A 56,671-nucleotide genomic window follows, 5' to 3' on the forward strand; every position below is an offset into this window, starting at 1 on the left:
AATTAGGGATGGAAGCTATTCAAGACACTGGGGAATGTCTTACAAATTAGGGAGGAATAGCTTCGATACATATACTATAAAAGGTGGATGTGACTCTCGTGTGAACATAGAGTGAAAGATATGGGGATTTGAAAAAGGATACATATAAAATTACTGTTGCAAGGGTTGTAGAGTGAGAAGAATTATAATAGAAAGTTTCCTGTCATAAAATGAAATGAAGTCCGAATATAAATAAAAGTTGAAATCTATGAAAAAAAGGATTATGCTCAACTATATTATGAGAATATAAGGTTTATCCCACAATTTGAGGGCTCTTGAAAGCCTTTATGTATAAGGGGAAAGGTTCACTATATTAAGGGAGTTAGTGATATGGAAGTAACAAAAAAACAAAGGCTGTATAATCGTTTTATACGATTAAGCCCACCGCAAATATTAGCATTAGGTTTTTTCTGCTTAATTGTCATTGGTGGTTTGCTATTAAAGTTACCATTCGCAACGAAAGTACATATTAGTTGGGTAGATGCTTTCTTTACGGCAACGTCAGCAGCAACTGTAACGGGTTTAGGAGTAGTAGATACTGCAAGTACGTTTACGATGTTTGGCGAAATTGTTATTCTGTTTTTAATTCAAACAGGTGGCCTAGGTCTTATGACGATTGCCATTTTAGTTGTTTGGGTATTAGGTAAAAAAATTGGCTTGCGTCACCGATTATTAATTGGAGAAGCATTTAATCAAACGAATATAGGTGGTCTTGTAAAGTTAGTAAAGCGTGTCTTTATATTTTCGATTTGTATTGAGCTTATTGGAGTCATCTTTTTATCGTTCCGCTTTATTCCAGAGTTCGGTTTTGGAAAAGGTTTATACTATAGTGTTTTCCATGTAATTGCATCCTATAATAATGCGGGATTTGCATTATGGCCAGATAATTTAACAAGGTATGTAGGAGATCCTATTATTAATATTGGAATTTGTTCCTTAATTGTAATAGGAGGCCTCGGATTTACGGTATTAATTGATATATGGTATAGTCGTAGTTTTCGAAAACTATCGCTTCACTCCAAAATTATGATTATTGGAACAGTAGCACTAAATGTTATAGCAATGATTGTGATTTTTGTATTGGAATATAATAATGTGAAAACGTTAGGGGATCTATCTTTAAGTGAAAAATTATGGGCTTCTTTCTTCCAAGGCATTACACCTCGGACAGCTGGATTTAATACAGTTGACTATGGAGGTATGGAAGAATCAACTATATTATTTACGATGGTTTTAATGTTTATTGGTGCAGGAAGTGTATCAACAGGTGGAGGGATTAAATTAACAACGTTTGTTATTTTAATTACATCTGTCCTTTCTTTCTTTAGAAAGAAGGAGGAAATCGTTTTATTTCAGCGTACAATTAAAATGGCGACAGTAACGAGAGCGTTAGCAATTGTCGTTGCCAGTCAAATACTCATTTTTACAGCGGTATTTGTATTAATGCTTACAGAAGACTTCAGTTTTATTCAGTTATTATTTGAGACAATTTCAGCTTTTGGTACAGTGGGATTAACAATGGGGATTACTGCGAAGTTATCGGCGTTTGGAAAATGTATTATTATGTTTGTTATGTTTTGCGGATTAATTGGACCATTAACACTTGTTTTTTCTTTAGCGCGACCAGCAAAACAAAAAATTAAATATCCATCGGAAGATGTATTTACAGGATAAGGTATCCCGCAAAAAGCGAGATACCTTTTTCTTTTTAAAAAAGGGAGAACAATAAACCGATAAGCGCTACGCGGAATAAAATCGCGATAAGTGCAGCAATACCACCGACAATCGCAGCAATACTACCAGTTACAGTAGCTCCGCGATTATAAGCGTAAATTCCTAGTAACACAGAAACAAGGCCAAATAGTGTTGGGAATGTGAAGAGTGATAATATAGATAAGGCAAGAGCGATAAAGCCAGCAGTTGATCCAGCAGCTGATGACCTTACATCGTCTTTATGATCTTTGTCATCGTAATCAATACGCTGTGGTGCAACCTCAGCAGCATATTCTTCACTATAGTCACTATAGTCACTATCTATTCTATCTCTTCTTTTATAATCATCAAATTTCTCAGTCAAAGTCATGACTCCTTTCGTAACAAGGTTCAATAGTAGTATGTGTTTATTTTTTATTTTTATCCCGTTATTTGCGGGCAGTAAGACTCCGACCTCATAATTCGATTTGGGAGAAAAAGTTAGGCAGGAGTCCGGCTGCCTGTAAACGCCCGATTGGTGAGGGTTAATAATCAGTGGGTGATGAACAAAGCCAAACATCCCCACTGATTAAAGTTTCACTTTATCCGAGCATGTACAGGGAGTAATGTTCATTTAGAAGATGGAATTTGTTTTTTTGAAATAGGAAAAGTTAGTATGACTTCCTCTATTTTGGAAAGTATAAAAAAGAATAATGAGGAAAGGGTGCAGTACATAATGGAACATCCAATTGAAAATTTAATGAAAACAGCAATGACAAATTTAAAAGAGATGGTAGATGTAAATACGATTGTTGGAAGTCCGGTTTCAACAGCTGACGGAAATGTAGTATTAACAGTATCTCAAGTTGCTTTTGGTTTTGGTGCTGGTGGAAGTGACTTTAAAGGGGATTTTACTTTCGAAAAACATAATAGTGGACAAGGTCAACATAAAGAGAACAAGCAAGGGCATCCATTTGGAGGCGGGAGTGGGGCTGGGGTTTCTATTAGCCCAGTTGCTTTTTTAGTGGTTGGTTCTAACGGTGTACAAGTATTGCATCTCAATAGTAGTACACATTTAATTGAAAAAGCTTTAAATACTGTACCGAGCACTGTGGATAAATTTGTAAATGGTCGCTAAAAGTGAACTTGCATTTTTTAGGAATTATGATATATTAGAAAAAGTGCGCTTTAAGATGATCGGAATAATTGACATGTAAATATATATGATGTGTGAAATAAGGGAGAGGAATTTATGATTAATATCAAAAACTTAGTAGTTGGCTTATTTATGTTAGTAAGCGGCTTTGTTGTATATGTAATAAAAGAAAAAGCTCCGTTCTAAAACAGACAAACCGTTACTGTCTGTTTTTAATTTGCAAAAAAAATATTGACGTGTTTCGGTATTGGTGTTATAATATTAATTCGTGTCTCGGTTACAGCTAGTGTAAAGTGAATATCTCTTATGAATACAATACGAAAAGTTTGCGAAAGATCGGGTAATTTTATCAACAACTTTTGTGAACAAACCCTATAAATTGTATTTGTAAGCTTTATATGTATACTAGTGAATCAAGGAGCGGTCAGTGGAGCCGTAATGATGAGAGAGAGGTAGGGCTTTCATCCAGTATATGTTACTTTCCCGTTAGGTGAATATAAAAAAGAGGACTCCTTTTTAAAAGGAGTCCTCTTTCATTTTTTAAGTGCGGTTGTCAACTTGTTGACAAATTTCATCAGTTGTTAAACCATGGGCTGTAATTACTGATCCTTTTATTGATGCATCTGCAATACCCATCATATTAGAATCTTGCCCAGTTACAACACAACAATCGCACCCTTGTGCATCATGTTCTGAGTTAAGTGTAACGACTTCATGTCCCTGTTGCTGAAGAGCTTGTTGAACATCTGTTAATGAGTTTTCAACGCCAATTCTAGCCATAATTCTCACCTCCTACCATCTAGTTGCTAGTATGCGCAAGTCCATCGCATATATTTATGGAAAGATGGTAGGAAGTATATGTTTATTTAATCGTTATACACGCCAGTAAGCATTTGACTAACGAATTGATCGTTTAATGTATCTTGGGCAGAAGGAGTATTTGAATGAATGTCGATTGAAGCAATGAAGTTATTTTGTTCTTTCGTATTTGGTTCTACCTCTACATAATTATTGAATTTACAAAAACCTTTCGTATCCATTAGATCGAATAGTTGTAGCATTTCTACTACCTCTTGTCTTGTTCCTTTAATTTGTACACACGCCATATTTATTTCCTCCTTCATTTTGACAAATTGTTTTTTAAAAATAGGATTATGATTCCGGAATGAAAAATATGAATGTTATTTTTAAACAGTGTTCCTTTTTTTATTTTCCCCCTTTTTCAGCAAAATTCGTTATATATTCCCGAATTTGTAAAATCGGATGTCCGTTTATTGAATACAATAGATTCGTATTAATTGACGAAATTCCTTCTTTTACACAAATATTTTTTTTAGTGAAAATTGGCGAAAAAATTTTTTTGACTTTTTGTAACCGTTAACAATGTTGTTAAATCAATATAATCAAAGATGTACGTACGAATAAAAATTATAAATTTTCTAAAAATTCACTTGATTTATTTGGAAAGGAGAGTAAACTAGGAAACAATAAAAAATTCATAGAACATAGGGGGCGCTTTCCAGTGAACGAGCAATGGATTTTCTTAAATGGAGAATTTGTTCCAAAAGACGAAGCAAAAGTTTCAGTATATGATCATGGTTATTTATATGGCGATGGAGTGTTCGAAGGAATTAGGGTATATAGCGGTAATGTTTTCCGTTTGAGAGAACATCTTGTCCGGTTATATGAATCAGCGAAATCCATCATGTTAGAAATCCCATATACGTTAGAAGAAGCAACGAAAATCGTTGTTGAAACGATTCGACAAAACAAACTATCTAATGGATATATCCGCCTCGTTGTATCAAGAGGATCTGGGAATCTTGGATTAGATCCTGATTCTTGTAAGAAACCAAATGTAGTTGTAATCGCAGAACAATTATCTTTATTTCCACAAGAATATTACGAAAAAGGGATTCCGGTCGTAACAGTTGCAACGCGCCGAAATCGTCCAGATGTTTTATCACCTCAAGTAAAATCTTTAAATTACTTAAATAATATTTTAGTTCGCATCGAAGCGAAATTAGCTGGCGTGCAAGAAGCACTTATGTTAAATGATCAAGGGTACGTAGCTGAAGGATCAGGAGATAACGTATTTATTGTAAAAGGAAATAAATTAATTACACCACCAAGTTCTGCTGGAGCGTTAGAAGGTATTACTCGAAATGCGATTTTAGAAATCGGTGAAAAACTTGGATATGACGTTAGAGAAGAGTTATTTACAAGACATGATGTATATGTAGCTGATGAAGTCTTTTTAACAGGAACGGCTGCTGAAGTAATTGCTGTTACGACAGTAGATGGTAGAACGATTGGTTTAGGGCAAACGGGTCCACATACGAATCGCCTATTAGAAGAATTCCGAAAGTTAGTTGTAGCAGATGGAGAGAAAATTTACGAAGAAAATAAAGTTGGATAATAACTCTTTATAACATAAGAAAGCGTTGATAGGGAGGAGTAGTTGATTGTGAAGCCTCACAGAGAGTCGGTGGTTGCTGAAAACCGATGGTTCACGTCGACGAACATCGCCCTTGAGTGCTAAGCTGAAGCGTTTGTCTAGGCTTAGACGGTAGCTCCGTTATTAGCTAGACTCATCCCGAGTCACTGAGGCAAGAGTATTCTTGCAAAGAAGGGTGGTACCGCGAAATCTTTCGTCCCTTCAGCACATAGCTGGAGTGTGGACGTAGGATTTTTTTATTGTATAAAAGTGTGAAAAAGGGGGCTTATAAGAAAAATGTCTTCAAAAACGGAAGAGAAACTAGCAACTGGTGCACAGCTATTGTTAGAAGCGCTTGAAAAGGAAGGAGTAGAAGTGATTTTCGGTTATCCAGGAGGTGCGGTTTTACCTTTATATGATGCAATTTATGACTGTGAAATTCCGCATATTTTAACGAGGCATGAGCAAGGTGCGATTCATGCTGCTGAAGGATATGCCAGAATTACTGGAAATCCAGGAGTTGTCATTGCAACGAGCGGGCCTGGTGCTACAAATGTTATTACCGGTTTAGCTGACGCAATGATCGATTCCTTGCCACTTGTAGTATTTACAGGGCAAGTAGCAACAACGTTAATTGGAAGTGATGCTTTCCAAGAAGCAGATATTATGGGGCTTACGATGCCGGTGACAAAACATAATTACCAAGTACGAAAAGCATCCGACTTACCTCGAATTATTAAAGAAGCATTTCATATTGCTAGAACAGGACGACCAGGCCCAGTCGTTATTGACCTTCCGAAAGATATGGTAGTAGAGCAAGGGGAACGATGTAATGACGTACAAATGGATTTGCCAGGTTACAATCCTAATTATGAACCGAACTTACTTCAAGTAAACAAATTATTACAAGCAATTAAGGTTGCAAAAAAGCCGTTAATTTTAGCTGGAGCAGGTGTATTGCATGCGAAATCCTCAAAAGAATTAACAAGTTTTGCTCGGAAATATGAAATTCCTGTTGTGCATACATTACTTGGTCTTGGTGGTTTTCCACCAGATGATGAACTATTTTTAGGAATGGGAGGAATGCATGGTTCTTACACAGCGAATATGGCGTTATATGAATGTGACTTATTGATTAATATAGGTGCAAGATTTGATGATCGTCTTACTGGAAATTTAGCTTATTTTGCTAAAGAGGCGACTGTCGCACATATCGATATTGATCCAGCAGAAATAGGGAAAAATGTGCCGACTGAAATTCCTATTGTTGCAAGTGCTAAGCGGGCGCTGGAAGTATTACTTCAGTCAGAAAGAGAAAAAGAAAATCATCATGAATGGCTTTCTTTATTAAAGAGTAGAAAAGAAGAATATCCATTATCTTACAAGCGGAATTCTGAAAGTATTAAACCTCAATATGCGATTGATATGTTATATGAAATTACGAAAGGAGAAGCGATTGTAACAACAGACGTTGGGCAACATCAAATGTGGGCAGCGCAATATTATCTGTTGAAAGATCCAGATAAATGGGTAACTTCTGGAGGATTAGGAACGATGGGGTTTGGATTTCCAGCAGCAATTGGTGCACAAATTGCAAAGCCTGATGAACTAGTTATTGCAATTGTCGGTGATGCTGGATTTCAAATGACATTGCAAGAATTAAGTGTATTAAAAGAACATTCTTTGCCGGTTAAAGTGTTTATTTTAAATAATGAAGCTTTAGGAATGGTAAGGCAGTGGCAAGATGAGTTTTATAATCAAAGGTATTCACATTCTTTATTGCCATGTCAACCAGATTTCGTCGCTCTTGCGAATGCGTATGGTATAAAAGGGGTTCGTATTGATGATCCACTTCTTGCAAAGAAGCAATTGAAACATGCGATTGCATTACAAGAACCAGTCGTAATTGATTGCCGTGTACTTCAATCTGAGAAGGTTATGCCAATGGTTGCACCAGGGAAAGGTGTTCACCAAATGGAGGGAGTGGAAAAAAGGTGAAGAGAATTGTTACAGCGACAGTCCGAAATCAAAGTGGTGTGTTAAACCGAATTACAGGTGTTATGACAAGAAGGCATTTTAATATTGAAAGTATTTCAGTAGGGCATACGGAATCGTCGGACATTTCGCGGATGACAATTGTTGTACATGTTGAAAGTGAACAGCAAGTTGAGCAGTTAATTAAACAACTGCATAAGCAAATCGATGTTCTGAAAGTATCAGATATTACAGAAGAAGCGATGATTGCTAGAGAGCTTGCTCTTATTAAAGTAGCAACTTCTGTAGCAAGGGCGGAATTATATAGCTTAATTGAACCATTTCGAGCCACTGTAATAGATGTTGGGAAGGATTCCATAGTTGTGCAAGTAACAGGTACACAGGATAAAGTAGAAGCTTTAATTGAATTACTTCGACCATACGGTTTGAAAGAAATTGCTAGAACAGGTGTAACAGCCTTTACACGTAGTATGAAAAAACAAGATAAGCAAGTTATGTTAATTCAATAATCATTTAAATATAGGGGGAAAAGAAAATGGCAAAAGTTTATTATGAAAAAGACGTAACGGTAAATGTATTAAAGGAAAAGAAAGTAGCAATTATCGGATATGGTTCACAAGGTCATGCGCATGCGCAAAACTTACGTGATAACGGATTTGATGTAGTAGTAGGTTTAAGAAAAGGGAAGTCTTGGGATAAAGCAAAAGAAGATGGGTTTTCTGTATATACAGTAGCAGAAGCGGCGGAAAAAGCTGATGTAGTAATGATCTTACTACCAGATGAACTGCAGCCGGAAGTATATGAAGCGGAAATTGCACCAAATTTACAGGCAGGAAATTCCCTCGTTTTCGCACACGGATTTAATGTTCACTTTGATCAAGTAAAGCCACCAGCGAATGTAGATGTATTTCTAGTGGCGCCGAAAGGTCCAGGACATTTAGTGCGCCGTACGTTTGTTGAGGGCGGAGCTGTTCCAGCACTATTTGCAGTATATCAAGATGCAACAGGAGTTGCGACTGAAAAGGCACTTTCTTATGCTGATGGAATTGGAGCGACGAGAGCTGGTGTATTAGAAACGACGTTTAAAGAAGAAACAGAAACAGACTTATTTGGAGAGCAAGCTGTACTTTGCGGTGGGGTAACTGCACTTGTAAAAGCAGGATTTGAAACGTTAGTCGATGCAGGATATCAGCCTGAACTGGCATATTTTGAATGTTTACATGAGCTGAAACTCATTGTTGACCTTATGTATGAAGGTGGGCTTGAAAATATGAGATATTCAGTTTCAGATACAGCGCAGTGGGGAGACTTCGTATCAGGACCACGTGTTGTGACTGAAGATACGAAGAAAGCGATGGGTGAGGTACTAGCAGAAATTCAAGATGGTACATTTGCAAAAGGCTGGATTGCAGAGCATAAAGCAGGAAGACCAAATTTCCAGGCGACAAATGAGAAAGAAAATGAACATGAAATCGAAGTAGTTGGACGTAAATTACGTGAAATGATGCCTTTCGTACAACCGCGAGTAAAGGTAGGGATTAAATAATATGAAGCAGATTTTGTTCATGGATACGACGCTTCGTGATGGCGAACAATCACCAGGAGTTAATTTAAATGAACAAGAGAAATTACAGATTGCAAGGCAACTAGAGAGACTTGGTATTAATGTAATGGAGGCCGGATTCGCAGCAGCTTCTGAAGGAGATTTTCAGTCAGTAAAACGAATTGCGAATACTATTCAAAATGCTACAGTTATGAGTTTAGCTAGAGCGAAAGAAAGTGATATTCGAAGAGCATATGAAGCTGTGAAAGGTGCTGTATCTCCTCGTCTACACGTATTTTTAGCTACGAGTGATATTCATATGAAGTATAAACTTTGTATGTCGAAAGAAGATGTGTTAGATACCATTTATCGCTCGGTTACGCTTGGGAAATCATTATTTCCAACTGTACAATTTTCAGCAGAAGATGCGACAAGAACTTCAAGAGCATTTTTAGCTGAAGCAGTAGAAGTTGCAATTGGAGCAGGAGCGAATGTAATCAATATTCCAGATACAGTGGGATATACGAATCCAGAAGAATACTATTCTCTATTTAAATATTTACAAGAATCTGTTCCGTCCTATGAAAAAGCAATTTTCTCTTGTCATTGTCATGATGATCTTGGAATGGCGGTAGCAAATTCGTTAGCTGCGGTTGAAGGTGGAGCATTGCAAGTAGAAGGAACAATTAACGGAATTGGAGAAAGAGCAGGGAATGCGGCGCTAGAAGAGGTCGCAGTTGCTCTTCATATTAGAAAAGATTTCTATAAAGCGGAGTCTTCTATGACACTAAAAGAAATTAAATCGACGAGTACGTTAGTAAGTCGTTTAACAGGTATGGTTGTACCGAAAAATAAAGCAATCGTTGGAGCGAACGCATTTGCTCACGAATCAGGTATTCATCAAGATGGTGTTTTAAAGGAAGTAACGACATATGAAATTATTGAGCCGTCACTTATAGGAGAATCTCAAAACTTATTTGTACTTGGTAAACATTCTGGGCGTCATGCGTTTACGGAAAAAATGAAAGAACTTGGTTATGAGTTTACAAATGAAGAGCGCGATACGGTATTTGAAGCATTTAAAACATTAGCAGATCGCAAAAAGGAAATTACGGAAGAAGATTTACGTGCACTTATGCTTGGTGAAGCAGCATTTGCGGCGCAGCAATATAACATTAAACAATTGCAAGTACATTTCGTCTCAAATAGTACACAATGCGCGACAGTCGTACTAAAAGATGAGGAAGGAAATGTATACGAAGATGCAGCTACTGGTTCTGGTAGTATTGAGGCAATTTATAATGCAATCCAAAGAATTTTAGGGTTAGAATGTGAATTGGCGGATTATCGCATACAATCTATTACACAAGGTCAAGACGCACTGGCTCATGTTCATGTTGAATTAAAAGAAGGAACTCATCAAGTATCAGGTTTTGGAGTTGCACAAGACGTATTGGAAGCGTCGGCGAGAGCTTATGTCCATGCAGCAGGGAAATTAAAATCTTATATATCACTTGTAAAGTAAGTGTTTGATAGGTGAGGGGAACTTTCCTCATCTATCAAATTAAAGTTCTGAAAATTCAGTTAAAAGGAGTGTTTACATTGAAAAAACGTATTGTTTGTTTAGCTGGTGATGGTGTTGGTCCGGAAATTATGGAAAGTGCGAAGGCAGTATTGCATATGGTAGAAAGGCTATATGGACATCAATTTCATTTGCAAGAGGAGTACTTTGGCGGTGCTGCTATCGATTTGACCGGTCAGCCACTACCACAGCGGACGCTTGCCGCCTGTTTAGCGAGTGATGCGGTTTTACTTGGAGCAGTTGGTGGACCTCGTTGGGATAGTGCGAAAGAAAGGCCGGAGAAAGGATTATTAGCTTTAAGAAAAGGACTTGGTGTATTTGCGAATGTTCGACCTGTAACGGTAGAAAGCGCAACTGCACATTTATCGCCATTAAAAAATGCTGACGAAATTGATTTCGTTGTCGTTCGTGAATTAACAGGTGGTATTTATTTTTCTTATCCGAAAGAACGAACGGACGAAGTAGCAACAGATACACTTACGTATCATCGCCATGAAATTGAACGTATCGTTTCTTATGCTTTTCAATTAGCGAGTAAGAGAGAGAAAAAAGTAACGTCTATTGATAAGGCGAATGTTTTAGAATCTAGTAAATTATGGAGAACTGTTACGGAAGAAGTAGCTCTTCGTTATCCTCATGTTGAATTAGAGCATATTTTAGTAGATGCAGCTGCTATGGAGTTAATTCGTAATCCTGGACGTTTTGATGTAATTGTAACCGAAAATTTATTTGGTGATATTTTAAGTGATGAAGCTTCTGTATTAGCTGGATCACTAGGGATGTTACCATCAGCAAGTCATGCTGAAAATGGCCCTTCATTATACGAGCCTATTCACGGATCAGCACCGGATATTGCTGGGAAAAATAAAGCAAATCCAATTGCGATGATGCGTTCTGTTGCAATGATGCTTGGGCAATCATTTGGATTAACGCGAGAAGGGTATGCGATTGAGGAGGCAATTTCTGCAGTTCTTAAATCAGGAAAATGTACAGCAGATATCGGGGGAGATGAGACGACAACTTCATTTACGAAGGCGGTTATGCAAGAAATGGAAGAGCAAGCACTAGTAGGGAGAGGACGATAATGGGGAAAAGGTTACTAGATAAGCTTTGGGAAAGACACGTAGTTGCGACAAACGAAAATGGATTGGATTTATTATATATAGATCTTCATCTCGTTCATGAAGTAACGTCACCGCAGGCCTTTGAAGGCCTGCGGCTTGCAAATAGAGCTGTTCGGAGACCGGAATTAACGTTTGCAACGATGGATCATAATATTCCAACGAAAGATGTTTGGAATATTACAGATCATATTGCGAAGCAGCAATTAGATACACTCCGTGAAAACTGTAAACAATTTCAGGTGCCATTAGCGGATATTGGTGATGAAGAACAGGGGATTGTTCATGTTATTGGGCCGGAACTTGGACTTACACAACCTGGGAAAACGATTGTTTGTGGCGATAGTCATACAGCAACGCATGGTGCTTTCGGCGCGCTAGCATTTGGTATTGGTACGAGTGAAGTGGAACATGTATTAGCAACGCAAACGCTGTGGCAACGAAAGCCGAAAGCAATGGGCATTGAGTTAAAAGGAAAGTTACCGCAAGGTGTTTATGCTAAAGATATTATTTTGCACCTCCTTTCAAAGCACGGTGTAGCAGTTGGAACAGGTTACGTAATGGAATTTTACGGAGAGACCATTCATGCTATGGATATGGAAGAAAGGATGACACTTTGCAATATGGCAATTGAAGGGGGCGCAAAGGCTGGTATTATTGCCCCAGATGAAAAAACATTTTCTTACGTAAAAGGACGTAAATATGCGCCGAAAAACTATGAATCTATTAAGAAAAAATGGTCGGAACTTTATACAGATTCAGATGCGACTTATGATTTACATATTTTGATAGACGTGACGGATTTAGCGCCATACGTTACGTGGGGAACAAATCCGAGTATGGGTGTTCGTATTGATGAAAAATTGCCAGAAAAACATGATGCAAATGATGAAAGAGCATTTTCTTATATGGGATTAAGTCCGGGACAAAGTACGTATGACATTCCAGTTCAGCATGTTTTCATTGGATCTTGTACAAATTCCAGGCTTTCTGATTTAGAAATTGCCGCATCTGTCGTGAAAGGTAAAAAGGTAAAAGAAGGTGTGCGGGCACTCGTTGTACCTGGATCTCAAAGGGTAAGAGAAGCGGCGATGCATAAAGGATTACATCGCATATTTGAAGAGGCGGGATTTGAATGGAGAGAGCCAGGATGTTCAATGTGTCTAGGAATGAATCCAGATCAAGTACCTGAAGGAGAACATTGTGCATCTACTTCAAATCGTAATTTTGAAGGAAGACAAGGAAAAGGAGCGCGAACGCATTTAGTTAGCCCAGCAATGGCGGCAGCGGCTGCTTTATACGGTCATTTTGTTGATATTAGGAAGGAGAGTTATGATGGAGCCATTTCGTATTCATAGGGGGACTGCTGCAGTACTGATGAATGATAATATTGATACAGATCAAATTATTCCGAAGCAATATTTAAAGAGGATTGAAAGAACCGGGTTTGGAAAGTTTTTATTTGATGAATGGCGATATGATAATAACCGTCATGAAAACCCTAATTTTCCGCTTAATGCACAAGAAAGAAAAGGAGCTAGTATATTAATTACTGGGGATAATTTCGGGTGTGGTTCTTCAAGAGAACATGCTCCGTGGGCACTTGCTGATTATGGTTTTCGTGTTATTATCGCGGGTGGATTTGCAGATATTTTTTATATGAATTGTATGAAGAATGGCATGTTACCGATTGTGATGGATAAAGATATGCGTGAACAACTTGCTAAGACGGATGCGAGAGAGCAAATAGAGATTGATTTAGAGAATGAAGTAATTATTACGAACACACACAGATTCCATTTTAAGATTGAGAAAATGTGGAAAGAAAAATTAGTAAATGGCTTAGATGAAATCAGCATTACAATGCAATACGGACAAGAAATTGAAGAGTATGAAAGAAAAATAGCTGTATATTAAGAGATAACGGAATACTAAAAATGTATTTACATTCAGAATTAACTGTTATATACTATGTGAAAATCAGAGGAGAAAGGGAGTAAGTATTATGAATATCGTGCAATCTATTAAAATGCTTACACAACTACATCATCATACATGAAACCCTTGAACCTAGCGTGAAAACGTGTAGGTACAAGGGTTATTCCCATTGTACCTACACTCTACTAAAAGAGTCTTGTAGGTATTTTGTCTACAAGACTCTTTTTATTTTCGGTTTAGGTGAATGAAATAGGCATACATTAGAAAGGGAAAGGTGTGAGAATTTAGATGACAAAGTGGAAGAGGGCAAATCCGAATGGAACGAGAGATTATTTATTTGAAGAGTGTACGTTAATCGAGGAAGTGGAACAAAATTTAAGGCGTACGTTTTTAGAGAGAGGCTATGAGGAAATAAGGACACCTACAATTGAGTTTTATGATGTGTTTGCTTTTCAAAATCGGCCGATAGATGAAGAGAAGATGTATAAATTTTTTGATGAAAAAGGAAGAATTATTGTTTTGCGCCCAGATATGACAATCCCTTTAGCGAGGGTAATTGGAACGCAGAGGTGGGACACTCCGCTTAAACTGACGTATAGTGGAAATGTATTTCGGGCGAATGAGTCTCTGTCTGGAAAATATAATGAAATTGTACAAAGTGGTATTGAAATTATCGGGATCGATAATGTAAGAGCTGAAATTGAATGTGTGATAAGCGTAATGCAAGCACTACAAAAATTGAAGGTACAATCTTTTACAATCGAAATCGGGCAAGTAGAGCTATATAAGTGTATTGTAAAAAAGCTCTCCATTTGTGATGAAGAAGAAAGAGTACTTAGAACATATATTGAGAGTAAAAATTATGCTGCCCTCTCAAATTTTATTAGAGAAAAGAAATTAAATCGGAGTGATGAAACGGTAAGATTACTTGAGAAGTTACCAAGGTTATTTGGGAATTTAGAGGTTATAGAGGAAGCAGAAAAACTTGCCTCAAGTCATGAAATGAAAATGGCCATTGCAAGAGTGAAAGAGATATATGAAGCGATTGAAAAATTAGGATATGGACCTTACATATCCATTGATTTAGGGATGATCCAACATTTGGATTATTATACGGGTGTTATTTTCAAAGGGTATATATATGAAATTGGAGAAGAAATTGTGAGTGGCGGAAGATACGATGAATTAATTGGCAATTTTGGAGAGATGGTGTCAGCGGTTGGACTCGCGGTGCAAGTAAATCAAATAGTTAAGGCATTGCAAGAGCAGCAAGTATCGTATGAACGAGAGCGAATAGATATTATGATTCATTATGAGTTAAATAGATTAGCGGAAGCAGAAAGATTACGAACTTTACTTCGAAAGGATGGAAAGAATGCTAGGTTATCTCTATTCTCTAATTTAAACGACACCTTTCAATTTGCAAGAAAAAATAAAATCGTAACGGTCGTTGAGGCAAGGAATGAATCATTAGTGGAATATGTATGGAAAGAGAAATGGGTCGTTCAGAAAGAAGGGGAGACTTCATGCGTAACATTCAAATTGCGTTAACGAAAGGAAGACTAGAAAAGCATGTGATTCCATTGTTTGAGCAAATTGGAATTGATTGTTCAGAGCTTAAAGATAAAGGGCGAAAGCTTGTCTTTCAAAGTAAGAATACAAATATTTCCTTTATTTTAGTGAAAGCGGTAGATGTTGCTACGTATGTAGAACATGGCGTGGCTGATATTGGTGTTGTTGGAAAAGATATTTTAATGGAAAACGAGAAAGATATTTATGAAATGTTGGATTTAGGAGTGGGTGTATGTAAATTTTGTGTCGCTTCTATCCCTACATATAATCCGAAGAGTTACCGCAAGAAACGAATTGCTACGAAATACCCGAACCTTACCTCTACTTATTTTCATGGTAAAGGAGAAGATATAGAAATTATTAAAATAGAAGGCTCTGTAGAAATCGCTCCGCTTCTTGGTTTGGCAGACGCAATTGTGGATATTGTTGAAACAGGAAAAACATTACAAGAAAACGGGTTAATTGTATTTGAGGAAATGTGCACAATATCAGCTCGAATGATTGTAAATAAGGCAGCCTTAAAAACTAAAAAAGACGAAATATTCAGCATTATAAATATGATGGAGAAAGAAATTTTGTCAGAGAAATAGGAGGATTGAAATGGAAATCATTTATGAAGATTTCAAAGAGGCAGTAACCAAAATAAAAGTGCTAAGGGAAAGAGCTAATATAATAGAAGAAACTGTTCAAAGGAATGTTAGAGAAATTGTTCAAAACATAAGAGAGAGTAAAGATGAGGCTTTATCTTTATACACCAAAAAGTTTGACGATGTGGAGGTTACAAATTTTCGTGTAAGTGAGGAAGAAATAAAAAAAGCAAGTATGTTAGTGGAACAGTCTTTTTTAGAAGCGTTACAAGAAGCGAAGAGAAACATTGTTTCCTATCACGAAAAGCAAAAGAAGCAATCGACGTTTGACTGCGTGAGTGAAGGGATAATTAGAGGGCAGCTTCTTCGACCGTTAGAAAATGTAGGTGTATATGTGCCGGGCGGGACTGCTTCTTATCCTTCATCTGTACTAATGAATGTATTGCCAGCCAAAATCGCTGGTGTGAAAAAAATTATAATGGTAACACCGCCGAGAGAAGGTGGAATTGATCCACATATATTAGTTGCTGCAAACATTGCGGGGGTAGATGAAATTTATATGGCTGGTGGTGCCCAAGCGATCGCAGCTTTAGCATACGGAACGGAATCGATTCCGAAAGTAGATAAAATAGTTGGGCCGGGAAATTTGTATGTTGCTCTAGCGAAGCGAGAAGTATACGGAATAGTAAATATAGATATGATTGCTGGGCCATCAGAAATTGTAGTTATCGCTGATGAAACAGGAAACGCCAAATATATCGCTGCGGATTTATTATCGCAAGCAGAACATGACGTAAGAGCAACAGCAATTTGCATTACAACGAATATAGAGCTAGCAAAAGGAGTAGAAAGAGAGATTGAGAGACAGTTAGGGACATTACCAAGAAGTGAGATTGCTCGTGGGGCTATAAAAAGAAATGGAGCAATTTGTGTTGTTTCATCTTTAGAAAAGGCGTTCCAATTATCAAATGAAATTGCTCCCGAACATTTAGAGTTACACATAAAAGACCCGATAAATGCTCTAGCGTATGTAAAGCATGCGGGTTCTATTTTCCTTGGACCATATGCTCCTGAACCGCTCGGTGATTATTTGGCCGGACCGAATCACGTATTACCGACAAGTGGAACGGCAAGATTTTTTTCTCCGTTATCAGTCGATGATTTCGTGAAAAAGTCAAGCTTTGTTTCTTATACAGAAGAAGCGTTAAAGAGTGTACAACATCATATTGTAGAACTAGCAAATAAAGAAGGTTTACATGCGCATGCGAGAGCAATCCAAATTAGATTTGAGGAGGAAGAATAATGCGTGAGTCCAGTCAAGTACGTGAGACGACAGAAACAAAAATTAAACTAAGTTTGCAGCTTGATAAAAGCACGAATGTTTCTGTGCAAACGGGAGTGGGTTTCTTTGATCATATGCTAACTTTGTTTGCAAGGCATGGAAGATTTGGTTTGCAAGTTGAAGCGGAAGGGGATGTATTTGTTGACGCTCATCATACAGTTGAAGATGTTGGAATTGTACTTGGAACTTGTTTGAAAGAAGCATTGCAAAATAAAGAAGGGATTAATAGGTATGGATCGGCATATGTACCGATGGATGAGTCTTTAGGGTTTGTTGCAATTGATATAAGCGGGCGCTCCTATATCGTGTTTCAAGGAGAATTAACAAATCCAAAACTAGGCGATTTCGATACAGAATTAACAGAAGAATTTTTTAGGGCAGTTGCTCATGCTGCCAATATTACGTTACATGCTCGCATTTTATACGGAAGTAATACACATCACAAAATTGAAGCGTTATTTAAAGCGTTTGGTCGAGCGCTTAGAGAGGCAGTCGATAAAAATATCAATATTACTGGTGTAAATTCAACGAAGGGGATGTTGTAATTGATTGCCATTATAGATTATGGAATGGGAAATATTCGTAGTGTAGAACAAGCATTAAAATATGTTGGAGCAGAGTATGTCGTAACGAGTGATAAGGAAGAAATACTGAGAAGTGATGGAGTTATTTTGCCAGGAGTAGGTGCATTTCCGAAAGCGATGGACGTATTGGAAGAGAAAGATCTAGTACGTGTGTTAAGAGAAGTTGGAAATTCAGGAAAACCACTTCTGGGCATTTGCTTAGGAATGCAGCTTTTATTTGAAAAAAGTGAGGAATTAAAAGAATGTAGTGGGTTACATTTATTGCCTGGTGTTATTCGGAAGTTAAAAGTTCCTTATAAAATCCCGCATATGGGGTGGAATGAATTAACGAAAGAAAGGGAGTTTCCGCTTTGGAACGGGATAGAAGATAGTCCCTTCGTATATTATGTTCATTCTTACTATGCAGATTGTCCAGATGAAATTGTATGCGGGGCAAGTGAATATGGAGTGCGAGTACCTGGTTTTGTGGCGAAAGGAAATGTATTTGGTGCACAGTTTCACCCTGAAAAAAGTGGAGAAATTGGAATACGCATCTTAAAGAATTTTAAAGGAGTGGTAGAAGAATGGAAATTTTCCCAGCTATCGATTTAAAAGAAGGACGATGCGTTAGACTTTATCAAGGAGAGTTTAGTAAAGAAACTGTCATGAATGAAGATCCGGTTGCGCAAGCGATCATATTTGAAAAACTTGGAGCGAAAATGCTACACATTGTTGATTTAGATGGTGCAATTGCTGGAGAGTCATTAAATTTGTCCGTTATTGAAAGAATATGCAGGGCGATACGTATTCCTGTGCAAGTTGGAGGAGGGGTTCGATCACTCGCAGCAGTGGAGAAGTTATTAGTAGTCGGTGTAGATAAAGTGATTTTAGGAACAGCTGCTCTATATGATAAGTCATTTTTAGAAGAAGCAATTCGTCTATATGAAGAGAAAATCATCGTCGGAATTGATGCGAAAAATGGTTTCGTAGCAACGAGGGGCTGGCTCGATGTATCTGAAATTTCTTACATTGATTTAGCGAAACAGATGAAAAATTTGGGTGTTCAAACACTTGTATTTACGGATATTTCGAAAGACGGGACGCTTGCAGGACCGAATTTTGAGCAATTGGAGTCATTACAAAACAGTGTTGATATTCGTCTTATTGCTTCTGGAGGAGTGGCATCAATTCAAGATGTGAAAAAATTAAATGATATGAACATTTATGGCGTCATAATTGGAAAGGCACTTTATGAGAAAACGATTGATTTAGAAGAAGTGTTACAGGTAACGAAGTTATGTTAGCGAAACGAATTATTCCATGTCTAGATGTGAAAGAGGGGAGAGTCGTAAAGGGTGTGAATTTTATCGGATTACAAGACGTTGGTGATCCTGTCGAAATAGCCGCTTTATATAATGATGCGGGAGCAGATGAAATTGTATTTTTAGATATTACTGCGACGCACGAAGGAAGAAAAACGATTCTAGATGTGGTAGAAAAAACGGCCTCAAAAGTATTTATTCCTCTTACAGTCGGCGGAGGGATTTCTAATGTTCAAGATATATACAATTTGCTAAGATGTGGTGCTGATAAAATTTCAATTAATTCAGCAGCTGTACGAAATCCAAGGCTAATTCAGGAAGGGGCAGAACATTTTGGCTCACAATGTATTGTCACAGCAATTGATGCTAGAAAAGTAGCGGAAGATAGGTGGAATGTATACGTGAACGGAGGAAGAGTTGATACGGGAATGGATGCAATAGAGTGGGCGAAGCACGTTACCGATCTAGGAACAGGTGAAATTTTGTTAACGAGTATGGATGCAGATGGAACGAAAAATGGATATGATCTTCGTTTAACAGAAGAAATTTCAAAAAGTGTTTCCGTTCCAGTCATCGCATCAGGTGGATGCGGTCATACTGATCACATTATAGAAGTCTTTCAAAAGACAACAGTTGACGCAGCATTAGCGGCATCCATCTTTCACTATGGTGAGGAAACTGTACAGAGTGTAAAGAGAAAGTTAAAAGAAGCTAACGTTGAGGTGCGGCTATGAAACCTAACTTTTCAAAAGGATTACTACCAGCAGTTGTAATCGAAGAAGATACGAAAGAAGTTTTAATGCTAGCTTATATGAATGAAGAAGCGTATGAAAAAACACTAAAAACGAAAAAAACGTGGTTTTATTCCCGTTCGAGACAATCGTTATGGAATAAAGGAGGTACATCCGGAAACGTCCAATATGTTCAATCCTTGTATTTAGACTGTGATCAAGATTCAATCGTTGTTGTCGTAAAGCAAGTAGGACCTGCTTGTCATACGGGAGAGAAAACGTGTTTTCATTACAAAATTATATAGGGGGATACATATGGAAAATGTCTTTAAGTTATTGTACGAAACAATTGAGGAACGAAAAGAAAATCCACTTCCTGAATCTTATACAAATTATTTATTCTCAAAAGGAGAAGATAAAATTTTAAAGAAAATTGGAGAGGAATGTGCGGAAGTAATCATCGCATCTAAAAATAACGATAAAGAAGAACTAGTAAAAGAAATGGTCGATGTGTTGTATCACTGTTTTGTTCTATTAGCTGAAAAAAATATTGCACTGGAAGATGTCATACGAGAAGTGAAAGAAAGAAATGGAAAGCTTTCGAGAGTAGGAGATCGAAAAGAAATAGATACATTATAAGGGGGAATACATATGAAAGTGGATTATCACCTTCATTTAGAAGAAGGACCGTATTCAATAGGGTGGCTTGCTAAAATAAATGAAGCAATGGAATATTATGAGCCGCTTCCAGAAGAAAGGCATTCTATCGATTGGCTTATGAAAACACAAGAGCGTTTGCAAAGACGTGTGAAGGAAGGGCCATTTACAGCCAAGTGGATCGATTTATATTTAGAAGAAGCGTTGCAAAAAGGTATAAAAGAAGTTGGGATTGTTGATCATTTATATCGTTTTCATGAGGCGAAAGGATATTATGAAAAATATGTAGATATTAGTGATTCGAAGCTTGGTCGTTTACAGAAGGAATGGTTGGACCAAGTAAGAGTCGTTTCACTATACGATTTTACAAAGGCGATTGAAGAGGCGAAAGAACGTTGGAGTAAAAGGGGCGTCACGCTTAAACTTGGAATTGAAGCGGATTATTTTATTGGTTGTGAAGAAGAGCTGAAAAAATTATTAGCGCTAGGAGATTTTGATTATGTAATTGGTTCTGTTCATTTTTTAAACGGCTGGGGGTTCGATAATCCAGATACGAAGGAGTATTTTGAGGAACACGATTTACATGCATTATATGATACGTTTTTCAAAACTGTTGAGCGTGCGGTTCGTTCTGAGCTATTTGATATTATAGCTCATCTTGATAACATAAAAGTATTTAATTACAGGTTGGATGAGAATGAACAGCTTTCTTATTATAAGAAAATTGCTCGTGCGCTAGTAGAAACAAATACTGCAACAGAAATAAATGCAGGACTGTACTATCGCTATCCAGTTCGTGAAATGTGTCCAAGTCCGCTCTATCTACAAGTATTAGCTAAACAGGGAGTTCCTATTACGATTTCTTCGGATGCACATTATCCGAATGATTTAGGGAAATACGTAAAAGAAAATGTGCAAACATTACGAGCTCATGGCATCTCTCATATCGCAACATTTACGAAACGAGCAAGGGTAATGAGACCGCTTGAAGAAGAAATGACAATTTCAAAATGAAATGCAATTTTTTGATGAAAACCTTTCTTTTTGTTCAAAATAAGAAAGAACAAAAAGGAGGGTAAAAAATGGCGAAACAACAAAATAAACAAAATGTACAAGGGATAGAGCAACAAGCTTACACTTCTGAAACGAATGCTACATCTCAATCATCTCAATCATCTCAATCGGTTATTGAGGAGCAAATTAGTGATACAGTTGCAGAAGGAACAATTGATGTGAAACTTGGAAAAGAATCACAAGAAAAAGCGTAAAAAGAGGGGAGAGTCACATCTCCTCTTTTCTTATGGATAAAAAAGTGTCGATTTTCAAAACTATAATCAAATTCCTTGGTTTTTATATGTGGATTTCTTACAATAAAAGATAAGAGATGTCTTATTTTTTATAGAAGAGGTGTTAGTAGTGGCAAAAATATTAGTAGCAGGTAAAATTCCAAAAATTGGATTAGAACTATTAAAAGATCACGATGTAGAAATGTATGATAAAGAGGAGTTAATTTCTTTAGATGAATTAACAGAGCGTGTACAAGATAAAGATGCATTGTTAAGTTTACTTTCTACAAAGGTGCCGAAAGAAGTTATTGATGCAGCACCTCATTTAAAGATTGTTGCAAACTATGGTGCTGGTTATGACAATATTGATTATACGTATGCGGGCGAAAAAGGAATTGTAGTATCGAATACACCGAAAGTATCAACTGAAGCGACAGCAGAATTAACATTTGCACTTCTTTTAGCAGCGGCACGTAGAATTCCTGAAGGAGATACGTTATGTCGTACAATTGGATTTAACGGATGGGCACCGTTATTTTTCTTAGGCCGAGAAGTACATGGTAAAACAATTGGAATTATTGGTCTTGGAGAAATCGGGAAGGCAGTTGCAAAACGTGCGAAGGCATTTGGAATGGATGTTTTATATACAGGGCCAAATCGTAAGCCTGAAGCTGAGAACGAACTAGGAGCAACGTATGTAACATTAGAAGAATTATTACAAACAGCAGACTTTATTACAATTAATTGTGCGTATAATCCGAAATTACATCATATGATTGATGAAGAGCAGTTTAATATGATGAAGAAAACAGCATATATTGTAAATGTTTCACGTGGTCCAATTATGAATGAAGCGGCACTTGCTCATGCATTGAAAACGAATGAAATTGAAGGGGCAGCTCTTGATGTGTTTGAGTTTGAACCGAAAATTACAGAAGAACTAAAAGGATTAAAGAATGTTGTGCTTGCTCCTCATGTAGGAAATGCAACATTTGAAACGCGTGATGCGATGGCTGAAATGGCTGTAAGAAATATTTTGGCTGTATTGAACGGGGAAGAAGCAGTAACACCTGTCAATCAAAACGTATTCGTTACAAAATAAAGTGAAACTTTAATGAGAGAGGGGCCATCCCTCTTTCATTATTAGCTCACACCAATTGGGATAAAAATAAACCTTCCGAAAGCGGAAGGTTTATTTTTCTTTATTCGCTTTTTTAGATGGTCTTTGTCTAAGAAATTGAGATAGCATATACAAAATATACAGTGGAATGGCAATGAATAAGAAAACAGAAAAATTACCAAAGCCTGTTTGATACATTGTGATAATGCTTCCAACTAAAAATAGTGTAATAATGATGCTATATCGTGGAATTGGTACATCCTTTAAACTTGGGATACGAATGCGGCTTACCATTAAAAATGCGAACGTTACAAATACTGTAATAAGAACGATTTTTGGAATGGTATTTGAAAATAATGTTAGGAAAGCGACAAGCCCTCCAGCTGCAGTAATCGGAACTCCAGTGAAATATTTCATAGAAGTAGAAGATGGTGTTACATTAAATCGTGCTAAGCGATATGCTCCGAACAGTGGGAATAGTCCCGCTATGTATAGTCCAATGATTCCATAGTTGGAAAAAGATGTGTAATACATTAAAACAGCAGGTGCTGCACCAAATGTTACCACATCAGCAAGCGAGTCAAGCTCTTTTCCCATTTGTGAATCCACACGTAATAAACGAGCAACACGACCATCAAGACTATCTAACATCATCCCGATAAGTACTAAAATAGCAGCTGATTTATAATATCCTAAAGATGCATAGCCGATTGATAAAAATCCGCTATATAAATTTCCGAGCGTAAATAAGTTTGGAATAGCTGCTCTATACAAAATCTGATCCCTTGCTTTCTGTAATAAATTCTTAATTAGTGTATGAAAGTTTACTTATTTTATCATACCATAAATTTATTACTCATACGAAAGAAATTCCCAATTTGTGAAAGATTTCGTAGAAGAATAATTCGAAAAATACGTAAAAAAAGGAAGCAACTTCTATGAAGTTGCTTCCTGAACTATTCAAATTTCGTTGTCATCGTTCCAGTGTTTAATCGATTATTAGGATCAAAACGTAATAAATCTCCATAGATGAGTTTATCGGAAAGTTTTAATTCTGTTTTTGCTTTTTCAATATAAGGCTGACAAAGTGTTAAATCAGTTTCTGCCCCCGTATTTCTTCTGTAGCACATGTTTTTTGTGTAAACATAATCTTCCGAGACGAAGCTACCATCACGCATGATCATAAGAGGGTCTTTTTCTTTAATGAATAAATCAGTTCCAAATTCTACGGATTGATTTGTTTTAATACCAAGTAAATGAAGAAGAGTTGGTTTAATATCAATTTGACCGGATACTTTAGAAATGACTTTTCCTTCTTGACCAGGCACATGAATAATGAGAGGGACGCGTTGTAATTGCATAGAATCAAACGGTGTAATTGCGTCTTTCCCAAGGAACTGAGCCATAGCTGCGTTATGGTTTTCGGAAATACCGTAATGATCACCATAAATGACAATAACAGAATTGTCGTACAGTCCTTCTGCTTTCAATTGATTAATAAATAATTTAAGAGCTTCATCTGTGTAACGAACAGTTGGGAAGTAGCGGTTTAAAACGTCGCTTTCTGAATTAAATTCATCAACATATTGATCTTCCGGATTTAGAAGAAACGGAAAATGGTTTGTTAAAGTAATGAATTTTGTATAGAACGGCTGCGGTAAAGATTTTAGTTTTGGAATAGATTGCTCAAAGAACTCTTTATCTTTTAATCCCCAGCCGACAGACATTTGTTCTGTGCCTACGTAATCATTTAAATTAAAGTAACGATCATATCCAAGCGCAGGATACATTACATCACGATTCCAAAACGATTTATCGTTTGAATGGAAGACAGCAGAAGAATATCCGTATTTCTTCAATTGTTCTGGTGTAGCTGTATATTCATTTGTTGCATGAGTAAAGAATACAGAACCACGATCTAACGGATAAAGTGAATTTTCAACGATAAATTCAGCATCAGAAGTTTTACCTTGTCCAGTTTGATGATAGAAGTTATCGAAATAAAAACTATCTTTAATAAAGTCATTTAAAAATGGTGTAATCTCTTTTCCATTTATTTTTTTATTAATAACAAAACTTTGTGTAGATTCCATTGAAATTAAAATTACATTTTTACCTTTTGCAGCTCCAAATAAGTTTTTATCAGCTTGCTTATCTTTTGCGTCTGTATAGTTTTTAATTTCAGAGAATCCGTCTCCGCTTGCAAATACACGTTCAGCCGAAGATTTAGATTGAAGTGTAATATCAAATAGGTGATATGTGTATAAACCTAAATTTTTCACGACAGTTTGACGGTCAAATGAGCGTGAGAACATTTGTGGTTTATAAATAACGGAAACAACAATTTGCAGTGCTAATAATGCTGTTACACCACTAAAGAAAGTTCGCTTCTCAGAGCGGGAAAGTGGTGTTCTATCACAAAATGACGGGTATTTACGCGAAATAAACATTAAAATAATTGCATCTGCAAATAAAAGTAATGTTTTATACGTAAAGAGCTCTTTTATACTCGTCCCTAAGTCAGCCATATTATTCGTTTGGAATAAAACTGGGAACGTAACAAAATCGTTATAAAACCCATAAAACATTGCGTTTCCAAATAAAATAAATGACAGTATAAAACTGATGCCAATTATAATTCGGTTTCGATATTTAGATGCAAGTAAAGCAAAACCGAAAAATAAAAGTAGCGATGCTAGTGGATTAATAAAAAGCATAAATTCTTCAAAGAAGTTATCAATTTTAATATCAAATGCTAGCTTGTACACAATATATGTTTTAATCCATAATAAAACGACTGCAATGAGTGCAAATCGCAGTTTTGGAAATAAACGTTGCAGCATAATATACTCCTCTCCTAAAAAGCATGACAGTTCTTGTGAGCCTATTGAATTAGCGCCTCACTTTATATATACGAACAGTCCTTTGTTATTATGATTATTATACTATGAGTATCATTATACGAAAATAAAAGGGAGTTGTGGACTTTTTTATAATAATTGAGTAGAAAAAGAGTGGTGGGAGACAATAAAATGGAGTTTCTTTGTATGATAATGATCGTGCGCAGAAAGAATCACGTAATAATACGGAGGTTATAATGCGAAAATTATTATATTGTATAGCATGCAGTAGTTGTATCCTTTTTGCTTCACCGAGTGTTTCAATAGCTCAATATGATGCCCCTCTTATGGAAGATGCACTTTATTCTGTTTTATTTCCAAAAATAAATAAAGCAATTGAAAAACAATATGGGAGCTTGAAACCTTATCAATGTCCTAAAATTATTAGTTTAAAAAAAGTGTATAGTGGTGCATATTTATTTCAAGCGAGTATCGAAGTGACGAAGTATGAGCGAATTGGTGGGAAAATTGCTCCACCATTTGAAAAAGTAACAATTACATTTAATAACGATGAAGGCGAATGGGAAGTAACAAAGATTATAGTAAAGCGCTTACCAAATGACACGGAATTAAACTGCAAAAAAACAATATAAAAAATTGTTTGACAAATAAAATGGTCCTTTGGTATTGTTAATAGCAACAATTAGATGTTTGAAAATTAAATAGACTTACCTCATCTACTCTCAAAGGTAGAGGCCGCGATAGGAAAGAGTAAGCTATGGGAGATTTAGTGGAATCTGTGATCATAGGTTGAAAGGGACTATTGCCGAAATATAAGAATGACCACCTTATTCATATATTGGGACTACATTGAATAAATGTAGTACTGTCATAAGATTTATTTTATGGAGAGCTATTTGGAGATGTTGATGCGGTTTCTTATTTTGAGAAGATAACACCTTGTTTATTTTTTCAATATATATTTTTCCTAATAAGAAACGCGTGTGAACATTGTTCCGCGCGTTTTTTGTCTATCTAAAAGCGTGCTGCAATGAATAGAAGATTGGGGTTATGAGTTTTAGAGGAAATAAGGGAGGAATTCAAATGTATTTACACGGCACAAGCCGAATTAATGGGCAAGGACACTTAGAAATTGGAGGGTGCGATACGACGCAGCTAGCAAAACAATACGGAACACCACTTTATGTATACGATGAAGAGTCTATTCGAGGGAAATGTCGTGCATTTCATCGTGCTTTTCAAGAAAGTGGTTTCTCTTATCAAGTAGCATATGCAAGCAAGGCGTTCTTGTGCATGGAGATGTGCCGAGTAGCTCGTGAAGAGAATATGTCATTAGATGTTGTTTCAGGGGGAGAGTTGTATACGGCGCTCCAAGCAGGGTTTCCGGCATCACGCATTCATTTTCACGGAAATAATAAAACAGAAGAAGAAATGATTATGGCTCTTCAGGCGAATATTGGTTGTTTTGTAGTAGATAATTTCTTGGAATTAGAAATTTTACATGATTTAGCAGTGCAATATGGGAAATTTGTGAACATATTAATCCGTGTAACGCCTGGAGTAGAGGCGCACACACATGAATATATTACAACAGGCCAAGAGGATTCAAAATTTGGATTTGGTGTTTCAAATGGTCAAGCGATGCAGGCGATAGATCTTGCTTTACAAAAATCAAATTATAATGTGTTAGGTATTCATTCGCATATCGGATCACAAATATTTGAAACAGCTGGTTTTGTTCGAGCAATTGAAGTTCTACGCCATTTTTTAGAAGAAGTGAGAGAGCAAACAAACTATGTAGTAAAAGTGTTAAACGTAGGAGGAGGATTCGGAATACGCTACACAGATTCGGATACGCCATTAACACTTGAGACATATGTGCGAGCTGTAACGAGTGCAGTGAGAGAACAATTTACAGTCTGTAACTATCCATTGCCAGAAATTTGGGTTGAACCAGGCCGCAGTATTGTAGGTGATGCGGGAACGACACTTTATACAGTCGGATCTGTGAAAGATATTCCTGGTATAAGGAAATATGTTGCAGTAGATGGTGGAATGACAGATAATTTAAGACCGGCCTTATATAACGCTCGTTATGAAGCGATGTTAGCGAATCGAGGAAATGATGAGAACGAGGAAGTTGTTTCGATTGCAGGGAAATGCTGTGAGAGTGGAGATATGTTAATTTGGGATATTACTCTACCGAAAGTTGCTTCTGCTGATTTACTAGCAATTTCTTGTACAGGGGCATACGGGTACTCAATGGCGAATAATTATAATCGGATTCGTAGACCAGCTGTCGTCTTCGCGAAAGGTGGTACATCACAAATTGTTGTAGAGCGCGAAACATATGAAAATATTATTGGGAACGATCGCATACGTATTAAAGAACTTGTTTAAATGAGAAAAGGAGTTGTTCAGATGGGCAATTCCTTTTTTGTAAAATAAAATAATTAAAATATATCGGAAAACTAGGATTGAAAAAAATCAGAATTGTGATAAAATACAAATACAAAGCTTATCAAGAGAAGCGGAGGGAACTGGCCCGAAGAAGCTCGGCAACCTGCTTATAGAAAGCAAGGTGCTAAATCCAGCAAAATGGAATCCATTTTGAAAGATAAGGTAAAATATATTACCGAACAGTCTTTTCGAAATGGGAAAGATTTTTTTTATGAATAAAAGGGGGGCTGTTCGCGTGAGCGTACGGGAACATTTTGATGAAGTATCTGAGAAGATTCAAGCAATGCTTGCTGATATGAAATATGGTTCAATTACAATTGTTGTACAAGATGGAAAAGTCATTCAATTAGAGAAAAGTGAAAAAGTACGTTTAAAGTAAAAAGCGCTGACTAGAAAAACTAGAGGCGGTTTTAACCTATTTTATTAGGTTAAAACCGTCTTTTTGCTTTTACAGGGGGAAAAAACATGTTGACGTATGAAACGTGGGATGAAAATGGTGTTTCATTTTCGGAAGATGATGAAACGAAAGGTGCGCTATTAGTATTAAGTTGGGCTTATAAAGAATATAAAGAAGAAATCGTATATGCATGTAGCTTTGGAGTGGAAGGTATGGTATTACTGCACCTTATAAACCAAGTAAATCCATCTGCTAAAGTTGTATTTTTAGATACAAATGTTCATTTTCAAGAAACATATGAATTAATTCAAAAAGTGCGGGAACGATTTCCTTCATTAAATATTATAGAAAAACAGCCAGAACTTACACTTGATGAACAAGCAAAGTTGCATGGTGACAGGTTGTGGGAAAATAATCCAAACCTTTGCTGTAAGATTAGAAAAATTTTACCTCTAGAAAAATCATTAGCAAATGAAAAGGCTTGGATATCAGGTTTAAGAAGGGAACAATCAGAAACTCGCAAACATACAAACTTTATAAATCAAGATCATCGTTTTCAATCTATTAAGATTTGTCCACTCATTCATTGGACATGGAAAGAAGTTTGGCGCTATGTACACAAACATAGTTTGCCGTATAACCCATTACATGATGTTGGCTATCCAAGCATTGGATGTGAGAAGTGTACGTTACCTGTAGATGGCGGCGACTCAAGAGATGGTAGATGGGCTGGGAAAGTGAAAACAGAATGTGGTCTTCATTACCAATAAGATAAATTGAAAAATAAAGCTAAGAGAGGGTATAGAAAATGAGCACAAGAAACGAATTAGTAAACCGTATAGATGAGACATACGACGTATCGAAAATTGAGAAAGAAATTAAATTAGACAACATTGCATTAAGTGATTTAGAGCTGCTAGCGACAGGAGGATATAGCCCGCTTACAGGTTTTTTAGGAAAGAAAGATTATGATTCGGTCGTAGAAACCCTTCGTTTAGAAAATGGGAGCGTTTGGAGTATACCGATTACATTACCGATAACAGAAGAGGTAGCAGAGAGGCTGGAAGTTGGAGAGGAAGTAAAGCTTGTTAACGACGGAAATATATATGGTGTCATTCAAATAGAAGATATTTTTGTCCCAGATAAAGAAAAAGAAGCATTACTTGTATATAAAACGACGGATGAGGCTCATCCAGGAGTGAAAAAATTATATGAACGACCAAACGTTTACGTCGGAGGAGCTATTATTCTGACAAAACGCTTTGAAAATAATCAATTTCCTTCTTATCATTTAGATCCAATTGAAACGAGAGAAGAATTTAAAAAGCGTGGTTGGAAAACAGTAGTTGGATTTCAAACGAGAAACCCGGTACATCGTGCACATGAATATATTCAAAAGTCTGCTCTTGAAATTGTAGATGGTCTCTTTTTGAATCCGCTCGTGGGGGAAACGAAATCAGATGATATTCCTGCTGATGTAAGGATGGAAAGCTATGAAGTATTGCTTCAAAACTATTATCCGAAAAACCGTGTTTTTTTAGGCGTGTTTCCTGCAGCAATGCGTTACGCAGGACCGAGGGAAGCGATATTTCATGCATTAGTCAGAAAGAATTTTGGCTGTACCCACTTTATTGTAGGGCGTGATCATGCCGGGGTAGGAGATTATTACGGAACATATGAAGCGCAGGAAATCTTTACGAATTTTACGATAGAAGAGTTAGGGATTACACCGCTATTTTTTGAACATAGCTTTTACTGCGGGAAATGTGAAGCGATGGCTTCAACGAAAACATGTCCGCATGGAAAAGAAGACCATGTTATTTTATCAGGGACGAAAGTAAGAGAATTATTAAGAAATGGTGAGATTCCGCCAAGTACATTTAGCCGTCAAGAAGTAGTGGAAGTGCTAATTAAAGGGTTGAAAAAAGGTGTAGTAACAAAATAGGGAGAGAATGAGATGAATACAAATATTACTTGGCATACAGCCTCTGTTTCAAAAAATGAAAGAAGAGTGAAAAATGGCCATCATAGTTTTGCAATTTGGTTTACGGGTTTATCAGCTTCAGGTAAATCTACAGTAGCGAATGCGGTTGCTCGTAAACTATTTGAAAAGAATATCGGAAACTATGTGCTAGATGGGGATAATATACGCCACGGTTTAAATAACGATTTAGGTTTTTCTGAAAGTGATCGCACAGAGAATATTCGCCGTATCGGTGAAGTTTCTAAACTATTCGTAGATCAAGGAACGATTGTACTTACAGCGTTTATTTCACCATTTCGCACGGATCGTAAGCAAGTAAGAGATATTTTATCGGCGGATGAATTTATTGAAGTGTTTGTGAAGTGTCCGATTGAAGAGTGTGAAAAACGTGATCCGAAAGGTCTTTATAAAAAGGCAAGGAATGGTGATATTAAACAGTTTACTGGTGTGGATTCACCGTATGAGGAGCCAGAACGAGCAGAATTAATTGTAGAAACACATAAGTATTCTATTGAAGAATGTGCAGAACAAATTGTGAAGTACTTACAAGAGCGTAGCTTTATCAAGCATTAACGGGCATTACCCTCCCACCTTAAAATTCAGCTAGGCAAAGTAGTTAGGTGGGAGCCCTGCTGTCCGTAAATGCCTGATTCAAGTTTCACTTTATATAGGGGGATTAAAAATGAGTTATGAAAAAGTATGGGCTAACAATGAAAAATTAAATCAGACTGAGAAGAATAAATTAGAAAAAGATGGATTGGAAATCTTTAATGATATTCCTTACTATGCGGAGAATGGATTCGAATCTATTCCGAAAGAAGAGTGGGACGCATTTAAATGGGCAGGATTGTATTTGCAGCGCCCGAAAGAAGCGGGCTATTTTATGATGCGTGTAAATATTCCTTCTGGGATTATTACAAATGCACAGGCAGAAGTGCTTGCTTCTATTGCTGAGGACTATGGACGCGATGTAATCGATATTACGACAAGACAGGCAATTCAGTTTCATTGGTTAGAGATTCAGCAAATTCCAGATATTTTTAAAAGATTAGCGAGAGTTGGATTATCTTCAGCAGGGGCGTGTGGTGATATAACGCGTAATATTACAGGTAACCCACTTGCTGGAATTGATGCAAATGAACTGTTTGATACAACGCATATTGTGAAAGAGGTATATGACTACTTCCAACATAATGAAGAGTTTTCCAACTTACCACGTAAATTTAAAATGTCCATTAGTTCTAACATTTATAATTCAGCAAACGCAGAGATTAACTGTGTTGCATTTACACCTGCTACGAAAGAAATAAATGGTGAGAAAAAATTTGGTTTTCATATAAAAGTAGGCGGAGGATTATCAGCTCGTCCATATTTAGCGGAAGAATTAGATGTGTTCGTTCTACCAGAAGAAGTGAAGGGAGTAGCAATTGCGATTGCTACTATATTCCGAGATTTTGGATATCGTGAAAAACGTCATTTAGCACGTTTGAAATTTCTTGTTGCAGACTGGGGAGCGGAGAAATTTAAAGAGAAACTACTAGAGTATACAGGGTCTTTACAAAGTAAAGGAGAAAGTGCACTAAAAGGATGGAATGCAGGTTATTTTTATGGTGTCCAAGATCAAAAACAAGAGGGACTAAAATATGTCGGTTTTAATGTACCTGTAGGGCGTTTACATGCAGAAGAAATGTTTGAGATTGCAAAAATTGCAAAGCGATATGGTAACGGGCAAATCCGTACTTGTAATTCACAAAACTTTATTATTCCGAATGTTCCGCCAGAAAATGTTGCGGGCTTATTAAGTGAACCGTTATTTGAAGCAATTTCTGCAAATCCGAAATCATTTATTGGTCATGCGGTTTCATGTACAGGTATTGAATATTGTAATCTTGCATTAGTAGAAACGAAAGAAAGATTACGCAAAATCGCCGAGTACTTAGATACACAAGTTGCACTCGACGTTCCGGTTCGAATTCATATGGTAGGATGTCCAAACTCATGTGGTCAACGTCAAATTGCTGACATTGGATTACAAGGGGTGAAAATGAAAACGAAGGAAAAAGGAATTGTTGAGGCGTTTGAAATTTATGTAGGCGGAACGTTACTAGATGGTGGTGCTTATAATCAAAAGCTAAAAGGGAAAATAGACGGTGAAGATTTACCGGATGTGCTCGCATCATTTATAAATTATTTCAAAGAAAATAAGTTACCAGCTGAAACGTTTTATGATTTTGTTGAACGTATCGGTGTAGATACACTGCAAATAGCGTTAAATAACGTGTTAGAGGAAGTTATAGCGTCTTAAGGAGGGGGCAATATGGATTTATACCGATTTGAAGCTGTATTAGCGAATAATATCGTTCCGATTGTTGTTGTTGCTCAGAGTGAAGAACAGGCATTTAAGCTTGCGGAGATTGAGCTTGAAAAACATTTTTTACCGTTACCGGAAATAAAGGAGATTTCCTTATTTGAAAAAAAGAAGATTCGAAAAAGCGCAGCCTTTGTTATTCATGAGTAAGGAACATTGAAATATGAAGTAATGAAAACTTCCATTCATATATAAGAATGGAAGTTTCACTTTAATAGTAGAAATGAGGAGAGCTGATGGGAAAAGTATATATCGTTGGAGCGGGCCCTGGGGATCCAGATTTAATCACTGTGAAAGGATTGAAATGTATTGAGAAGGCAGATGTTATTTTATACGACCGTCTTGTGAATAAAGAGTTGCTTTCGTACGCAAAGCCTGAAGCGGATTTAATTTATTGCGGGAAGCTCCCGAATTATCACACGATGAAGCAAGAGACAATTCATACATTTCTTATTAAATACGCAAAAAAAGGAAAAGTTGTAACGCGGTTAAAAGGGGGAGATCCGTTTGTATTTGGTAGAGGCGGAGAAGAAGCTGAAGCGCTAGCAAAACAAGGGATATCATTTGAAATCGTCCCAGGTATTTCCTCTGGAATAGCTGCACCTGCTTATGCGGGGATTCCGGTGACACATCGTGATGCAAGTGCAAGTTTTGCTATTGTGACAGGACATAGGAAAGAAGATGCTGAAGAGGAAGTGAAGTGGGAAAATTTAGCGAAAGGTGTAGAGACTTTAGCGGTATATATGGGGGTTAGTAATTTGCCCTACATATGTGAACAACTTATGAAGCATGGAAAAGATAAAAGTACACCCGCTGCTATTATTGAGCGGGGAACGACATCTATGCAGCGCACAGTTGTTGGGACGTTAGGGACAATTGTAGAGGTTGCGAAAAAAGAGCAAATTCAAAATCCGAGCATGATTGTAATTGGAGAAGTTGTCCGTTTTAGAGAAAAGATTCATTGGTTTGAGAAACAAACGGAAAATGCCTATCAAGTAAGTGGAGTGTTGTAAAATGAAGGCTGTTTTATATATATGTCACGGAAGTCGGTTGAAGGAAGCGAAAGAAGAGGCAATTCAATTTGTTACAGCATGTATGAGTCGTATAGAGGAAACGATTCAAGAAGTTTGTTTTTTAGAGTTAGCGAGTCCCTCTATCGAAGAAGGGTTTCGCGCATGTGTGAAGCGTGGTGCGACAGAGATTATCGCCATTCCTGTATTTTTATTAGCAGCAGGTCACGTGAAAAATGATATTCCGTTTGAATTACAAAAGTTAAATGATCAATATCCTCATATTAAGGTGACTTACGGTAATCCATTCGGTGTATCAAGAACACTTATAAAATCGATATATAAAGAAAGTGGCATTGAAGAATATAAAAATAAAGTGACGCTTTTACTTGTTGCAAGGGGCAGTAGCGATCCTGAAACTTTACAAGATATAAATCGGATCGTTACTTTATTTCAAGCAGAAGAAAAAATTGATAAAGTGGAAGTTTGTTTTTTAGCAGCTGCCGAACCGAAGTTTGAGGATAAATTGAAGGAAGTTGTAGAACGAGAAGAAGAGCATATCGTTGTGTTACCTTATTTGTTATTTACAGGATTACTTATGAAACATATTGAGAAAGAAGTGTGTCAATATGAGTTGGTAGGGATAAAAATAAGTCCGTATTTAGGAAAAAATGAAGCGTTCCAAAATATGTTAATCCAAAAAACGAAGGAAATATTGAAGGGGGATCAATATGTATCCACTTATAGTGCGAGTTGATAAGAAACGTGTTGTTGTCATTGGTGGAGGAAAAGTTGCAGGGTTTAAAATTATTCCTTTACTAAAACAAGGTGCGGATATAGTTGTAATAAGTCTAGAATTAGACGTAAATTTAGTGAAACTTGTGGAGGAGAAGAAAATTCGTTGGTATCAAAGAGAATATGAAAAAAGTGATATTAAAGATGCTTTTTTAGTTGTTGCAGCGAGTAGTGATTCCGTATTAAATGAACAAGTTGCTGAAGATGCAGCAGAGAATCAATTGGTAAATGTTATTACAAACCCCGAAAGTGGTAATGTTCATTTTCCGGCGGCAATTCATCGTGGTTTGCTTAATATAGCGGTTTCTACTGGAGGAGCAAGTCCAAAGCTTGCGAAAAAAATTCGAGATGATATCGCAAATAAATACGATGAAACATACGAAACGTATTTAGAGTTTCTATATGAAGTAAGAATCAAGTTAAAAGAGTTGCAGTTAGAAAAGAGAGAACGACATATATTGCTACAAGAAGTATTGAAATCAGTATATGTGCAAAACGAGGAAAAAAGAGAAAGTTTTTTACGGGAATTAGAGGGGGAAGTTCTACAATAATAAAAAGTAAATTGCACTTTACAAGTGTAAAAATATAATTTATAATCACAAGTAACTTCAATAGATGAAATCGATGAGCAAGAAGAGTACGTATATTTGAGGCGTTCAGAGAGCTGGGGTGAGGTGTGAGCCCGGTACGATAAAATATACAGAATGGGCTTGCGAGAGGTATGCTGAACATTGTAGTAGGCAACCCGGGTTCCGCCGTTAAAAGGATAGAGTATCGGAATTATTCCTGTACTTGAACAAGTGGGATTTATCAATCCAATTGAGGTGGTACCACGGTATTTACATTACATATATCGTCCTCTACATGCATATTTGCGTGTAGGGGACTTTTTTATTTTCTAAAGGAGGTGTGCGAGTATGAAATGAAAGTGTATAATTAGTAAAAGTTTAAATATTCAGAAAAGGAGAAATTATGATGAAAGAAACACAGCAATGGACGTCGAAAATAGGCTTTGTACTCGCAGCAGCCGGAGCCGCAGTAGGTCTTGGTGCAATATGGAAGTTTCCTTATGTTGCAGGTAATGGTGGGGGAGGCGCATTCTTCTTAGTCTTCTTACTGTTAACTTTATTTATTGGAATGCCGTTATTATTAGCAGAATTTGTTATTGGGCGTAGTACACAAAAAGAGGCGGTAACAGCGTATAAGGTGTTAGTGCCAAATAGTAAATTATATCCTTGGATTGGTCGTATGGGAGTTGTTACTTGTTTTAGTGTACTCTCTTTCTATAGTGTTGTAGGCGGATGGATTTTACTGTATTTATACTATAGTGTGACAGGTAGTTTCTGGAATGGTGTTGTCGATTATGGGAAATTGTTTGGTGAAACGATTTCGAATCCAGTAAGTGCGATTGGAGCGCAATTCCTCTTTATGCTTTGTACGATTTTTGTTGTAAGTAAAGGTGTAGAGAAGGGGATAGAGAAGGCAAGTAAGTACATGATGCCGCTATTATTTATTTTATTTATTGCTATCATTATTCGTGCGTTAACGCTTGATGGTGCTATGGCTGGGGTAGAGTTCTTCTTAAAACCAGATTTTTCAAAGCTTACAGCAGATACGATTTTATATGCGATGGGACAATCTTTCTTCTCGCTAACAGTAGGTGCCTCAGTAATGGTAACGTATAGTTCGTATTTGAAGAAAGAGGAACATTTGGCGAAATCAGCAACATCTATTGTAAGTTTAACTGTTTTTATTACAGTGCTTGCAGGATTAGCAATTTTCCCGGCAATTTTCGCGTTAGGAGTTAAGCCAACTGAAGGACCTGGACTATTATTTATCGTTCTTCCTGCTGTATTTGCGAAAATACCATTCGGACAATTTTTCTTTGTTATGTTTTTAGTTTTATTCTTCTTTGCGACCTTAACATCAGCAATTTCGATGCTTGAAATTGTTGTAGCATCTGTTGCGAAAGATAATGAGAAGAAGCGTCCGTCCGCATCATTATTAATTGGTATTCTTATTTTTGCAGTTGGAATTCCATCAGCGTTATCATTTGGGGTTATGAGTGATGTGAAAATATTTGGAAAAACATTCTTTGATTTCGTCGATTTTTCGGTAAGCAATGTGTTGCTGCCGCTAGGGGTACTAGCTATTTCGCTATTTGTACCAAATAAAATGAGCAAAGAGTTACTAATGAAAGAATTAGAAGTAACGGAAACGAAAGGGAAAACGCTATTTAACATTTGGTTCTTCTTACTTCGTTATATTATTCCAGTAACTGTAATCATTGTGTTTTTAAATGCGATAGGTGTATTTAAAATGTTTGCATAAAAAAGACGGGGGAATCCCCGTCTTTTTTATGTTGATGAATGCAATAAACGATTATATGCTTTATAAGCTGTGACGACTGCGATGAATGAACCGATTAAAAATAACGCTGAGCCACCAAATGTAAATAACCGGCCAATGTACGTTTCTCTAGCTTCTTCTATTTCTTGTTGTAATTGTGTATTCATATGAACCACCTCGTAAAATGTAGGCATTTAGTTGTATTCTATGTGGAAGGCCTATATTGTGTGAAGTGTAAATAAAAAACTCGGTATGCACCGAGTTTTTTATAATCCGATATAAGGAGATGGATCAACTGCGTTTGTCTTACCGACATTCCATTCCCCAAGGTGAAGTTCAAAGTGTAAATGTTGTCCGTATGATTGACCGGTATTCCCCATAAATCCAAGCTGATCGCCTTGTTTTACAGTTTGTCCATTCGATACAGAACGGCTGCTCATATGAGCATATACTGTCGTATATGTTTTTCCGTTTATACGGTGAGATAAGTACACAACATTTCCATAACTAGATGATAATTCTGAGCGAATAACGACGCCGTCAGCAGCAGCAACAATAGGTACTGTTCCTGAAGCAGCGATATCAATTCCTTTATGGTTATCTAAAGAACGTGTACCAAATCCTGAAGTTTTCGATCCGGCTGCCGGTTTAATAAATCCGCCAATATTTGTATCGTGTGGTGTCGGGGCGGATTGAGCAGATGCGGTAGCGTGTTTACGAGCTTCTTCAGCCTTGCGTGCCTCTTCAGCTTTACGAGCTTCCTCAGCACGTTTTTCTTCTTCAATTGCTTTTTGAACAGCTTGACGCTGGTTTTCTAAAATACTTTTTGTTTCTTCTAATCCTTCAATCTCTGAGTCTACTTTTGCTACTTTCGTATGTAGATCGTTAATAAAAGTTTGTTGCTGCTGTTGGTTATTTTGTAATTCTTGCTGTTTTTGTACTAATTTTTGCTCAGATTCTTTCAGATGCTGCTCTTTTTTCTCAACAGCTTCTTTTTCTGTCGTTACAGCATCTTGATCAGATGTTTGTTTTTTCACAATATCTGTATCGTTGTTTAATATTAAACTTACGGAGTACATATTATCAACAAGATCAGCAATGTTTGTAGAAGTTGTTAATACCTCTGTAATCATATTTGTACGAGGTTTTTCTTGCATAGATTGTAATCGCTGTTTAATAATTTCCTGACGCGTATCTATGTTTGTTTGTAATTGCTCTATATGTTTCTTTTTTTCAGCAATTACTTGTTGTGTTTTGCTAATTTCTTTTTTCGTATCATTTAATTCAGCTTCGTTTTTATTAATAGAAGTAGTTAATTCGTCGATTTTCTTTTGTAATTCTTGAATTTCTTTTTCTATTTGTTCTTTCTCAACTGATTTATTTTGTAAGTCATTTTGTTTGCCATCTAATTCTGATTGTATGTTAGATAATTTATCTTGATTCGTTTCAGCGTATACAGGTGAAAGTAGGGGAGAAACAAAAATCGTTCCTGCTGCTAAAACACTAAACGCTGCAAATTTCTTTTTCATTGTTGTTTGGCTCCTTTCCCTATGAATGTTATATATCATAAGAAGAGGAGTGTCTATCGCTGTAATCATAATGTAAAGAAAATTTTATAAAATTGCTAAGTTTTGTCGGAATTTATCATCTTTTAAGTTTAATTGTCATAGTAGTTACATTTTTTATAAGTGCAGCAAAGAGAATATATCGTTCCTTTTTTTGTAAAATAAAGGGGGGAAGTGCGTTTGTTTTATATAGTTAAATATTATTGCAAAAGCCAATAAAAAACTGGTAAGGAATCGTTCTCATGTGAGGTTTTCTGACATGGGTTTTGTTTTTGTCAAGAAAATTATTTGCGTTCGGGCAAACTTATTTAGTTGTCAGATTTTAATTTTTGATTTATGATTTTTAACAGAGGCAAAATGTAGTGAATTGTCGAATAATATGTAATACTCTTAATTTCTTAGTTTTATAGATATAGATAGAATGAGAGATAGATAGAGTGACACATCGAGGGGGGTTACAACAAGTATGAAAAAAATAGGACTTGCATGGCAAATATTAATTGGTCTTGCACTAGGTATTGCAGTTGGTGCGATTTTCTTTGATAATCCAGCAGTTGCGAAGTACTTACAGCCAATTGGCGATATTTTCATCCGATTAATTAAAATGATCGTTGTGCCGATTGTTGTAGCAAGTATTGTTGTTGGGGTTGCTGGTGTTGGCGATGTTAAAAAACTAGGCCGACTAGGCGGAAAAACAATTCTTTACTTTGAAATTATTACAACAATTGCAATTATTGTTGGTCTATTAATAGCGAACATTTTCCAACCAGGAAAAGGCGTTGATATGGATCAATTAACAAAAACAGATATTTCTAAATATGCAGAAACAACAGAACAAGTACAAAGTCATTCGTTTGCGGATACATTTGTAAATATTGTTCCAACGAACATCATGAAATCATTAGCTGAAGGTGATATGCTTGCTATTATCTTCTTCTCTGTACTATTTGGTTTAGGTGTAGCAGCAATTGGTGAGCGTGGTAAACCAGTTCTACAATTTTTCCAAGGTGTAGCTGACGCCATGTTTTACGTTACGAACCAAGTTATGAAATTTGCACCATTTGGTGTATTCGCATTAATTGGTGTTACAGTTTCTACATTTGGTCTTTCTTCATTAATTCCATTAGGGAAATTGCTCATTGTAGTATACGGAGCAATGATCTTCTTCGTTGTGGTCGTGTTAGGACTTACAGCGAAAATATTCGGAATTAACATTTTCCAATTCTTTAAGATTTTAAAAGACGAGCTGATCTTAGCGTATTCTACAGCAAGTTCAGAAACAGTTTTACCGAAAATTATGGAGAAAATGGAAAAATTCGGTTGCCCGAAAGCGATTACATCTTTCGTTATTCCGACAGGTTATTCATTTAACTTAGATGGATCAACTTTATATCAAGCAATTGCAGCAATCTTCTTAGCGCAAATGTACAATATTGATTTATCCATTACGGAACAAATTACATTATTACTTGTATTAATGGTTACTTCAAAAGGTATCGCGGGTGTACCGGGCGTATCATTCGTTGTATTATTAGCGACACTTGGTACAGTAGGTATTCCAGCTGAAGGTTTAGCATTCATCGCTGGTATTGACCGTATTTTAGATATGGCTCGTACAGCGGTTAACGTTGTAGGTAACTCTTTAGCAGCTGTAGTTATGTCTAAGTGGGAAGGTCAATATGACGCTGAAAAAGGACAAGCTTATTTAAAAGAGATATCTGAAAAGGGTCAAGCGGCTTAATTATAATATGAAAAAGCTCTCACATAATATGTGAGAGCTTTTCTATATATAGAAGAGGAGCGGACGTAATGAAACGAAAATATGGTGACGGTTCTTCGTGGAAGCGGCTAATAGAGAAAAATTATATAGTCAAGCAAGTTAAAGCAGGTATGTTAGGGATATTAGATATAAAAAAAGTGAGAGAGCCTAGTTATAAAGAATACAATGGTAAAGAGCTTTGTATTGCAGATGACGGGTATACATGGATGCAATATTTTATAAGCGGGAAAAACTTTGCTATTACAGCTATGTTAGACGATCAACAAAAATTAGTGCAATATTATATTGACGTAGCGAAGGAATATGAAATAGACGAACGTGGTTTACCTTATTTTGATGATTTATATTTAGATGTAGTATTGTTACCAAATGGTGAAATATATGTATTGGATGAAGATGAGTTAGAGGATGCTTATAAAAATGACGATGTTACAAAGGAAGAATATGAGTTAGCTTGGCATACAACAAAATGGATAATAGATACAATAAAAAAGAGTGAATTTTATTGGATTTCAATATTGGAAGAAGAAATAAAAAAGTTAAAATGATTATTGCATTCAAATTTTTGTATAATTACCAAAAAAATCTATACAAAAAATAATTGACTTTTGTTTTGTAAGCAAGTAAAGTTAGGGAAGAAATTATTATTAAAAAATAAATATGAAACCTTCTTATAAAGAGAGGCGGAGGGACTGGCCCTACGATGCCTCGGCAGCGGACTCGATTTCAGAGTGCTGTGCCAAATCCAGCAAGCATGTGCTTGAAAGATGAGAAGAGTGTTTCTTATAGATGTATAAGACCTCTTCTCATTGGAAGAGGTCTTTTGTTATTCATTAGAAAAAGGTTGAAACTAGGGAGAGATGGTACTTTGAAAGAAACGAGAGGAAATGGTTTGGCTTTATTACCGCTTGGGATATTTTTGGCGCTATTTATTGGTTCTGGAATTATTACAGGTGATTTCTATAAATTGCCGATACTTGTAGCAATTTCAATTGCTGTAGGAGTCGCTTTAGCGATGAATCGTAAAGAAAGCTTTAATGTAAAAGTGGAACGATTTGCTAAAGGTGCAGGGAACCCAGATATTATGATTATGGTTCTGATTTTTGTACTTGCAGGAGCGTTTTCTGAAACAGCAAAAGGGATGGGCGGCGTTGATTCTACAGTTAACTTAGCGTTATCAATTTTACCGCAAGGATTTATCGTAGCTGGAATTTTTGTTATAGGGGCATTTATTTCATTAGCGATGGGTACTTCAATGGGAACAATTGCTGCGTTAGCACCAATTGCTGTAGGTATTAGTGGGCAAACTGATATCTCAATTGCACTTACGATGGCTACGGTTGTTGGTGGAGCGATGTTTGGTGATAATTTATCATTTATTTCAGATACAACAATCGCAGCTGTACGTTCACAAGGAACAGAAATGAAAGATAAGTTTAAAACGAACTTTTTAATTGTATTACCAGCCGCTATCATTACAATTGTACTATTAGTAATGATTACTTTAGGTAATGATACAGACATTAAAGCTCATAGCTTTGACTGGATAAAGATTTTACCGTATGCAGGAGTACTTATTACAGCGCTACTTGGCTGGAATGTACTTATTGTGTTAACTGGTGGAACTGTATTATCCGGCGTTATTGGTCTTTTAGATGGCAGTTACACGTTAGAGAGTTTCTTTAAAAGTGTAACGACTGGAATAGGCGGTATGATGGAGTTAGTATTACTTGCTATTTTAATTGGTGGTATGGTCGAACTGATTCAATATAATGGTGGCATTCAATATTTAATGAATCTTTTAACACGTAATATTCGTTCGAAAAAAGGAGCAGAGTTTGGTATTGCTGGCTTAGTGAGTATGACGAATATGTGTACAGCGAATAATACGATTTCTATTATCTTTACAGGTCCGCTTGCGAAAAACATTGCAGATCAATATGAAATTGATCCTCGTAAATCAGCGAGTGTACTAGATCTTTTCTCATGTTGTGTGCAAGGGTTAATTCCGTATGGTGCGCAAATGTTAACGGCAGCAGGATTTGCGGCTTTATCTCCGATTGAATTGTTACCATATGCGTTTTATCCAATCTTAGTTGGAGTATGTGGAATCATTTCTATATTAATCGGTTTCCCGAGGTTTTCTAAAGTGGCGGGAAAGAAAGAGTATCATAAAACAGCATAATTAAAAATGAAGTTTATTAATAGTAACGAAAGCCGTACAGGGAATATTCTCTGTACGGCTTTTTATGTGTAATAAAAAAGTAAATCAGTCTATCCCGCCATATGTTTTTACGAAAGGCTGAATGCAACTCGGTCTTAAGTCTGAGTCGAAAACGGTTCTTAAGCTCGTTATGGAAAGATGAAAAAATAGTTAAGATAAGAGTATCAAATCGAAGGGAGGCAAGCACAAGATGAAACAATTTCTAGCGTTTATCGCGGCCGGTATTTTGGCTCTAATTGCTCTTGGTAGTCTTGCTGGTATTGTAGGATTCGCAATCGGAGCAGGAGTAGTGTACTGGAGCTACAAATCATTTGTGCGAGCACAATCATTTTTTGGAAAGTTAGCTTGGGGTATTGTCGGTTTAATCGGCTTGTCAATTGCCCTATCACATTCACCAGCATTAATCGGTATCGCTGCTTTAGTAGTTTTATACTATGGATACCGTGAGTGGAAAAAAGAAAAAAATGTAGTTGTTGACGCTGCTTCAGAAAGTTCTAAACCATATAGCAACTTTGAAGATGAGTGGAACAAATTAATGAAAAACTAAAACAATAAATCAAATTATAAATAAAGTAGAAGAGAGGAAGATTTATAATGAAACAATCTTTATTCGGACGTGTACGCGATGCAATTTTAGCTGATTTTCATAACGTGTTAGATGAGAAAGAAAGAAAAAATCCAATTGCTATGTTAAACCAATATTTACGTGATAGTGAGCGTGAAATAACAAAAATTGAGAAGCTAATTCAGCGTCATAAAACATTAAAATCTAACTTCGCTCGTGAGCTTGAGCAAGCACGCTATTTTGTTAATAAAAGATCAAAGCAAGCTGTTATTGCTCAAGAAGCAGGCGAATTACAATTGCACGAGCGTGCGTTAGAAGAGGTAGCTTATTATGAAGGGCAAGTAACTCGATTAGAAGAAATGTATGCAGGTGTTGTAGAGCAGATTGATGAGTTAGAGCGTCGTCTTTCCGAAATGAAAAATAAATTAAAAGAAATGCATGCAAAGCGTATGGAACTAATGGCACGTGAAAATATGGCACATGCAAATCGTCGTATGAATACTGCTATGCATAAAATGGATGAAAATAATCCGTTCTTACGATTTGAAGAAATTGAAGATCACATTCGTGACTTAGAGACTCGTATGAATGAGGAGCATGAGCGTGACACATTTGATATGAAAATTGCAAAGCTTGAGCGTGAAATGAAAGAAAAAAGTGAAGTGTCGTTAACGAAGGAAGTAACAAAATAATTGTAGTATATTATAAAACAGGCTTATGATATAGTGATAGGAGAAAAGGTGTTGGAAAGCAATGCCTTTTCTTCTATGTATATGTAACGAAGAGGGGAGGAGCTGAAATGAAAAAGCAATTTTCAAAAACGCAATTAATGGGGATGCTCCTCATCATATTTGGATTCGGTCTTTTTCTTGATATGATACTTGGACATTTTGAACCAGGTGGTCTAATTTTTGCATTTATTATGATTATGTTTGGAAGGCATTATCGTAAGAAAAATCGTTATGTTAGGGGAAATGTATTTTTATTTGTTGGCGGTATAGTATTCTTATTCTTTTTATTCTCATCAGCAGCCTTTGTACTCGTAGTATTTGCTTGTTTAGCTTTAATTGGTTATCAACTGATTCAGCAAGGACAGCAGCAAAAAGCAATGAAGGTTGAAATTAAAGAAAAAGGATATATAAATGAAGAGAAGCAAATATATCGCACAGAGCCATATTTGAAAAATATGTTTGTAGGTAATGTCCGAATGATGGATCATATTTATGAACTTGAGGATATTAATGTTCAATATGGTGCTTGTGATGTTGAAATTGATTTAACGAATGCGATGATTCCAGAAGGAGAGACAGTAATTGTTATTCGAGGTGTTGTTGGGAACATTCGTTTATATGTGCCGTACGATATTGAATTGTCTTTAAACCACTCTGTTATTGTTGGACGGGTGTTATTACCAGGACATGAAGAAACAGGATTTAACCGTAATGTTACATTTAGAACAGAGCAATATAAAGAAGCTCCTCGCCGTATTAAAATTATTTCTTCGCTTGTCGTAGGCGATACGGAAGTGAGGAAAGTATAATGAAGAAACAAAAAAATATTTCGTGGATGTATATTCGTTATTCTATGTTGTCCTCTGTTAGTATCGCACTTATCTGTATAATTGTATATGTATGGAAAAGTGAACAACAAGTTTATGATTTACTATGGAAAGAATCCATCGCTTCTGTTCCAATTGGCTTGTTTATTATGACTACAAGTTTACTTATCGGGGGAATTGTAGGGTATGCAATCGGTTATTATATAGAGCAGCGTATACAAGGATTAAATACGTTTCTATTTGAAGTAGAACGAGGGAATTTTCCGAGTGATGTTTCGTTTACTGCGGACGATGAATTTCATGAAGTGGAACGAAAAGTAATTGTTCTTGCTCGTCGATTAGAGGAGCAAGCGGGACTATTTCAAAAAGTAACGAATGAACGAGCTCATTGGAATGAAGAGATGAGGCAAGAAGCGATTTCTCAAGAAAGGCATCGATTAGCGAGGGAATTGCATGATTCAGTAAGTCAGCAGCTTTTTGCAATGTCGATGATGATGTCAGCGATTAATGAACAAGTGGTTGAATTTCCAGATACGACAAAAAAACAATTACAGCTTGTTGAAAATATGGTTGTAAATGCCCAATCAGAAATGAGGGCATTATTGCTTCATCTACGTCCTGTACAATTAGAAGGTAAAAAACTGACTGAAGGTATAGAAGAGTTGTTAACGGAATTATCGCGAAAACAACATATGAAAATTGAATGGCTTATCGAACCTATTGAATTAAAAAAAGGTGTAGAAGACCATTTATTCCGTATTGTGCAAGAAGCGCTATCAAATACGTTACGACATGCGAAAGCAAAGAAAACGGAAGTACGTCTTCGGAAAATTGATCAATATGCGATATTAAAAATCATTGATGATGGTGTTGGATTTGAAGTAGGAGTTAATAAGGCAGGTTCATATGGTTTAAGATCTATGCAAGAGCGTGTTCACGAAATCGGTGGGACGCTAAAAGTGCTTAGTTTTCCAAAAAAAGGTACGCAAATTGAAGTGAAAGTACCAATTATGATTGAGAAAGGGGGAGAAGTATGATTAAAGTGTTGTTAGTTGATGATCATGAAATGGTTCGCATGGGTGTATCAGCGTATTTATCAACCCAGCCAGATATTGAAGTAGTTGGAGAAGCCGAAAATGGAAGAAAAGGTTCAGAGCTAGCACTGCAATTAAGGCCAGATATTATTTTAATGGATCTTGTCATGGATGATATGGATGGAGTTGAAGCAACAAGGGCTATTATTCAAGAGTGGCCAGAAGCGAAAATTGTTGTTGTAACGAGTTTTTTAGATGATGAAAAATTGTATCCTGTTATTGAGGCCGGAGCAACAAGTTATTTATTAAAAACATCAAGAGCAAGTGATATTGCGGACGCTGTACGAGCTACTTATGATGGAGAAACCGTATTAGAGCCGAAAGTCACTGGTAAAATGATGTCGCGTATGCGCCAGAAGAAGGAACAACCTTTGCATGAAGATTTAACAGAAAGAGAATATGAAATTTTGTTATTAATTGCAGAGGGGAAAAGTAATCAGGAAGTTGCAGATGAACTATTTATCGCTCTAAAAACAGTGAAAACACATGTGAGTAATATTTTAAATAAGTTACATGTAAGTGACCGAACACAAGCGGTTATTTATGCATTTAGACATCAATTGACGAAATGATAAGAGGCTTTGGCTATTCATCTTGCCAAAGCTCTTTATTGACGATAACTTATGTAAGCGTTATCATTATAGTGTTAACAGTACATACAAAGGGGAGAATGTATATGTTAGTCCAAACAATATTTGGAATGGATCAATCGAAAAAATTAGGGGATTATGTGAACGCATTACAAGCGCTTTGTGAGCAATATAATGTTGAGACAGATCGAATTGCTATTATTGAAGCAACAGAAGAGTATTATTTATTTTTAGTAAAGCAAGAAGATTGCTATGATGTTGTTAAAGTAGAAACAGTTGATACAAATATTGATTTTTATACGAAAGCGTATAAAATAAGCAGTTTTAATCATAGTGCTTATCAAATGTAAAAAAACTCCCATAAGGGAGTTTTTTTTACGATGCTTTTGCTTCATGAGAGTCGGCTATTAGTGGGACTTTTTTTGCACCGCTTAGTTTAGCGATAGTAAATCCGATAAGAGCTCCAGCTAATGCTGGTACGAGCCAGCCGATTCCTTCATTATATAAAGGAATAAGTTCAAAATAGGACGTGATAAATGAAACAGGAATCCCACCTTGTTTTAATCCATCAAATACGCTCACAACTGCTGCTCCAATTAATGCACATACATATACAGAGCGATATCCACCGAAATATTTATGAAGTAGCGATAGTAGAACGAGTACAATCGCAATTGGATATACAACAAGTAAAATAGGAAGAGAGATTGTAATAAGTTTTGTTAAACCTAAGTTGGCAACTAGTAGTCCTAAAAAGCAAATGATACTTGCAAACATTTTGTATGAAAATTTTGTCAATAATGTTGAGAAATATTGACTGCATGCAGATACAAGTCCAACGCATGTCGTTAGGCAAGCGAGTGTAACGATAAGTGATAGTAGAAGCAGACCAGATGGACCAAGTAGTTGCTGCACGATAACAGTAAGCAGCTGTCCACCATTTTTTGCGTATCCGAGAGAGACGCTAGTCGCACCTAGCCAGCCAAGTGCACCATATACAAGTACGAGCCCAGTAGCGGCAATTAGCCCTGCTTTTGCTGTTGCGATGGCAATGGATTTGCGATCATTCACACCTTTAGAACGAATGGCATTTACAACGATAATGCCAAATGCAAGTGCTGAAATGGTATCCATCGTTAAGTATCCTTCCATGAAACCTTTGAAGAGTGGAGAAGTTTGATACTCTTGCATTGCTGGTCCTGATTGCCCGAGTGGTGTAAATACACTTTTAACAAATAATAAGAAAATAGAGAATAATAAAATAGGTGTTAATATATTTCCGATACGGTCGACGAGCTTAGAAGGATTTAAACTAAGCCAAAATACGATAGCAAAGAAGATGACTGTGTATAAAAATAGCGCTAGGCTGCTAGAACGAATCGTTTCAGGCAAGAAAGAACTAATTCCCATTTCATAAGCGACGTTAGCGACGCGCGGAATGCCCATAGATGGACCGATTGCAATGTATACAACTACAGTAAAGAAGATTCCGAATAATGGGTGAACATGACTTGCAAGTTGTTGCATGCCATTTCCTGATAAAGAAATAGCAATAACAGTTAATAATGGTAAGCCGACTCCTGTTAGTAAAAATCCAATCATTGCCGGCCAAAAGTTTTCACCAGCATTTTGTCCAAGCATGGGAGGGAAAATTAAATTACCTGCCCCAAAAAATAAAGAAAATAGCATAAGACCCGTGGAAAAAATATGTTTTTTTGATACAGTGTTCATTGTTTTTTCCTCCTTTTTTTAAATTCATTTGTGAGAACACAAAAAACTCGTCCCTCAAGAAAGGGACGAGTTATATTTACCCGCGATACCACCCTAATTTATACATGTAGAAATAGATCTATATGTATACGGCTTTGCAACGTACAACATGATACGTGTTCCTTGTAACGGTGGACAGCCGGTAAGAACTTACTGTGAAATTCGGTTCTACTTCTCGGAGATGATTTTCGGTTACGCGCTGAACGTTGGCTTGCAGCAAATCGCCAACTCTCTGGGGAACAGTTCTATAACGTACTCGTTCTCGTCAATGAATTTTTATTTAAGTATTCTGACAGTATTGTCACATGATTTTTTTAGAAAGTCAACATATTTTTTTGTGTTCATTTGGATATTGAAATGTAGTCGATTACATAAACTACTTGAAGGGAATAGATTTCTAAAATGATCTTGTAAAAGAGAAGTGAAAATTTGTAGGTAATTGTAAAAATTGTGGAGAAAATTGATATTTATAGGAGTGAAGAAGGGATTAGTTGAATTTATAGAGAATAATACAACAATCCACTTGCTGGAAAGAACAAACCAAAAGAGGTGACTGAAATGCTTGCGATGGGAGTATTATTTGGCATTATTGCTATAATTGGTTTTATGTGGTTATATTATTCGCGTTCGTTTAAACAAGCAGAAGTTTTACTCTTTCAAAAAGGTAGTTTGTTGACAAATCAGTCTAGATATTTAGTATGTCCGAAGTGTGGAAGTGCACAGGCCAGAAGTGGAGGATATCAAGAGTGTTGCAAAATTAGATTATGAAAGAAGGAAGCCTCACATTATTTTGTGAGGCTTCCTTCCTTACAATTTCATGGCGCTCCAAATTGTCCAACGATCTCTTTCGATAATAGGAGAGACGTTTTGTAATGCGATTTGAATTTGGTGTAGAAGTTGAGAAAGTTCATAATCTGTTAATTCGTATAGAATGGATCGACCCGTTCGAGGAGATAAATCCTGTAGCAATGCTTCTACAGAATCATGTATTTTTCGTATTTCCCATTGTGTTTGAGTAGGGAATACACGAAGAGAATATTTTTGTAATTCTTGCTGTATAGTGTTAGTTTTTGGCCTTCTATTTGATTCGGTTTCAATGAGTTTTGGAAATGCTGAGAAAAAATATCCGCGAATGTGTTCGGGACTTCCGGGAATTGTACAATCTTCAATAGTTCTGTCTTGTAAAATAAGTACACCGTTTTTCTTTAATATACGGGAAGCTTCACGTAGAAATGTAGGAATGTCTTGTAAATGATGAATCACTGCGCGCGAAATAACAAGGTCGAATGTTTCATTAGGATAGGGGATACTATGTGCATCACCTTGAATGAATGAAATATTTGGAACGCCGCTACAATTTTCTTTTGCGGCTTGTAATATTTCTCTTGAAAAATCAAGTCCAACAACACTTTTGGCTCCCATATGAGCAAGTTCTTTCGTATAAATCCCACCGCCACAGCCGATATCAATTATTTGCTTGTTTTGTATATTTGTAATATTTTTTATCATTTCTCTCCAAGAAATATGGGCGTTTCGCTGTGCGTATGTGTATTTATTATTTGCATCGTGAAAATTAATGGACATGAAAAAGACCTCCTTTCAATGCTTAGTATAGCTTATTTTATAGTGTTTCACGTTTTTGTTTTTTATATGAAGATTATAAGAATTTCTTATTGTAAAAGGAGGATTAAGTTGAAAAGGAAATATGTATTGTTGTTATTTGCTATGTTACTAGCTTCTTGTAGTCAAATGGAGCAAAAAAAAGAAACAAAAAAAGTGGAGGAGACGGTGAACGAAGTGAAAGAAACCATAGGGGTAACCGTTATACAAAAAAAACATAAAGAGAAAAAGTTACAGGAATCAGAAGCTAAAATAGTAATAGATATTATGGATAAAGCTGAGAAACAAGAAATAACAGGTAGCTTCGGTGAACCTGAATATGAAATACAAATTAGTAGAGATGGGAAAAAAGAAACATATTATGCATGGCTAAGAGGAGAAGATAGACGAGGATGGGTACAACATAAGAAAGCTATGTATATGCTGAATAAAAAAGATACGGAAAAGCTTTTGGCTATATTTCCAAATGTTTCAGAACAAAAAGAAGATGAGATGCAGGTAGGTCCGTTAACGGAAATAACAAAAAAAGATTTGCAGATTACCGCGTTCCATATTAAAGCGGGCAATCAAAAAGTGAATTATACGGTACAGTATACGATTTCACAATCATTATACAACAAGCTAGAGAAGGAACAAGAATATTATTTGCAAGTCATTTTCCCAGAAAAAGTTCAAAAATTAATTGGAGCAAAAGAGAGTGAAAAAATTTTAGGTGAAAAGGTAAAGGAAGGGTATAAACAGTATGAATTGCATGCTACTGTTCCGATACAAGATGCTTCAGAATCACAATTAAAGTCATTAGAAACATATTATGAAAATTATGATTTGAAAATATTTAATAGTAAAAAAGAAAAAATAGGTGTTTTTCAAAATATCATTCAAATTGTTAAAGAGTATGGTGAAAAAATGAATTTACAAAGATAAAATGAAACTTTAATTAGTTCTTACGGATTGAGAGGAATATAAACACGTCAAGTCCATATGGCCTTTCCTAGGAAATGATAATAGAGAGGGGAAAACACCCCTCTCTATTACTTTACTTTTGCAGATGGCTCATTCATTGATTTTCGTGTAATAAGAAAAGAAATCATAAGAGCGGAAAGGATGATAAGGGCAATAAATACGTGATTGGGCAACAAATCTAATAATAATACGTAACTAACGGTATAAAAAATAAGAGTTGAAGCTAAAAACGATAGAGCGCCTATTATGAGAGATTGTAAATTCAATGGTGTGCACCTCCTTTTATTTATATTTTTGGCTAAAAATGGATTAAATAAACATTATTTCTAACAATAGAAAAAAATATGTCATAATAGAGAAAAGAACAAGCTTTGATGAATGAATATGATTCATTAATGAGAGATAAAGGAGAGGAATATGAAAAATAATAAAAAAGGGTTATGGGGAATTATTGTAGCAATAGGGCTATTTTTACTCTCTAAGTTAAAGTGGATATTTGCAATTTTTAAATTAGCAAAGTTTTCAACCGTATTTAGTATGTTTCTATCGCTTGGTGCATACGCAGTTATATATGGATGGAAATTTGGGGTAGCACTTATTTATTTGCTATTTGTTCATGAGATGGGACATTTGTGGGCTGCGAAAAGAAAAGGTATACCAACATCGCCGGCGATTTTTATTCCATTTATGGGGGCCTTGATTGGGATGAAAGAGATGCCAAAAAATGCAAAGGATGAAGCCTATATTGCCTATATGGGACCTCTGTTCGGATTGCTTTCCTTTTTACCTGCAATCCCACTTTATATAATAACGAAAGAGCCGTTTTGGGCGCTCATTATTTTACTTGGAAGTATGATTAATTTCTTTAATTTGATTCCAGTTTCACCGTTAGATGGTGGCCGAATTATTTCAGTTGTGAGTACGAAAATTTGGGGAGCAGGGCTTGTTTTATTGTTAGGTTATTCCATTTATTTTAAAAGCATTTTAGGAGGATTTATTGTTATTATCGGCTGTATGGAGTTATATAGAGTTATAAAGAGAGACGAGCCGATTAAGGAATTAGGCCATAGAATGGATGGAATGAAAGAATATATTGATAAGCTTGAAGAGGAATTAAAAGAAACTGGTGCGGCACATCGAACTATATATATGATGCATCATGAAATGAATGGATTAAGGCAAAGAGAGCGTGAAAAAGAATTAAAAATAGGAGAGCTTCAAAAAATGGAAGTGTTAGAGTATCTTTTACCAAAGTTTGAACCACTTGATTACGTTCCGTATGAAGATGAGAAAGAGACGCATACGATCCATATAAGAGAAGCGTTTGAAATGTCAGAAAGAAAATTACAGGAATGGGAGACAGAAAAGAGACAACAAGAAAACTATTATAAAGTGGATATGAAGACGAAATGGACAGTATTTGCTTGTTATATTGGATTAATGGCTATACTTGGTTACACAGCTTATGAAGGGTATATTGTTTTACAAGAACATTTACCACAGAGAAGTTTGTAGAAAAATAGTGTCGAAATAATAAGAAGGATTTATATAGGAATTATAATTCTACGAGAGAATGTTACAAATGTAGTACTATATTGTAATATTCCAAGTAGAGAAGGAGTTCTGTATATGAAGAAATTGTTAAGTGTGTTCGGGATTATTATCGTAATGGGTATTGCGAGTTATAGTCTTATGAAGGTGTTATTACATTATGCGGATAAGCCCGCTGAGGTAAGTACAACGGCTCAAATAGAAGATGTGCAAGAAGAGACGAAAGTGCTTGATTTTATTCGTACGACACATGAGAGTTACAATAATTTCTTAAACTATGGTAAGGCAGAGAATTATACAGATGGGGACTGGAACCAATTTAAACAATGGTTTCAAGAACAAGAATCAACTTTAAAAAATATACATACAGAAATAAAAAATGAAAAAATAAAACGCGATGTAAATAGAAGTTATGAAATTGTAAAAAAAGGTGTGGAACTCCAAAATATTGAGTATGTAGTTTATGCACATCGTGTATACCATGACTTAGATATTATCGTAAATAAATATAGAGGTGAAACGAACATCTGGGGGTATACAGAGTTTGGAGATGGGAAAGATATAAAGGTAATTGAACAAGCTATACAAGCAAAATAATAAGCTAGCATTCTAGTTAGCTTATTTTCTTTTGTAAGTGAAATGTTCATATATTTTTCACAAAAACACCGTGTTAATAGTGATTAAAATCACAATATGTAGGATTTAATTCAGTTACACTAAAAGCAGTTAAGGAAATAGAGGAGTGGGATACAATGTTAAGTGAAAAAACAATTGAAATCGTAAAATCAACAGTACCATTATTACAAGAAAAAGGCGTTGAAATTACAACGAGATTTTATGAAATTTTATTTTCGGAGCATCCGGAGTTATTGAATATTTTCAACCATACAAATCAGAAAAAGGGAAGACAACAACAAGCGTTAGCGAATGCTGTTTACGCAGCTGCAACGTACATTGATAATTTAGAAGCCATTATTCCAGTTGTAAAACAAATTGGTCATAAGCATAGAAGTTTAGGTATTAAAGCAGAGCATTATCCGATTGTAGGTACATGTTTATTACGTGCAATTAAAGAGGTTGCAGGTGCACCTGATGAAGTTTTAAATGCATGGGGAGAAGCTTATGGTGTCATTGCGGATGCATTTATTAGCATTGAAGCAGAGATGTATGAAGAAGCGGCACATAAAGAAGGTGGCTGGAAAGATTTCCGTAACTTTGTAGTTGTTAAAAAAGTGAAGGAAAGCGATGTTATTACGTCATTTTATTTAAAACCTGAAGATGGTGGGAAAGTTTCTTCATTCATCCCAGGACAATATGTAACGGTTCAAATCAATATCGAAGGTGAAACATATACACATAATCGTCAATATAGCTTATCTGATGCTCCTGGAAAAGAATATTATCGTATTAGTGTAAAGAAAGAAAAAGGTGTAGATACACCAGATGGTAAAGTATCCAATTACTTACATAATCATGTAAAAGAAGGCGATATGTTACCAGTAAGTGCACCAGCGGGAGATTTCGTATTAAATATGAATTCAACATTACCTGTTGTACTAATTAGTGGTGGAGTAGGTATTACACCTATGATGAGTATGCTAAATACGTTAATTGAACAAGACTCAAAACGTAGTGTATATTTTGTTCATGCAGCGCTCAATAGTAATACACATGCAATGAAGGAACATGTTGAGGCAGTAGATAATGAATGCGAACAAGTTAAAGCATACACTTGCTATTCTGCACCGACTGAAAAAGACTTAGAAATGAAGAACTTTGATAAGGAAGGCTTCATTGAAGGCGAATGGTTACAATCTATTATTCCGACAACTGAAGCAGAATTTTATTTCTGTGGTCCGGTGCCGTTTATGAAGCATATAAACGCTATATTAACTGATTTAGGTGTGAAACAAGAGCACATTCATTATGAATTTTTCGGTCCAGCAGCAAGCTTACAATAGTGGGAACTTGAACAAGCAAAAAACGAGGTATTATTTTACCTCGTTTTTTGCTTGTTCTCTTAATAATCGATTTACTGTTTCACGGCGTACACCTATCAGTTGACCAATTTCACTTTGCGTTAATATTTCATAAATAGGGATATCACCTAAATATAAGGTAAACCACTCTTGTAAACGATGAAGGCGCTCTTTCGGAGAGACTGTTGTTAATTGATCAATACGTTGTTGCATCATTCTTAATTTTGATTGCAATTGCATAGCGATATTGGCATATGATTCAGGATTTGCCTGAAGTTTATCGTACCATTCGCTACTCATAATAGGTTCTACCTCGGTTTTTATTAAAGCGATGGCTGTACCGTGATATTCTTTCGGTGAAATTAATGAATGGTGAGGTATTGTTTCACCTGGAACGATAATGTTAAATAAAAATGGTGTTCCATCTTCTTGTAGTCTCACTACTTTTAATAAACCGGATTTAATAAAATATAAAGGACCGTCTTCGCCTTGACGGAATAGTACGTCTCCCTTGTGTAGAATCAATGTTAGCCCCCCATTTAAACATTTCTATTTCTTCTATTTTAGCTTATATGTATAAAGACAATATGCTATTTAAACAGCAATTTCATTGACGAAATGTATGCTATTACAGTAGTATACTATTTAGTGTGTAATAGTACTAGCAATGAATACGCTGTAGGGGGTTTAGTATATTGTTAGATGCGATGAAGATGACGGATATGAGAATTCCGGCGAATGCTATCATTCATGTGGAAGAGATGAAAGGTGGAGTTGTTCTATCCGTTGAAATAGACGGCCAAATTATTTATACAATGGCCTATGATGAAGAAACCGATAGTTATGCTGAATTATATGATCGAAATGATAAGAGGGCGTGCCAAGTACATGAGGACTTTATGGGATGGTCACTTCTTCACTAAAAAGATGTCAATATGACATCTTTTTTTATTGAATCGATAGATTATACAAAGAAATGAAATATATGGATAAGATTTGTAATAAATGATTTTGCATTGTTAACACTTTGTAACTGCAAGTGAACTATTTTTTCGCTATCATTAAGGTAACAGTCGTAGCTATAGGAGTGGTCAACTTGAGGAACGTACATATTTCAAATTTTATGCTATTAGGTGTTTGTCTCATTTTACTTGTTCTCCTTGGAACGTTTTTATATTCATGTGTATAAGAAAAAACGCATTCTAAAAAGAACGCGTTATAAAAGGGACGTAATGATTAATCTAGTTCCAAGAATCATTAATGTAATACGTAATAAATTAATTACTGCTTTACCACTAAGTTTTGTATTAATATAAGCCCCGATTTTTCCGCCAATCCACGCACCAGGAATAAGGATTAATGCATAAATCCAGCTAACATTTCCCAGGGAGATATGAGTTGCAGAACTTACAATTGCTGATAGAAATACGATAAACATCGAAGTTGCTACAGCAATGTGTGCTGGGAATGCAAACAGGAGCATCATCGCTGGAACAAGTAAGGCGCCACCGCCAATTCCAAATAAACCAGAAATAAATCCAACTATAAAGGCAATAAAGATAGCGAGGAGCGGTGGGAATTGATAGTTTACAGTATTTCCTTCGTTATCTGTAAAAGAACGCTTAATTACAGTCATATTTGATAAGGAAAGAGGTTTTAATTTGTCTCGTAACATAAGAAGAATTGAGACGAAAATAAGGAACAACCCAAAATATAAAGAAAATGTATCTTGGTTTAAAAACTTGTTCGCCCATGATCCGATAATACCACCAGGGCCGCTCCCGATAAATAAAATAAGTCCACTTTTGTAATCTACTCGCTTATGTTTCATGTAAGTAAGGGTGGAAGACAGTCCTGTAAAAACGACTGTTACCATAGAAGTTCCCACTGCGAGTTGTGGGGATAAACTGTGTAATCCAATTAATAATGGAACAATAATAATTCCGCCTCCGAGTCCAACTAGGCTCCCGACCGTCCCGGCGATTAGTCCGATGCAAAGTAACATGATGTATTCCAAACTTTCCAACTCCTCTAAATAACTTATCCACCAATTATTATACACGCTTTTTAATAAGAAATAGGGTTGTTCACAAAAAAGTCGTCTTCCTAGATAAATCAGGAAGACGACTTTTAATTAAAAGATTAAGTGTAATAAAGAGTAAAATAAAGCAGCTAAAGAAGCTGAAATAGGAAGTGTAATTACCCATGTAATTAACATACGTTTAGCAGTTCCCCATTTTACACCTTTCACACGGTGAGAAGCACCAACCCCTAAAATAGAAGAAGAGATAACGTGCGTTGTACTAACTGGTAAGTGAATGAATGTTGCGCCAAAAATAACAAGTGATGATGATAAATCGGCAGCTACACCATTTACAGGACGAATTTTCATAATTTGTCCACCGACAGTTTTAATAATTTTCCATCCACCGACAGAAGTACCAAGACCCATTGCAGTTGCACAGGCTAATTGTACCCAGAAAGGGATTTCGTCAGAAGTATGAT

General features: G+C 36.2%; 64 protein-coding genes, 3 riboswitches and 3 other annotated features (1 of these 70 running past the window's edge). Of the genes, 51 read left to right on the forward strand and 13 right to left on the reverse strand.

Features of this window, described 5'->3' with window-relative positions:
* Positions 1 to 369 precede the first annotated feature (369 nt).
* Positions 370 to 1,713 (forward strand): TrkH family potassium uptake protein, encoded by a 1,344-nt coding sequence (locus ACQKNI_RS05675; RefSeq protein ID WP_088231683.1) that lies wholly within the window; start codon positions 370 to 372, stop codon positions 1,711 to 1,713.
* 34 nt (positions 1,714 to 1,747) lie between these two features.
* Here ACQKNI_RS05675 and ACQKNI_RS05680 read toward each other — a convergent pair whose 3' ends face one another.
* Positions 1,748 to 2,116 (reverse strand): imidazole glycerol phosphate synthase, encoded by a 369-nt coding sequence (locus ACQKNI_RS05680; protein WP_098252619.1) that lies wholly within the window; start codon positions 2,114 to 2,116, stop codon positions 1,748 to 1,750.
* Positions 2,117 to 2,407: 291 nt separating this feature from the next.
* Here ACQKNI_RS05680 and ytfJ point away from each other — a divergent pair, with 291 nt between their 5' ends.
* Positions 2,408 to 2,869: a GerW family sporulation protein gene (gene ytfJ / locus ACQKNI_RS05685; RefSeq protein WP_088231681.1), complete on the forward strand. Its 462-nt coding sequence runs from the start codon at positions 2,408 to 2,410 to the stop codon at positions 2,867 to 2,869.
* A gap of 114 nt (positions 2,870 to 2,983) precedes the next feature.
* A complete protein-coding gene (locus ACQKNI_RS05690; protein ID WP_000608227.1) occupies positions 2,984 to 3,073 on the forward strand; it encodes a hypothetical protein in 90 nt (29 codons plus the stop codon).
* A 354-nt stretch (positions 3,074 to 3,427) separates the two neighbouring features.
* Here ACQKNI_RS05690 and ACQKNI_RS05695 read toward each other — a convergent pair whose 3' ends face one another.
* Both ACQKNI_RS05695 and ACQKNI_RS05700 read right to left on the reverse strand, forming a co-directional pair.
* Positions 3,428 to 3,667, reverse strand: coding sequence for a YkuS family protein (locus ACQKNI_RS05695; protein ID WP_140417420.1), 240 nt, complete (start codon positions 3,665 to 3,667; stop codon positions 3,428 to 3,430).
* An 86-nt stretch (positions 3,668 to 3,753) separates the two neighbouring features.
* The gene (locus tag ACQKNI_RS05700) at positions 3,754 to 3,993 is read right to left on the reverse strand and encodes a DUF3911 family protein (protein WP_088231678.1); all 240 of its coding nucleotides are present in this window, start codon (positions 3,991 to 3,993) and stop codon (positions 3,754 to 3,756) included.
* A 59-nt stretch (positions 3,994 to 4,052) separates the two neighbouring features.
* On the opposite strand from ACQKNI_RS05700, the gene ACQKNI_RS05705 reads away from it, so the two are divergent.
* From ACQKNI_RS05705 to ACQKNI_RS05805, 21 genes are all read left to right on the forward strand, one after another.
* Complete coding sequence (locus ACQKNI_RS05705) at positions 4,053 to 4,268, forward strand: hypothetical protein (protein WP_088231677.1); 216 nt, start codon at positions 4,053 to 4,055, stop codon at positions 4,266 to 4,268.
* Between the two features lie 141 nt (positions 4,269 to 4,409).
* Positions 4,410 to 5,306 (forward strand): branched-chain-amino-acid transaminase, encoded by an 897-nt coding sequence (ilvE, locus tag ACQKNI_RS05710; RefSeq protein ID WP_088231676.1) that lies wholly within the window; start codon positions 4,410 to 4,412, stop codon positions 5,304 to 5,306.
* A 16-nt stretch (positions 5,307 to 5,322) separates the two neighbouring features.
* Positions 5,323 to 5,549, forward strand: a binding site (T-box leader).
* Positions 5,550 to 5,621: 72 nt separating this feature from the next.
* Positions 5,622 to 7,322 carry an acetolactate synthase large subunit gene (ilvB, locus tag ACQKNI_RS05715; RefSeq protein ID WP_088231675.1) on the forward strand — a complete coding sequence of 567 codons (1,701 nt, stop codon included), beginning with the start codon at positions 5,622 to 5,624 and terminating at the stop codon, positions 7,320 to 7,322.
* Positions 7,319 to 7,828 (forward strand): acetolactate synthase small subunit, encoded by a 510-nt coding sequence (gene ilvN, locus ACQKNI_RS05720; RefSeq protein WP_088231674.1) that lies wholly within the window; start codon positions 7,319 to 7,321, stop codon positions 7,826 to 7,828. Before ilvB ends, ilvN begins: the two co-directional genes overlap by 4 nt.
* Positions 7,829 to 7,854: 26 nt before the next feature.
* Positions 7,855 to 8,865 carry a ketol-acid reductoisomerase gene (gene ilvC, locus ACQKNI_RS05725; protein ID WP_088231673.1) on the forward strand — a complete coding sequence of 337 codons (1,011 nt, stop codon included), beginning with the start codon at positions 7,855 to 7,857 and terminating at the stop codon, positions 8,863 to 8,865.
* Position 8,866: 1 nt separating this feature from the next.
* Positions 8,867 to 10,387: a 2-isopropylmalate synthase gene (gene leuA, locus ACQKNI_RS05730; RefSeq protein ID WP_088231672.1), complete on the forward strand. Its 1,521-nt coding sequence runs from the start codon at positions 8,867 to 8,869 to the stop codon at positions 10,385 to 10,387.
* 77 nt (positions 10,388 to 10,464) lie between these two features.
* Positions 10,465 to 11,529 carry a 3-isopropylmalate dehydrogenase gene (gene leuB / locus ACQKNI_RS05735; protein WP_088231671.1) on the forward strand — a complete coding sequence of 355 codons (1,065 nt, stop codon included), beginning with the start codon at positions 10,465 to 10,467 and terminating at the stop codon, positions 11,527 to 11,529.
* Positions 11,529 to 12,923, forward strand: a complete 1,395-nt coding sequence (gene leuC / locus ACQKNI_RS05740; RefSeq protein ID WP_088231670.1) for a 3-isopropylmalate dehydratase large subunit — start codon at positions 11,529 to 11,531, stop codon at positions 12,921 to 12,923. The genes leuB and leuC overlap by 1 nt, the downstream gene beginning before the upstream one ends.
* Positions 12,901 to 13,482, forward strand: a complete 582-nt coding sequence (leuD, locus tag ACQKNI_RS05745) for a 3-isopropylmalate dehydratase small subunit (RefSeq protein ID WP_088231669.1) — start codon at positions 12,901 to 12,903, stop codon at positions 13,480 to 13,482. Before leuC ends, leuD begins: the two co-directional genes overlap by 23 nt.
* 309 nt (positions 13,483 to 13,791) lie before the next feature.
* The gene (locus ACQKNI_RS05750; RefSeq protein ID WP_088231668.1) at positions 13,792 to 15,054 is read left to right on the forward strand and encodes an ATP phosphoribosyltransferase regulatory subunit; all 1,263 of its coding nucleotides are present in this window, start codon (positions 13,792 to 13,794) and stop codon (positions 15,052 to 15,054) included.
* Positions 15,030 to 15,665 carry an ATP phosphoribosyltransferase gene (gene hisG / locus ACQKNI_RS05755; RefSeq protein WP_088231667.1) on the forward strand — a complete coding sequence of 212 codons (636 nt, stop codon included), beginning with the start codon at positions 15,030 to 15,032 and terminating at the stop codon, positions 15,663 to 15,665. The genes ACQKNI_RS05750 and hisG overlap by 25 nt, the downstream gene beginning before the upstream one ends.
* 10 nt (positions 15,666 to 15,675) lie before the next feature.
* Positions 15,676 to 16,965 (forward strand): histidinol dehydrogenase, encoded by a 1,290-nt coding sequence (hisD, locus tag ACQKNI_RS05760; RefSeq protein ID WP_088231666.1) that lies wholly within the window; start codon positions 15,676 to 15,678, stop codon positions 16,963 to 16,965.
* A complete protein-coding gene (gene hisB, locus ACQKNI_RS05765; protein WP_088231665.1) occupies positions 16,965 to 17,549 on the forward strand; it encodes an imidazoleglycerol-phosphate dehydratase HisB in 585 nt (194 codons plus the stop codon). Before hisD ends, hisB begins: the two co-directional genes overlap by 1 nt.
* Positions 17,550 to 18,179 (forward strand): imidazole glycerol phosphate synthase subunit HisH, encoded by a 630-nt coding sequence (gene hisH, locus ACQKNI_RS05770; protein WP_098945674.1) that lies wholly within the window; start codon positions 17,550 to 17,552, stop codon positions 18,177 to 18,179.
* Positions 18,152 to 18,871: a 1-(5-phosphoribosyl)-5-[(5-phosphoribosylamino)methylideneamino]imidazole-4-carboxamide isomerase gene (hisA, locus tag ACQKNI_RS05775; protein ID WP_098252621.1), complete on the forward strand. Its 720-nt coding sequence runs from the start codon at positions 18,152 to 18,154 to the stop codon at positions 18,869 to 18,871. Before hisH ends, hisA begins: the two co-directional genes overlap by 28 nt.
* A complete protein-coding gene (gene hisF, locus ACQKNI_RS05780; protein WP_088231662.1) occupies positions 18,865 to 19,623 on the forward strand; it encodes an imidazole glycerol phosphate synthase subunit HisF in 759 nt (252 codons plus the stop codon). The genes hisA and hisF overlap by 7 nt, the downstream gene beginning before the upstream one ends.
* On the forward strand, positions 19,620 to 19,925 hold the full coding sequence (gene hisI / locus ACQKNI_RS05785; RefSeq protein WP_427282258.1) for a phosphoribosyl-AMP cyclohydrolase: 306 nt from the start codon (positions 19,620 to 19,622) through the stop codon (positions 19,923 to 19,925). Before hisF ends, hisI begins: the two co-directional genes overlap by 4 nt.
* Positions 19,926 to 19,935: 10 nt before the next feature.
* Complete coding sequence (gene hisE, locus ACQKNI_RS05790; protein ID WP_427282259.1) at positions 19,936 to 20,259, forward strand: phosphoribosyl-ATP diphosphatase; 324 nt, start codon at positions 19,936 to 19,938, stop codon at positions 20,257 to 20,259.
* 12 nt (positions 20,260 to 20,271) lie between these two features.
* Positions 20,272 to 21,291, forward strand: a complete 1,020-nt coding sequence (locus tag ACQKNI_RS05795) for a histidinol phosphate phosphatase domain-containing protein (protein WP_427282260.1) — start codon at positions 20,272 to 20,274, stop codon at positions 21,289 to 21,291.
* A 68-nt stretch (positions 21,292 to 21,359) separates the two neighbouring features.
* Positions 21,360 to 21,545 carry a DUF4025 domain-containing protein gene (locus tag ACQKNI_RS05800; protein ID WP_427282261.1) on the forward strand — a complete coding sequence of 62 codons (186 nt, stop codon included), beginning with the start codon at positions 21,360 to 21,362 and terminating at the stop codon, positions 21,543 to 21,545.
* Between the two features lie 148 nt (positions 21,546 to 21,693).
* A complete protein-coding gene (locus ACQKNI_RS05805; protein WP_427282262.1) occupies positions 21,694 to 22,665 on the forward strand; it encodes an NAD(P)-dependent oxidoreductase in 972 nt (323 codons plus the stop codon).
* A gap of 90 nt (positions 22,666 to 22,755) precedes the next feature.
* Here ACQKNI_RS05805 and pssA read toward each other — a convergent pair whose 3' ends face one another.
* Together pssA and ACQKNI_RS05815 are read right to left on the reverse strand one after the other, a co-directional pair.
* A complete protein-coding gene (pssA, locus tag ACQKNI_RS05810; protein ID WP_002158661.1) occupies positions 22,756 to 23,457 on the reverse strand; it encodes a CDP-diacylglycerol--serine O-phosphatidyltransferase in 702 nt (233 codons plus the stop codon).
* Positions 23,458 to 23,639: 182 nt separating this feature from the next.
* Positions 23,640 to 25,526, reverse strand: coding sequence for an LTA synthase family protein (locus tag ACQKNI_RS05815; RefSeq protein WP_088231656.1), 1,887 nt, complete (start codon positions 25,524 to 25,526; stop codon positions 23,640 to 23,642).
* A gap of 254 nt (positions 25,527 to 25,780) precedes the next feature.
* Here ACQKNI_RS05815 and ACQKNI_RS05820 point away from each other — a divergent pair, with 254 nt between their 5' ends.
* The 12 genes from ACQKNI_RS05820 to ACQKNI_RS05875 all read left to right on the forward strand — a co-directional run bounded on the left by ACQKNI_RS05820 (position 25,781) and on the right by ACQKNI_RS05875 (position 36,889).
* Positions 25,781 to 26,176 carry a DUF3888 domain-containing protein gene (locus ACQKNI_RS05820; RefSeq protein ID WP_140417419.1) on the forward strand — a complete coding sequence of 132 codons (396 nt, stop codon included), beginning with the start codon at positions 25,781 to 25,783 and terminating at the stop codon, positions 26,174 to 26,176.
* Between the two features lie 89 nt (positions 26,177 to 26,265).
* Positions 26,266 to 26,447: riboswitch (Lysine riboswitch) on the forward strand.
* A 180-nt stretch (positions 26,448 to 26,627) separates the two neighbouring features.
* Entirely contained in the window at positions 26,628 to 27,944 is a 1,317-nt protein-coding gene (gene lysA, locus ACQKNI_RS05825) for a diaminopimelate decarboxylase (protein WP_098882528.1), read from the forward strand.
* 115 nt (positions 27,945 to 28,059) lie between these two features.
* A riboswitch (SAM riboswitch) is annotated at positions 28,060 to 28,168 on the forward strand.
* A gap of 71 nt (positions 28,169 to 28,239) precedes the next feature.
* The gene (locus tag ACQKNI_RS05830) at positions 28,240 to 28,383 is read left to right on the forward strand and encodes a YezD family protein (protein ID WP_000116159.1); all 144 of its coding nucleotides are present in this window, start codon (positions 28,240 to 28,242) and stop codon (positions 28,381 to 28,383) included.
* Between the two features lie 86 nt (positions 28,384 to 28,469).
* Positions 28,470 to 29,171: a phosphoadenylyl-sulfate reductase gene (locus ACQKNI_RS05835; RefSeq protein ID WP_427282263.1), complete on the forward strand. Its 702-nt coding sequence runs from the start codon at positions 28,470 to 28,472 to the stop codon at positions 29,169 to 29,171.
* A 38-nt stretch (positions 29,172 to 29,209) separates the two neighbouring features.
* Positions 29,210 to 30,346 (forward strand): sulfate adenylyltransferase, encoded by a 1,137-nt coding sequence (gene sat / locus ACQKNI_RS05840; protein ID WP_427282264.1) that lies wholly within the window; start codon positions 29,210 to 29,212, stop codon positions 30,344 to 30,346.
* A 12-nt stretch (positions 30,347 to 30,358) separates the two neighbouring features.
* Positions 30,359 to 30,958, forward strand: a complete 600-nt coding sequence (gene cysC / locus ACQKNI_RS05845) for an adenylyl-sulfate kinase (protein ID WP_098357333.1) — start codon at positions 30,359 to 30,361, stop codon at positions 30,956 to 30,958.
* Between the two features lie 109 nt (positions 30,959 to 31,067).
* A complete protein-coding gene (locus tag ACQKNI_RS05850; protein WP_427282265.1) occupies positions 31,068 to 32,690 on the forward strand; it encodes a nitrite/sulfite reductase in 1,623 nt (540 codons plus the stop codon).
* 12 nt (positions 32,691 to 32,702) lie between these two features.
* Positions 32,703 to 32,903, forward strand: a complete 201-nt coding sequence (locus ACQKNI_RS05855) for a DUF3906 family protein (RefSeq protein ID WP_071709835.1) — start codon at positions 32,703 to 32,705, stop codon at positions 32,901 to 32,903.
* Positions 32,904 to 32,989: 86 nt separating this feature from the next.
* The gene (cobA, locus tag ACQKNI_RS05860; RefSeq protein WP_098882524.1) at positions 32,990 to 33,766 is read left to right on the forward strand and encodes a uroporphyrinogen-III C-methyltransferase; all 777 of its coding nucleotides are present in this window, start codon (positions 32,990 to 32,992) and stop codon (positions 33,764 to 33,766) included.
* 1 nt (position 33,767) lies between these two features.
* Positions 33,768 to 34,520: a sirohydrochlorin chelatase gene (locus ACQKNI_RS05865; protein WP_427282266.1), complete on the forward strand. Its 753-nt coding sequence runs from the start codon at positions 33,768 to 33,770 to the stop codon at positions 34,518 to 34,520.
* Complete coding sequence (locus tag ACQKNI_RS05870; protein ID WP_427282267.1) at positions 34,495 to 35,109, forward strand: NAD(P)-binding protein; 615 nt, start codon at positions 34,495 to 34,497, stop codon at positions 35,107 to 35,109. The genes ACQKNI_RS05865 and ACQKNI_RS05870 overlap by 26 nt, the downstream gene beginning before the upstream one ends.
* Positions 35,110 to 35,173: 64 nt before the next feature.
* Positions 35,174 to 35,422: a binding site (T-box leader), on the forward strand.
* Positions 35,423 to 35,533: 111 nt separating this feature from the next.
* Positions 35,534 to 36,889: a sodium-dependent transporter gene (locus tag ACQKNI_RS05875; protein ID WP_140417418.1), complete on the forward strand. Its 1,356-nt coding sequence runs from the start codon at positions 35,534 to 35,536 to the stop codon at positions 36,887 to 36,889.
* Between the two features lie 26 nt (positions 36,890 to 36,915).
* On the opposite strand, the gene ACQKNI_RS05880 is transcribed toward ACQKNI_RS05875, so the two are convergent.
* Together ACQKNI_RS05880 and ACQKNI_RS05885 are read right to left on the reverse strand one after the other, a co-directional pair.
* Positions 36,916 to 37,074, reverse strand: coding sequence for a hypothetical protein (locus ACQKNI_RS05880; protein WP_170933774.1), 159 nt, complete (start codon positions 37,072 to 37,074; stop codon positions 36,916 to 36,918).
* A 99-nt stretch (positions 37,075 to 37,173) separates the two neighbouring features.
* Entirely contained in the window at positions 37,174 to 38,436 is a 1,263-nt protein-coding gene (locus ACQKNI_RS05885; protein WP_427282268.1) for a murein hydrolase activator EnvC family protein, read from the reverse strand.
* 502 nt (positions 38,437 to 38,938) lie between these two features.
* Between ACQKNI_RS05885 and gltP the strand changes: the two genes are divergently transcribed.
* The 9 genes from gltP to ACQKNI_RS05930 all read left to right on the forward strand — a co-directional run bounded on the left by gltP (position 38,939) and on the right by ACQKNI_RS05930 (position 46,633).
* The gene (gene gltP / locus ACQKNI_RS05890; protein WP_088231643.1) at positions 38,939 to 40,213 is read left to right on the forward strand and encodes a glutamate/aspartate:proton symporter GltP; all 1,275 of its coding nucleotides are present in this window, start codon (positions 38,939 to 38,941) and stop codon (positions 40,211 to 40,213) included.
* 68 nt (positions 40,214 to 40,281) lie between these two features.
* A complete protein-coding gene (locus ACQKNI_RS05895; protein ID WP_098357332.1) occupies positions 40,282 to 40,800 on the forward strand; it encodes a DUF402 domain-containing protein in 519 nt (172 codons plus the stop codon).
* A 120-nt stretch (positions 40,801 to 40,920) separates the two neighbouring features.
* Positions 40,921 to 41,026, forward strand: a riboswitch (SAM riboswitch).
* A 94-nt stretch (positions 41,027 to 41,120) separates the two neighbouring features.
* Entirely contained in the window at positions 41,121 to 42,437 is a 1,317-nt protein-coding gene (locus ACQKNI_RS05900; RefSeq protein WP_098252625.1) for a Na+/H+ antiporter NhaC family protein, read from the forward strand.
* A gap of 229 nt (positions 42,438 to 42,666) precedes the next feature.
* The gene (locus ACQKNI_RS05905; protein WP_088231640.1) at positions 42,667 to 43,023 is read left to right on the forward strand and encodes a flagellar basal body rod protein; all 357 of its coding nucleotides are present in this window, start codon (positions 42,667 to 42,669) and stop codon (positions 43,021 to 43,023) included.
* Between the two features lie 47 nt (positions 43,024 to 43,070).
* On the forward strand, positions 43,071 to 43,733 hold the full coding sequence (locus tag ACQKNI_RS05910; protein ID WP_088231639.1) for a PspA/IM30 family protein: 663 nt from the start codon (positions 43,071 to 43,073) through the stop codon (positions 43,731 to 43,733).
* A 107-nt stretch (positions 43,734 to 43,840) separates the two neighbouring features.
* Positions 43,841 to 44,581, forward strand: coding sequence for a cell wall-active antibiotics response protein LiaF (gene liaF, locus ACQKNI_RS05915; protein WP_088231638.1), 741 nt, complete (start codon positions 43,841 to 43,843; stop codon positions 44,579 to 44,581).
* The gene (locus tag ACQKNI_RS05920) at positions 44,581 to 45,636 is read left to right on the forward strand and encodes a sensor histidine kinase (protein ID WP_088231637.1); all 1,056 of its coding nucleotides are present in this window, start codon (positions 44,581 to 44,583) and stop codon (positions 45,634 to 45,636) included. Before liaF ends, ACQKNI_RS05920 begins: the two co-directional genes overlap by 1 nt.
* Positions 45,633 to 46,265, forward strand: a complete 633-nt coding sequence (locus tag ACQKNI_RS05925) for a response regulator (protein WP_088231636.1) — start codon at positions 45,633 to 45,635, stop codon at positions 46,263 to 46,265. The genes ACQKNI_RS05920 and ACQKNI_RS05925 overlap by 4 nt, the downstream gene beginning before the upstream one ends.
* Positions 46,262 to 46,633 carry a DUF3922 domain-containing protein gene (locus ACQKNI_RS05930; RefSeq protein ID WP_140417417.1) on the forward strand — a complete coding sequence of 124 codons (372 nt, stop codon included), beginning with the start codon at positions 46,262 to 46,264 and terminating at the stop codon, positions 46,631 to 46,633. Before ACQKNI_RS05925 ends, ACQKNI_RS05930 begins: the two co-directional genes overlap by 4 nt.
* Positions 46,634 to 46,658: 25 nt before the next feature.
* Here ACQKNI_RS05930 and brnQ3 read toward each other — a convergent pair whose 3' ends face one another.
* Complete coding sequence (gene brnQ3 / locus ACQKNI_RS05935) at positions 46,659 to 48,014, reverse strand: branched-chain amino acid transport system II carrier protein BrnQ3 (protein WP_088231634.1); 1,356 nt, start codon at positions 48,012 to 48,014, stop codon at positions 46,659 to 46,661.
* A gap of 58 nt (positions 48,015 to 48,072) precedes the next feature.
* Positions 48,073 to 48,331, reverse strand: a binding site (T-box leader).
* A 280-nt stretch (positions 48,332 to 48,611) separates the two neighbouring features.
* On the opposite strand from brnQ3, the gene ACQKNI_RS05940 reads away from it, so the two are divergent.
* On the forward strand, positions 48,612 to 48,821 hold the full coding sequence (locus ACQKNI_RS05940) for a hypothetical protein (protein ID WP_000880630.1): 210 nt from the start codon (positions 48,612 to 48,614) through the stop codon (positions 48,819 to 48,821).
* A 39-nt stretch (positions 48,822 to 48,860) separates the two neighbouring features.
* Here ACQKNI_RS05940 and ACQKNI_RS05945 read toward each other — a convergent pair whose 3' ends face one another.
* Positions 48,861 to 49,637 (reverse strand): class I SAM-dependent methyltransferase, encoded by a 777-nt coding sequence (locus tag ACQKNI_RS05945; protein ID WP_088231633.1) that lies wholly within the window; start codon positions 49,635 to 49,637, stop codon positions 48,861 to 48,863.
* Between the two features lie 108 nt (positions 49,638 to 49,745).
* On the opposite strand from ACQKNI_RS05945, the gene ACQKNI_RS05950 reads away from it, so the two are divergent.
* Positions 49,746 to 50,597 (forward strand): hypothetical protein, encoded by an 852-nt coding sequence (locus ACQKNI_RS05950; protein WP_098252627.1) that lies wholly within the window; start codon positions 49,746 to 49,748, stop codon positions 50,595 to 50,597.
* Between the two features lie 107 nt (positions 50,598 to 50,704).
* Here ACQKNI_RS05950 and ACQKNI_RS05955 read toward each other — a convergent pair whose 3' ends face one another.
* The gene (locus tag ACQKNI_RS05955) at positions 50,705 to 50,902 is read right to left on the reverse strand and encodes a hypothetical protein (protein ID WP_001053354.1); all 198 of its coding nucleotides are present in this window, start codon (positions 50,900 to 50,902) and stop codon (positions 50,705 to 50,707) included.
* Between the two features lie 151 nt (positions 50,903 to 51,053).
* Between ACQKNI_RS05955 and ACQKNI_RS05960 the strand changes: the two genes are divergently transcribed.
* The 3 genes from ACQKNI_RS05960 to hmpA all read left to right on the forward strand — a co-directional run bounded on the left by ACQKNI_RS05960 (position 51,054) and on the right by hmpA (position 54,148).
* A complete protein-coding gene (locus ACQKNI_RS05960; RefSeq protein ID WP_088231632.1) occupies positions 51,054 to 52,151 on the forward strand; it encodes a site-2 protease family protein in 1,098 nt (365 codons plus the stop codon).
* A gap of 114 nt (positions 52,152 to 52,265) precedes the next feature.
* Positions 52,266 to 52,784, forward strand: coding sequence for a hypothetical protein (locus tag ACQKNI_RS05965; RefSeq protein ID WP_088231631.1), 519 nt, complete (start codon positions 52,266 to 52,268; stop codon positions 52,782 to 52,784).
* Between the two features lie 155 nt (positions 52,785 to 52,939).
* Positions 52,940 to 54,148 (forward strand): NO-inducible flavohemoprotein, encoded by a 1,209-nt coding sequence (hmpA, locus tag ACQKNI_RS05970; RefSeq protein ID WP_427282269.1) that lies wholly within the window; start codon positions 52,940 to 52,942, stop codon positions 54,146 to 54,148.
* Between the two features lie 30 nt (positions 54,149 to 54,178).
* On the opposite strand, the gene ACQKNI_RS05975 is transcribed toward hmpA, so the two are convergent.
* A complete protein-coding gene (locus ACQKNI_RS05975) occupies positions 54,179 to 54,691 on the reverse strand; it encodes a Crp/Fnr family transcriptional regulator (protein ID WP_088231629.1) in 513 nt (170 codons plus the stop codon).
* 170 nt (positions 54,692 to 54,861) lie between these two features.
* Here ACQKNI_RS05975 and ACQKNI_RS05980 point away from each other — a divergent pair, with 170 nt between their 5' ends.
* Entirely contained in the window at positions 54,862 to 55,089 is a 228-nt protein-coding gene (locus ACQKNI_RS05980; RefSeq protein WP_000883004.1) for a hypothetical protein, read from the forward strand.
* 293 nt (positions 55,090 to 55,382) lie between these two features.
* On the opposite strand, the gene ACQKNI_RS05985 is transcribed toward ACQKNI_RS05980, so the two are convergent.
* Together ACQKNI_RS05985 and ACQKNI_RS05990 are read right to left on the reverse strand one after the other, a co-directional pair.
* A complete protein-coding gene (locus ACQKNI_RS05985; protein ID WP_088231628.1) occupies positions 55,383 to 56,183 on the reverse strand; it encodes a sulfite exporter TauE/SafE family protein in 801 nt (266 codons plus the stop codon).
* A 117-nt stretch (positions 56,184 to 56,300) separates the two neighbouring features.
* Positions 56,301 to 56,671, reverse strand: partial view of an inorganic phosphate transporter gene (locus ACQKNI_RS05990; RefSeq protein WP_088231627.1) — the 3' end only. Its footprint extends 628 nt past the window's final position; the window shows 371 of its 999 coding nt (coding positions 629–999); its start codon lies off the right edge, out of view; the stop codon is at positions 56,301 to 56,303.

It is taken from the genome of Bacillus sp. NPDC094064 (genome assembly GCF_050279585.1).
Taxonomy (GTDB): Bacteria; Bacillota; Bacilli; order Bacillales; family Bacillaceae_G; genus Bacillus_A.

Excerpts from the sequence above, each read along its gene's own strand:
- hisA (WP_098252621.1), top strand. The coding sequence starts at position 18,152 with ATGGAAATTTTCCCAGCTATCGATTTAAAAGAAGGACGATGCGTTAGA.
- ACQKNI_RS05850 (WP_427282265.1), top strand. The coding sequence starts at position 31,068 with ATGAGTTATGAAAAAGTATGGGCTAACAATGAAAAATTAAATCAGACT.
- ACQKNI_RS05865 (WP_427282266.1), top strand. The coding sequence starts at position 33,768 with ATGAAGGCTGTTTTATATATATGTCACGGAAGTCGGTTGAAGGAAGCG.
- lysA (WP_098882528.1), top strand. The coding sequence starts at position 26,628 with ATGTATTTACACGGCACAAGCCGAATTAATGGGCAAGGACACTTAGAA.
- ACQKNI_RS05960 (WP_088231632.1), top strand. The coding sequence starts at position 51,054 with ATGAAAAATAATAAAAAAGGGTTATGGGGAATTATTGTAGCAATAGGG.
- leuD (WP_088231669.1), top strand. The coding sequence starts at position 12,901 with ATGGAGCCATTTCGTATTCATAGGGGGACTGCTGCAGTACTGATGAAT.
- ACQKNI_RS05940 (WP_000880630.1), top strand. The coding sequence starts at position 48,612 with ATGCTTGCGATGGGAGTATTATTTGGCATTATTGCTATAATTGGTTTT.
- liaF (WP_088231638.1), top strand. The coding sequence starts at position 43,841 with ATGAAAAAGCAATTTTCAAAAACGCAATTAATGGGGATGCTCCTCATC.
- ACQKNI_RS05945 (WP_088231633.1), bottom strand. The coding sequence starts at position 49,637 with ATGTCCATTAATTTTCACGATGCAAATAATAAATACACATACGCACAG.
- hisE (WP_427282259.1), top strand. The coding sequence starts at position 19,936 with ATGGAAAATGTCTTTAAGTTATTGTACGAAACAATTGAGGAACGAAAA.
- ACQKNI_RS05930 (WP_140417417.1), top strand. The coding sequence starts at position 46,262 with ATGATAAGAGGCTTTGGCTATTCATCTTGCCAAAGCTCTTTATTGACG.
- hisD (WP_088231666.1), top strand. The coding sequence starts at position 15,676 with ATGGAAATCATTTATGAAGATTTCAAAGAGGCAGTAACCAAAATAAAA.
- ACQKNI_RS05905 (WP_088231640.1), top strand. The coding sequence starts at position 42,667 with ATGAAACAATTTCTAGCGTTTATCGCGGCCGGTATTTTGGCTCTAATT.
- ACQKNI_RS05700 (WP_088231678.1), bottom strand. The coding sequence starts at position 3,993 with ATGGCGTGTGTACAAATTAAAGGAACAAGACAAGAGGTAGTAGAAATG.
- ACQKNI_RS05835 (WP_427282263.1), top strand. The coding sequence starts at position 28,470 with ATGTTGACGTATGAAACGTGGGATGAAAATGGTGTTTCATTTTCGGAA.
- brnQ3 (WP_088231634.1), bottom strand. The coding sequence starts at position 48,014 with ATGAACACTGTATCAAAAAAACATATTTTTTCCACGGGTCTTATGCTA.
- ACQKNI_RS05820 (WP_140417419.1), top strand. The coding sequence starts at position 25,781 with ATGCGAAAATTATTATATTGTATAGCATGCAGTAGTTGTATCCTTTTT.
- ACQKNI_RS05920 (WP_088231637.1), top strand. The coding sequence starts at position 44,581 with ATGAAGAAACAAAAAAATATTTCGTGGATGTATATTCGTTATTCTATG.
- hisB (WP_088231665.1), top strand. The coding sequence starts at position 16,965 with ATGCGTGAGTCCAGTCAAGTACGTGAGACGACAGAAACAAAAATTAAA.
- hisG (WP_088231667.1), top strand. The coding sequence starts at position 15,030 with ATGCGTAACATTCAAATTGCGTTAACGAAAGGAAGACTAGAAAAGCAT.
- leuA (WP_088231672.1), top strand. The coding sequence starts at position 8,867 with ATGAAGCAGATTTTGTTCATGGATACGACGCTTCGTGATGGCGAACAA.
- ACQKNI_RS05690 (WP_000608227.1), top strand. The coding sequence starts at position 2,984 with ATGATTAATATCAAAAACTTAGTAGTTGGCTTATTTATGTTAGTAAGC.
- ACQKNI_RS05855 (WP_071709835.1), top strand. The coding sequence starts at position 32,703 with ATGGATTTATACCGATTTGAAGCTGTATTAGCGAATAATATCGTTCCG.
- ytfJ (WP_088231681.1), top strand. The coding sequence starts at position 2,408 with ATGACTTCCTCTATTTTGGAAAGTATAAAAAAGAATAATGAGGAAAGG.
- ACQKNI_RS05705 (WP_088231677.1), top strand. The coding sequence starts at position 4,053 with ATGAAAAATATGAATGTTATTTTTAAACAGTGTTCCTTTTTTTATTTT.
- ACQKNI_RS05885 (WP_427282268.1), bottom strand. The coding sequence starts at position 38,436 with ATGAAAAAGAAATTTGCAGCGTTTAGTGTTTTAGCAGCAGGAACGATT.
- ACQKNI_RS05870 (WP_427282267.1), top strand. The coding sequence starts at position 34,495 with ATGTATCCACTTATAGTGCGAGTTGATAAGAAACGTGTTGTTGTCATT.
- ACQKNI_RS05875 (WP_140417418.1), top strand. The coding sequence starts at position 35,534 with ATGAAAGAAACACAGCAATGGACGTCGAAAATAGGCTTTGTACTCGCA.
- cysC (WP_098357333.1), top strand. The coding sequence starts at position 30,359 with ATGAATACAAATATTACTTGGCATACAGCCTCTGTTTCAAAAAATGAA.
- ACQKNI_RS05925 (WP_088231636.1), top strand. The coding sequence starts at position 45,633 with ATGATTAAAGTGTTGTTAGTTGATGATCATGAAATGGTTCGCATGGGT.
- ACQKNI_RS05675 (WP_088231683.1), top strand. The coding sequence starts at position 370 with ATGGAAGTAACAAAAAAACAAAGGCTGTATAATCGTTTTATACGATTA.
- ACQKNI_RS05695 (WP_140417420.1), bottom strand. The coding sequence starts at position 3,667 with ATGGCTAGAATTGGCGTTGAAAACTCATTAACAGATGTTCAACAAGCT.
- ACQKNI_RS05800 (WP_427282261.1), top strand. The coding sequence starts at position 21,360 with ATGGCGAAACAACAAAATAAACAAAATGTACAAGGGATAGAGCAACAA.
- ilvB (WP_088231675.1), top strand. The coding sequence starts at position 5,622 with ATGTCTTCAAAAACGGAAGAGAAACTAGCAACTGGTGCACAGCTATTG.
- ACQKNI_RS05815 (WP_088231656.1), bottom strand. The coding sequence starts at position 25,526 with ATGCTGCAACGTTTATTTCCAAAACTGCGATTTGCACTCATTGCAGTC.
- ilvC (WP_088231673.1), top strand. The coding sequence starts at position 7,855 with ATGGCAAAAGTTTATTATGAAAAAGACGTAACGGTAAATGTATTAAAG.
- ACQKNI_RS05895 (WP_098357332.1), top strand. The coding sequence starts at position 40,282 with ATGAAACGAAAATATGGTGACGGTTCTTCGTGGAAGCGGCTAATAGAG.
- ACQKNI_RS05750 (WP_088231668.1), top strand. The coding sequence starts at position 13,792 with ATGACAAAGTGGAAGAGGGCAAATCCGAATGGAACGAGAGATTATTTA.
- hisF (WP_088231662.1), top strand. The coding sequence starts at position 18,865 with ATGTTAGCGAAACGAATTATTCCATGTCTAGATGTGAAAGAGGGGAGA.
- hisI (WP_427282258.1), top strand. The coding sequence starts at position 19,620 with ATGAAACCTAACTTTTCAAAAGGATTACTACCAGCAGTTGTAATCGAA.
- cobA (WP_098882524.1), top strand. The coding sequence starts at position 32,990 with ATGGGAAAAGTATATATCGTTGGAGCGGGCCCTGGGGATCCAGATTTA.
- ACQKNI_RS05795 (WP_427282260.1), top strand. The coding sequence starts at position 20,272 with ATGAAAGTGGATTATCACCTTCATTTAGAAGAAGGACCGTATTCAATA.
- ACQKNI_RS05965 (WP_088231631.1), top strand. The coding sequence starts at position 52,266 with ATGAAGAAATTGTTAAGTGTGTTCGGGATTATTATCGTAATGGGTATT.
- gltP (WP_088231643.1), top strand. The coding sequence starts at position 38,939 with ATGAAAAAAATAGGACTTGCATGGCAAATATTAATTGGTCTTGCACTA.
- sat (WP_427282264.1), top strand. The coding sequence starts at position 29,210 with ATGAGCACAAGAAACGAATTAGTAAACCGTATAGATGAGACATACGAC.
- ACQKNI_RS05910 (WP_088231639.1), top strand. The coding sequence starts at position 43,071 with ATGAAACAATCTTTATTCGGACGTGTACGCGATGCAATTTTAGCTGAT.
- hmpA (WP_427282269.1), top strand. The coding sequence starts at position 52,940 with ATGTTAAGTGAAAAAACAATTGAAATCGTAAAATCAACAGTACCATTA.
- ACQKNI_RS05880 (WP_170933774.1), bottom strand. The coding sequence starts at position 37,074 with ATGAATACACAATTACAACAAGAAATAGAAGAAGCTAGAGAAACGTAC.
- leuC (WP_088231670.1), top strand. The coding sequence starts at position 11,529 with ATGGGGAAAAGGTTACTAGATAAGCTTTGGGAAAGACACGTAGTTGCG.